This is a genomic window from Alicyclobacillus mali NBRC 102425 (assembly GCF_001570745.1).
Taxonomy (GTDB): domain Bacteria; phylum Bacillota; class Bacilli; order Alicyclobacillales; family Alicyclobacillaceae; genus Alicyclobacillus; species Alicyclobacillus mali.
Genome location: NZ_BCSG01000018.1, coordinates 1 through 56,813 on the forward strand (window position 1 = coordinate 1; position 56,813 = coordinate 56,813).

Annotated in this window: 58 protein-coding genes, 1 other RNA gene, 1 pseudogene and 1 riboswitch (1 of these 61 running past the window's edge); of the genes and pseudogenes, 15 read left to right on the top strand and 45 right to left on the bottom strand. The window is 62.5% G+C overall.

The features are described 5' to 3' along the window. The 8 genes from AMA01_RS07005 to AMA01_RS07040 all read right to left on the bottom strand — a co-directional run. Nucleotides 1-1,311: spore germination protein (locus AMA01_RS07005; protein WP_231862861.1), on the bottom strand; the 1,311-nt coding region annotated here is incomplete at its 3' end. Nucleotides 1,312-1,380: 69 nt separating this feature from the next. Beyond that, the gene (locus tag AMA01_RS07010; protein ID WP_230088129.1) at nt 1,381-2,784 is read right to left on the bottom strand and encodes an FMN-binding glutamate synthase family protein; all 1,404 of its coding nucleotides are present in this window, start codon (nt 2,782-2,784) and stop codon (nt 1,381-1,383) included. A gap of 99 nt (nt 2,785-2,883) precedes the next feature. Beyond that, nucleotides 2,884-4,674 carry a thiol reductant ABC exporter subunit CydC gene (gene cydC / locus AMA01_RS07015; RefSeq protein ID WP_231862862.1) on the bottom strand — a complete coding sequence of 597 codons (1,791 nt, stop codon included), beginning with the start codon at nt 4,672-4,674 and terminating at the stop codon, nt 2,884-2,886. Next, entirely contained in the window at nt 4,674-6,422 is a 1,749-nt protein-coding gene (cydD, locus tag AMA01_RS07020) for a thiol reductant ABC exporter subunit CydD (protein WP_231862868.1), read from the bottom strand. The genes cydC and cydD overlap by 1 nt, the downstream gene beginning before the upstream one ends. Before the next feature lie 18 nt (nt 6,423-6,440). After that, entirely contained in the window at nt 6,441-7,454 is a 1,014-nt protein-coding gene (cydB, locus tag AMA01_RS07025) for a cytochrome d ubiquinol oxidase subunit II (protein ID WP_067849420.1), read from the bottom strand. 33 nt (nt 7,455-7,487) lie between these two features. After that, on the bottom strand, nt 7,488-8,873 hold the full coding sequence (locus AMA01_RS07030; RefSeq protein ID WP_067849422.1) for a cytochrome ubiquinol oxidase subunit I: 1,386 nt from the start codon (nt 8,871-8,873) through the stop codon (nt 7,488-7,490). Nucleotides 8,874-9,097: 224 nt separating this feature from the next. Further along, nucleotides 9,098-10,717, bottom strand: coding sequence for an MDR family MFS transporter (locus AMA01_RS07035; protein WP_067849424.1), 1,620 nt, complete (start codon nt 10,715-10,717; stop codon nt 9,098-9,100). Then, entirely contained in the window at nt 10,714-11,193 is a 480-nt protein-coding gene (locus tag AMA01_RS07040; protein ID WP_067849426.1) for a MarR family winged helix-turn-helix transcriptional regulator, read from the bottom strand. Before AMA01_RS07040 ends, AMA01_RS07035 begins: the two co-directional genes overlap by 4 nt. 196 nt (nt 11,194-11,389) lie before the next feature. On the opposite strand from AMA01_RS07040, the gene AMA01_RS07045 reads away from it, so the two are divergent. Further along, complete coding sequence (locus AMA01_RS07045) at nt 11,390-12,067, top strand: TIGR00266 family protein (protein ID WP_067849428.1); 678 nt, start codon at nt 11,390-11,392, stop codon at nt 12,065-12,067. Here AMA01_RS07045 and AMA01_RS07050 read toward each other — a convergent pair. The 3 genes from AMA01_RS07050 to AMA01_RS07060 are packed head-to-tail and all read right to left on the bottom strand — an operon-like array spanning nt 12,036 to nt 14,802. Then, the gene (locus AMA01_RS07050; protein WP_067849430.1) at nt 12,036-12,809 is read right to left on the bottom strand and encodes an ABC transporter ATP-binding protein; all 774 of its coding nucleotides are present in this window, start codon (nt 12,807-12,809) and stop codon (nt 12,036-12,038) included. The genes AMA01_RS07045 and AMA01_RS07050 overlap by 32 nt on opposite strands. Continuing rightward, nucleotides 12,806-13,822: a FecCD family ABC transporter permease gene (locus tag AMA01_RS07055; protein WP_067849431.1), complete on the bottom strand. Its 1,017-nt coding sequence runs from the start codon at nt 13,820-13,822 to the stop codon at nt 12,806-12,808. The genes AMA01_RS07050 and AMA01_RS07055 overlap by 4 nt, the downstream gene beginning before the upstream one ends. Next, nucleotides 13,819-14,802 (bottom strand): ABC transporter substrate-binding protein, encoded by a 984-nt coding sequence (locus tag AMA01_RS07060; protein WP_156468424.1) that lies wholly within the window; start codon nt 14,800-14,802, stop codon nt 13,819-13,821. Before AMA01_RS07060 ends, AMA01_RS07055 begins: the two co-directional genes overlap by 4 nt. Nucleotides 14,803-14,895: 93 nt before the next feature. Next, a riboswitch (cobalamin riboswitch) is annotated at nt 14,896-15,097 on the bottom strand. Nucleotides 15,098-15,190: 93 nt separating this feature from the next. Between AMA01_RS07060 and AMA01_RS07065 the strand changes: the two genes are divergently transcribed. Beyond that, on the top strand, nt 15,191-15,727 hold the full coding sequence (locus tag AMA01_RS07065) for a hypothetical protein (protein ID WP_067849433.1): 537 nt from the start codon (nt 15,191-15,193) through the stop codon (nt 15,725-15,727). Between the two features lie 83 nt (nt 15,728-15,810). Here the strand turns inward: AMA01_RS07065 and AMA01_RS07070 are convergent, their stop codons facing one another. Then, nucleotides 15,811-16,386, bottom strand: coding sequence for a cob(I)yrinic acid a,c-diamide adenosyltransferase (locus tag AMA01_RS07070; protein WP_067849435.1), 576 nt, complete (start codon nt 16,384-16,386; stop codon nt 15,811-15,813). After that, nucleotides 16,383-17,465 carry a nicotinate-nucleotide--dimethylbenzimidazole phosphoribosyltransferase gene (gene cobT / locus AMA01_RS07075; RefSeq protein ID WP_067849437.1) on the bottom strand — a complete coding sequence of 361 codons (1,083 nt, stop codon included), beginning with the start codon at nt 17,463-17,465 and terminating at the stop codon, nt 16,383-16,385. Before cobT ends, AMA01_RS07070 begins: the two co-directional genes overlap by 4 nt. Nucleotides 17,466-17,582: 117 nt before the next feature. On the opposite strand from cobT, the gene AMA01_RS07080 reads away from it, so the two are divergent. The 4 genes from AMA01_RS07080 (at nt 17,583) to AMA01_RS07095 (ending at nt 20,013) form a co-directional block, all read left to right on the top strand. Beyond that, entirely contained in the window at nt 17,583-17,966 is a 384-nt protein-coding gene (locus tag AMA01_RS07080) for a winged helix-turn-helix transcriptional regulator (RefSeq protein ID WP_376738335.1), read from the top strand. 126 nt (nt 17,967-18,092) lie between these two features. Continuing rightward, a complete protein-coding gene (gene queD / locus AMA01_RS07085) occupies nt 18,093-18,560 on the top strand; it encodes a 6-carboxytetrahydropterin synthase QueD (protein ID WP_067849441.1) in 468 nt (155 codons plus the stop codon). Further along, on the top strand, nt 18,548-19,321 hold the full coding sequence (locus AMA01_RS07090; RefSeq protein ID WP_231862863.1) for a 7-carboxy-7-deazaguanine synthase QueE: 774 nt from the start codon (nt 18,548-18,550) through the stop codon (nt 19,319-19,321). The genes queD and AMA01_RS07090 overlap by 13 nt, the downstream gene beginning before the upstream one ends. Nucleotides 19,322-19,344: 23 nt before the next feature. Further along, a complete protein-coding gene (locus AMA01_RS07095; protein ID WP_067849443.1) occupies nt 19,345-20,013 on the top strand; it encodes a haloacid dehalogenase type II in 669 nt (222 codons plus the stop codon). Nucleotides 20,014-20,061: 48 nt separating this feature from the next. On the opposite strand, the gene AMA01_RS07100 is transcribed toward AMA01_RS07095, so the two are convergent. Then, on the bottom strand, nt 20,062-20,262 hold the full coding sequence (locus tag AMA01_RS07100) for an alpha/beta-type small acid-soluble spore protein (RefSeq protein ID WP_067849445.1): 201 nt from the start codon (nt 20,260-20,262) through the stop codon (nt 20,062-20,064). A 178-nt stretch (nt 20,263-20,440) separates the two neighbouring features. Here AMA01_RS07100 and AMA01_RS07105 point away from each other — a divergent pair, with 178 nt between their 5' ends. After that, on the top strand, nt 20,441-21,916 hold the full coding sequence (locus AMA01_RS07105) for a Ppx/GppA phosphatase family protein (protein ID WP_067849447.1): 1,476 nt from the start codon (nt 20,441-20,443) through the stop codon (nt 21,914-21,916). Nucleotides 21,917-21,985: 69 nt separating this feature from the next. On the opposite strand, the gene lgt is transcribed toward AMA01_RS07105, so the two are convergent. The 3 genes from lgt to metA form a co-directional block, all read right to left on the bottom strand. Further along, nucleotides 21,986-22,801 (bottom strand): prolipoprotein diacylglyceryl transferase, encoded by an 816-nt coding sequence (gene lgt, locus AMA01_RS07110; RefSeq protein ID WP_067849449.1) that lies wholly within the window; start codon nt 22,799-22,801, stop codon nt 21,986-21,988. 62 nt (nt 22,802-22,863) lie between these two features. Continuing rightward, the gene (locus AMA01_RS07115) at nt 22,864-23,196 is read right to left on the bottom strand and encodes an aspartyl-phosphate phosphatase Spo0E family protein (RefSeq protein WP_230088127.1); all 333 of its coding nucleotides are present in this window, start codon (nt 23,194-23,196) and stop codon (nt 22,864-22,866) included. Nucleotides 23,197-23,330: 134 nt separating this feature from the next. Continuing rightward, nucleotides 23,331-24,266: a homoserine O-acetyltransferase MetA gene (metA, locus tag AMA01_RS07120; RefSeq protein WP_067849451.1), complete on the bottom strand. Its 936-nt coding sequence runs from the start codon at nt 24,264-24,266 to the stop codon at nt 23,331-23,333. A 162-nt stretch (nt 24,267-24,428) separates the two neighbouring features. Between metA and AMA01_RS07125 the strand changes: the two genes are divergently transcribed. Continuing rightward, entirely contained in the window at nt 24,429-24,833 is a 405-nt protein-coding gene (locus tag AMA01_RS07125) for a hypothetical protein (protein WP_067849453.1), read from the top strand. Here AMA01_RS07125 and AMA01_RS07130 read toward each other — a convergent pair. The 4 genes from AMA01_RS07130 to AMA01_RS07145 form a co-directional block, all read right to left on the bottom strand. Next, nucleotides 24,830-25,942 (bottom strand): inorganic phosphate transporter, encoded by a 1,113-nt coding sequence (locus AMA01_RS07130; protein WP_067849455.1) that lies wholly within the window; start codon nt 25,940-25,942, stop codon nt 24,830-24,832. The two genes, AMA01_RS07125 and AMA01_RS07130, sit on opposite strands and share 4 nt — an antisense overlap. Before the next feature lie 125 nt (nt 25,943-26,067). Beyond that, nucleotides 26,068-26,466: an aspartate 1-decarboxylase gene (panD, locus tag AMA01_RS07135; protein ID WP_067849457.1), complete on the bottom strand. Its 399-nt coding sequence runs from the start codon at nt 26,464-26,466 to the stop codon at nt 26,068-26,070. 79 nt (nt 26,467-26,545) lie between these two features. Then, entirely contained in the window at nt 26,546-27,457 is a 912-nt protein-coding gene (locus AMA01_RS07140; RefSeq protein WP_231862864.1) for an SGNH/GDSL hydrolase family protein, read from the bottom strand. 96 nt (nt 27,458-27,553) lie between these two features. Next, nucleotides 27,554-27,772 carry a heavy-metal-associated domain-containing protein gene (locus tag AMA01_RS07145; RefSeq protein WP_067849461.1) on the bottom strand — a complete coding sequence of 73 codons (219 nt, stop codon included), beginning with the start codon at nt 27,770-27,772 and terminating at the stop codon, nt 27,554-27,556. A gap of 206 nt (nt 27,773-27,978) precedes the next feature. Between AMA01_RS07145 and AMA01_RS07150 the strand changes: the two are divergent. From AMA01_RS07150 to AMA01_RS07165, 4 genes and pseudogenes are all read left to right on the top strand, one after another. Continuing rightward, nucleotides 27,979-29,555 (top strand): annotated as a pseudogene (locus AMA01_RS07150) (spore germination protein). Continuing rightward, entirely contained in the window at nt 29,552-30,703 is a 1,152-nt protein-coding gene (locus AMA01_RS07155) for a Ger(x)C family spore germination protein (protein WP_067849463.1), read from the top strand. Before AMA01_RS07150 ends, AMA01_RS07155 begins: the two are co-directional and overlap by 4 nt. Nucleotides 30,704-30,725: 22 nt before the next feature. Next, the gene (locus AMA01_RS07160) at nt 30,726-31,901 is read left to right on the top strand and encodes a GerAB/ArcD/ProY family transporter (RefSeq protein ID WP_067849465.1); all 1,176 of its coding nucleotides are present in this window, start codon (nt 30,726-30,728) and stop codon (nt 31,899-31,901) included. 78 nt (nt 31,902-31,979) lie between these two features. Then, nucleotides 31,980-32,405 (top strand): DUF1284 domain-containing protein, encoded by a 426-nt coding sequence (locus tag AMA01_RS07165; RefSeq protein ID WP_067849467.1) that lies wholly within the window; start codon nt 31,980-31,982, stop codon nt 32,403-32,405. 3 nt (nt 32,406-32,408) lie between these two features. Here AMA01_RS07165 and AMA01_RS07170 read toward each other — a convergent pair whose 3' ends face one another. The 4 genes from AMA01_RS07170 to AMA01_RS07190 all read right to left on the bottom strand — a co-directional run bounded on the left by AMA01_RS07170 (nt 32,409) and on the right by AMA01_RS07190 (nt 37,413). Further along, entirely contained in the window at nt 32,409-33,887 is a 1,479-nt protein-coding gene (locus AMA01_RS07170) for a PAS domain-containing sensor histidine kinase (protein ID WP_067849469.1), read from the bottom strand. Between the two features lie 374 nt (nt 33,888-34,261). Then, nucleotides 34,262-35,284: an NADH:flavin oxidoreductase/NADH oxidase gene (locus AMA01_RS07180; RefSeq protein WP_067849474.1), complete on the bottom strand. Its 1,023-nt coding sequence runs from the start codon at nt 35,282-35,284 to the stop codon at nt 34,262-34,264. A 62-nt stretch (nt 35,285-35,346) separates the two neighbouring features. Then, nucleotides 35,347-36,738 carry a sensor histidine kinase gene (locus tag AMA01_RS07185; RefSeq protein WP_067849476.1) on the bottom strand — a complete coding sequence of 464 codons (1,392 nt, stop codon included), beginning with the start codon at nt 36,736-36,738 and terminating at the stop codon, nt 35,347-35,349. Then, on the bottom strand, nt 36,739-37,413 hold the full coding sequence (locus AMA01_RS07190) for a response regulator transcription factor (RefSeq protein WP_067849478.1): 675 nt from the start codon (nt 37,411-37,413) through the stop codon (nt 36,739-36,741). A 177-nt stretch (nt 37,414-37,590) separates the two neighbouring features. On the opposite strand from AMA01_RS07190, the gene AMA01_RS07195 reads away from it, so the two are divergent. Then, nucleotides 37,591-38,037 carry a DUF2231 domain-containing protein gene (locus AMA01_RS07195; RefSeq protein ID WP_067849480.1) on the top strand — a complete coding sequence of 149 codons (447 nt, stop codon included), beginning with the start codon at nt 37,591-37,593 and terminating at the stop codon, nt 38,035-38,037. 36 nt (nt 38,038-38,073) lie between these two features. Here the strand turns inward: AMA01_RS07195 and AMA01_RS07200 are convergent, their stop codons facing one another. The 4 genes from AMA01_RS07200 to rnpB all read right to left on the bottom strand — a co-directional run bounded on the left by AMA01_RS07200 (nt 38,074) and on the right by rnpB (nt 41,221). Then, a complete protein-coding gene (locus tag AMA01_RS07200) occupies nt 38,074-39,543 on the bottom strand; it encodes a sodium:solute symporter family protein (protein ID WP_067849482.1) in 1,470 nt (489 codons plus the stop codon). A 3-nt stretch (nt 39,544-39,546) separates the two neighbouring features. Beyond that, nucleotides 39,547-39,738 (bottom strand): DUF3311 domain-containing protein, encoded by a 192-nt coding sequence (locus AMA01_RS07205; protein WP_067849484.1) that lies wholly within the window; start codon nt 39,736-39,738, stop codon nt 39,547-39,549. 127 nt (nt 39,739-39,865) lie between these two features. Further along, the gene (locus AMA01_RS07210) at nt 39,866-40,726 is read right to left on the bottom strand and encodes a GNAT family N-acetyltransferase (RefSeq protein WP_067849486.1); all 861 of its coding nucleotides are present in this window, start codon (nt 40,724-40,726) and stop codon (nt 39,866-39,868) included. A 97-nt stretch (nt 40,727-40,823) separates the two neighbouring features. Continuing rightward, nucleotides 40,824-41,221: RNase P RNA component class A (gene rnpB / locus AMA01_RS07215), an RNA gene on the bottom strand. A gap of 183 nt (nt 41,222-41,404) precedes the next feature. Here rnpB and AMA01_RS07220 point away from each other — a divergent pair. Next, nucleotides 41,405-42,178, top strand: coding sequence for an arginase family protein (locus AMA01_RS07220; protein ID WP_067849488.1), 774 nt, complete (start codon nt 41,405-41,407; stop codon nt 42,176-42,178). 4 nt (nt 42,179-42,182) lie between these two features. Here the strand turns inward: AMA01_RS07220 and AMA01_RS07225 are convergent, their stop codons facing one another. From AMA01_RS07225 to rpsU, 16 genes are all read right to left on the bottom strand, one after another. After that, entirely contained in the window at nt 42,183-43,292 is a 1,110-nt protein-coding gene (locus AMA01_RS07225) for a Nif3-like dinuclear metal center hexameric protein (protein ID WP_067849490.1), read from the bottom strand. Then, a complete protein-coding gene (locus AMA01_RS07230) occupies nt 43,283-44,059 on the bottom strand; it encodes a tRNA (adenine(22)-N(1))-methyltransferase (protein ID WP_067849492.1) in 777 nt (258 codons plus the stop codon). Before AMA01_RS07230 ends, AMA01_RS07225 begins: the two co-directional genes overlap by 10 nt. A gap of 38 nt (nt 44,060-44,097) precedes the next feature. After that, nucleotides 44,098-44,697 carry a YdcF family protein gene (locus AMA01_RS07235; protein WP_067849494.1) on the bottom strand — a complete coding sequence of 200 codons (600 nt, stop codon included), beginning with the start codon at nt 44,695-44,697 and terminating at the stop codon, nt 44,098-44,100. Nucleotides 44,698-44,871: 174 nt separating this feature from the next. After that, the gene (gene rpoD, locus AMA01_RS07240; RefSeq protein ID WP_008337108.1) at nt 44,872-45,978 is read right to left on the bottom strand and encodes an RNA polymerase sigma factor RpoD; all 1,107 of its coding nucleotides are present in this window, start codon (nt 45,976-45,978) and stop codon (nt 44,872-44,874) included. 36 nt (nt 45,979-46,014) lie between these two features. Beyond that, nucleotides 46,015-47,820, bottom strand: a complete 1,806-nt coding sequence (gene dnaG, locus AMA01_RS07245) for a DNA primase (RefSeq protein WP_082744053.1) — start codon at nt 47,818-47,820, stop codon at nt 46,015-46,017. A gap of 265 nt (nt 47,821-48,085) precedes the next feature. Continuing rightward, on the bottom strand, nt 48,086-48,901 hold the full coding sequence (gene recO / locus AMA01_RS07250) for a DNA repair protein RecO (protein WP_067849496.1): 816 nt from the start codon (nt 48,899-48,901) through the stop codon (nt 48,086-48,088). A gap of 2 nt (nt 48,902-48,903) precedes the next feature. Next, on the bottom strand, nt 48,904-49,065 hold the full coding sequence (locus tag AMA01_RS13565; RefSeq protein WP_082744055.1) for a YqzL family protein: 162 nt from the start codon (nt 49,063-49,065) through the stop codon (nt 48,904-48,906). 91 nt (nt 49,066-49,156) lie between these two features. Next, complete coding sequence (era, locus tag AMA01_RS07255) at nt 49,157-50,053, bottom strand: GTPase Era (protein WP_067849498.1); 897 nt, start codon at nt 50,051-50,053, stop codon at nt 49,157-49,159. After that, nucleotides 50,050-50,589, bottom strand: a complete 540-nt coding sequence (locus AMA01_RS07260) for a diacylglycerol kinase (protein ID WP_067849500.1) — start codon at nt 50,587-50,589, stop codon at nt 50,050-50,052. Before AMA01_RS07260 ends, era begins: the two co-directional genes overlap by 4 nt. Nucleotides 50,590-50,607: 18 nt before the next feature. Continuing rightward, complete coding sequence (gene ybeY, locus AMA01_RS07265) at nt 50,608-51,081, bottom strand: rRNA maturation RNase YbeY (RefSeq protein WP_067849502.1); 474 nt, start codon at nt 51,079-51,081, stop codon at nt 50,608-50,610. Next, entirely contained in the window at nt 51,078-53,201 is a 2,124-nt protein-coding gene (locus AMA01_RS07270; RefSeq protein ID WP_067849504.1) for an HD family phosphohydrolase, read from the bottom strand. Before AMA01_RS07270 ends, ybeY begins: the two co-directional genes overlap by 4 nt. Nucleotides 53,202-53,234: 33 nt before the next feature. After that, entirely contained in the window at nt 53,235-54,206 is a 972-nt protein-coding gene (locus tag AMA01_RS07275) for a PhoH family protein (RefSeq protein WP_067849506.1), read from the bottom strand. A gap of 19 nt (nt 54,207-54,225) precedes the next feature. Continuing rightward, on the bottom strand, nt 54,226-55,440 hold the full coding sequence (locus tag AMA01_RS07280; protein ID WP_067849508.1) for a sporulation protein YqfD: 1,215 nt from the start codon (nt 55,438-55,440) through the stop codon (nt 54,226-54,228). Then, nucleotides 55,437-55,721 (bottom strand): YabP/YqfC family sporulation protein, encoded by a 285-nt coding sequence (locus tag AMA01_RS07285; protein WP_067849510.1) that lies wholly within the window; start codon nt 55,719-55,721, stop codon nt 55,437-55,439. The genes AMA01_RS07280 and AMA01_RS07285 overlap by 4 nt, the downstream gene beginning before the upstream one ends. A gap of 131 nt (nt 55,722-55,852) precedes the next feature. Beyond that, on the bottom strand, nt 55,853-56,296 hold the full coding sequence (locus tag AMA01_RS07290) for a GatB/YqeY domain-containing protein (RefSeq protein WP_067849512.1): 444 nt from the start codon (nt 56,294-56,296) through the stop codon (nt 55,853-55,855). A 22-nt stretch (nt 56,297-56,318) separates the two neighbouring features. Continuing rightward, nucleotides 56,319-56,501, bottom strand: coding sequence for a 30S ribosomal protein S21 (gene rpsU, locus AMA01_RS07295; RefSeq protein WP_008337132.1), 183 nt, complete (start codon nt 56,499-56,501; stop codon nt 56,319-56,321). Between the two features lie 120 nt (nt 56,502-56,621). Between rpsU and AMA01_RS07300 the strand changes: the two genes are divergently transcribed. Then, nucleotides 56,622-56,813, top strand: the 5' end (the start) of a protein-coding gene (locus AMA01_RS07300) for a Na/Pi cotransporter family protein (RefSeq protein WP_067849514.1). It continues 744 nt past the right edge of the window; the window shows 192 of its 936 coding nt (coding positions 1-192); its start codon is at nt 56,622-56,624; its stop codon lies beyond the right edge, outside the window.

A 56,813-nucleotide genomic window follows, 5' to 3' on the forward strand; every position in this document is an offset into this window, starting at 1 on the left:
AAAAGGCTCAATCAACAAAATCCCCAGAATTGCAACGCCATAAAGTCCAAATACGCCTGCACATAGGACAAACAAAAATTGTAACAACCGTGTCGCCTGCACCATCCCCAAGGCTGGCGCGGTAAAGGAGGCGATACCGGTGGCGGCGACAATAATGATCATGCCTGCGGACACGATCCCGGCGCGCACTGCAGCCTCCCCGATGACCAGGGTGCCCACAATGCTCACAGACTGCCCCACGGCTCTAGGCAGTCTCGTTCCCGCCTCCCTCAGTGCTTCGAACGCGAACATCATGAAAAGCGCTTCAAAGACCGTCGGAAAAGGGATCCCGGCGCGCTGAGAACTGATCTTTTGAACGAGCGGCGTAGGAACCAAGTCTTGGTTATACGTCAACAACGAGACATACACGGCCGGGAGTAGTACCGATGACCAAAACATGATGTGGCGCAAGAGACGAAGAGGCAAGGCGAGCGTGTAATGCATGTAGTAGTCTTCCGGCGACGTGATGAATTGCGCGAATGTCGCGGGGAGCACCATGCACATGGGGGTGCCGTCCACTACAATTGCGACTCTTCCCTGCAGCAGCCCCGACACCACGCGTTCGGGCCGTTCTGTTTCCTCGATGGTTGGAAAAATTGTCCTTGGCGCATCTGCAATCCACTCCCTGACCACATTCATGTCGACCACACCATCAATACACACCTTAGATAATCGCGAGGAGACCTCTTGAATGAGTTGAGGCTTCGTAATACCTTCGACATATAGAAGGGAAACCGTCGTTCTCGTTCGCTCACCGATTGTAAAATCGAGAATCCTGAGGTCTGGTGAACGCAATCTCTTCCGCAATAAGGCGATATTCAGAACGCGGTTCTCCACGAACGCCTCTTGCGGCCCCTGTAACGTCGGTTCGTTTTCCGCTCGATCAACCTGGCGACCTGGCAAAGACTCGACGTCCCAGATGAAAGCTGTTCCGAGTCCGTCTTGAAAGAGAACCGCTTTCCCTCCCAGCACAGCTGTGACCACGTCATCTCGCTTCTCAGTTGCGTTCATCGACATCCATAGTGCCTGCTGCCTCAAGTGCTTCAAGGATGATATGGACTTCTTTGACGCTTCTTCCAAGCGCAAGATCGAGAGTCCCATTTGAATACGCTCTGCAGCCACAAGACCGTCGATCCACACAACGAAGGCGAGGGATCCGTTCCATTCAAACGGCATTCTCTTGAGATCAGGAGCGGAGGCTAAACAAGCCTGGAGCATCAACCAGTTGTCTTCGACCCGCTTCGATAGAAGCCCATCTGCTCTGCCTGTCATCCTGCATCACCAGCGTACCTGGAATGCGATTCTCCCGTAGCGTTCACCAAACTCGATTTCCCTATGCGTCTAGACGAGTGGGCACCCTGTAATCCTCGCAACCTCGGCATCCCACGCAACAAGGTCGCTATGATCCAAGGCGTGAACCGAAGGCTTACCGAGCGCTCGCAAGCCGACGCCTATCTCGTCGGCACACGCCTGAAGAAACTTTGCCAACGACTCTGCCCCGGTGCGGACGTCAAACTTCGCCGAAATCTCCGCATTGGCCCACGCGATCTGAGTCGGAGGTTCGAACGGCAGTGTGCGCGCGAGTTGAGTATGCACGACTGAAAATAGTGCAGCTGTCCCCATGTAAACCGCCGAAGCGCCCAAACAGAGCGCTTTCATAATGTCCCCCGGCGTTCGAATCCCGCCCGAGACAATGAGGTCCACCCTATCTTGGTACCCTCGCTCGCGCAGAAATCGAGCAGCACGACAAAGGGCGGAGAGTGTGGGAATCCCAAAATCGTCAACGAGCACCGCAGGAGACGCATGGGTCCCACCCTGTGCCCCATCGACCACAATCACATCTGCGCCAGCTTTCACAGCCCACTCAATGTCTTGCTCGATGTAGTGACTCGCTGGAATCTTAACCGCAATGGGGGCTCCTCCGCTTATTTTCCTTAATCTTCTGATTAGAGAGCGAAAGGCGAGCATTCGCTCGACTTCGGGATGGCCGGCCGGTATATAGGCCACGTCCGATGCATCGGTCAGCCCCAAGTCTCTGCGGGTAGTTCGATCCAAACCTTTCGCGGACACAAACGTCCCAGAACCGACATTCGCTCCTTGTCCGAAGCGAATTTCAATCATATGTGCTCGTTGGAAAGCCGATTCGCCCCCGCGCCATGGCGCGCGATGGTACTGAACCACCCATTTGTCTGCCCAGTGCGTCCATTCCGCTACGACGGGGCCTTGCCCCACATTGCATGCCGTTCCAGCTTTCGCCGTACCAAGTGCAATCGCTTGGACAATGGGCTTTCGTAAAGCAACACCATATCCCATGGCACTTACGAGAATTGGCATCGACAATTGCAGCGGCCGTTTACAGTGTCGACCGATGGTGACCTGAAGATCCACTGGATCCGTCAACTCAAGAGGGCGGCGGCGAAGAGGGCCCGGCGTGAGGAGCAGTCCGTCAAAATGCGGGAAAGAGCGTCCTGTCCCAATCGGCTTTTCTAACGCTCTTCCGCTTTGCGCGCGCAACTCATTTTCCAACGTCCATTGTAGACCAAATTTTTTAAGCGCCGTGTAACCCTCTAACAGATTGTTCGTATAAGGATCTCGGAATAGAATTTCTGTAAATCTGCGCACCGCCAGTTTGAAGAAAGTCCGCAATAGCCATGGAGATAACAATAGCAGCAGAAGGAAAATGACGCTCAACTCGACCCCAATGACGATGCATACACTTTGGAGAAACTCCACCCTGCTTCCCATACGTGCCTCCTGAACCAGATGGAACGCACCATCACGTGTGGTCTCTCGCGATATGTCTCCTCCCCCCATAGTCTCGACATCTAAACCTAGTCCTACACGTCATACCGACTCGCCAAACACTCCGTTCGTGAGGACACTGGACCCTACTTCTCGTTGAATGCTCCACAACTCGCTGTAGACGCCGCCTCGATAAACAAGCTCGCGATGCGTACCGCGTTCGACGACGCGTCCTTCGTGTAATACGAAGATCTGATCCATGTATTCCATACCCGTAAGCCGGTGGGTGACCCAGACTACGGTCTTGTCTCGCAGCGCGGTAAAAAACGCTTCCATGAACGAGCGTTCCGTTTCGACGTCAAGCGAAGAAGTCGGTTCGTCACAGAGTACGACCTCGGCCCCAGAGAGCACAGCCCGTGCGAGAGAAAGCCGCTGACGCTCACCGCCCGAGAGCGAGTACCCGCGATCATGCAGCACCGTGTCGAGCCCCTTCGGAAGCCGCGAAACGAGATCCTCGAGCTGCGCGATGGAGAGGGCCGTCATGAGTTCCTCGTCCGTAGCATCAGGCCTCGCGAGCAAGAGATTCTGGCGAAGTGTCGTATGGAAGATGTATGTATCCTGCGGCACCGCTGTGACGAGACGTCGAAGCTCAGCCTCCGCCAAGCCGACGAGTGGATGGCCGAACCATCGCACCTCGCCCTCATCGTAGGCGACGAGACCTAGCGCCACGTGGAGCAACGTCGATTTACCGGCCCCGCTGTCCCCAACGATGGCAACCCGGTGACCACGGGGGACCTCGATGTCGACGTCCCTCAGCGCCCACACGTCTCCTCGGCGGCAGGAAAGACCACGCGTCGAGAACGCCGTATGGGTAGAAGCGAGAGCGAGTGGCAAAGTGGCCGACGCCCCTTCGCTCTCCGCTTGTGGACCGACCTCCCCGCTCGACACCGGCGCGAGATCGGCCATCTTCGCAACCGACCGGCTCACCTCAAAAGCATCCGCGAATGCTGGTCCCACAGTGGTCCAAGGTTCCATGGCCGCCATGACCATGAGTGTCACGGCTGCTATCATCGTGCCAGGCAAGTGCGACATGAGATGCAGTTCGATGGCCTCGGCGAGAACGACCGCCACAGTAGCCGTAGCGCCCACATACAACGCTCCATCGAGGATCGCGCGCACGGCGTCGAGGTGAGCAGTCAGCCGCTCCTCCTCCTCTTCCCAACTGTCCAGGCGCGCGAGCATCTCGTCAATCTCGCCATGCGCGAGTAGCTCCTCGATCCCACGGACGAGATCGTCCATCCCGGCTTCGCGCCTCTGGCGAATGGCGAACCTCGAGCTATGCCAGCGATTCGAGATCAACAAGGCCAGTAACGGTGCCCCGATTCCTGCCACGAGAACGCCGAGCGCGAATGTCACCGCGAGGCTCAGATCCATCCGCGCGAGCCATGCACCCACCAGCGCGCTCGAAGCAAGGCCGCTCCCGAGCGGCAAAAGAAGCCTCAGAAGCCCGTTCTGCACTCGTTCCATGTCCGTCAGGATGAGATCCAGGGTCGACACGGTGCGACGGCCAATCAAGGAATCCGGATGGCGCTCTAGATGCGAAAATACGATCGCGCGCAGGCGTGCCGTCAGACGAAGGACGGTGTCGTGCGAAATCAGGCGCTCGAGATAACGAAACGCCGCCCGACTGGTGCCGAAAAACCGCACGCCCACAATGGGCACCCACAGCATCAGAATCGTCGACGGTTTGAGCGCCGCGGCGGAAATCAGGTAGCCCGCCGTCGCCATCATCGCCGCAGCGGCCACGAACGTGGCGGAGGAAAGCCCAGTGCTACCCGCCACACGGCCGACGACTGGACGCACAAATCCCCACATCCAGCGCACGCGTCTCATCAGGCAAGCACCTCCTCGCCACGGTAACGGCTCACCATAGCGTGAAAATAGCCATGCGCACGCAGAAGTTCCTCCGGTCTGCCCTGTTCGACGAGCCGACCGCCGTCGAGGACGAGGACGCGATTGGCCGCGAGTGCCACGCTCAGTCGATGCGCGACAACGATGGAAGTGCGCTGCCGTAACCAAGGAATCAGATGCCCCTCAAGCGCGCGCTCGGTGGCGAGATCGAGCGATCTCGTCGGCTCATCGAGCAGCGCCACGGCCGGCCTCCGGAGGACCAGGCGCGCCAGGGCCAGCCGCTGCCGCTCGCCGCCCGAAAGCTGCACCCGCTCGCCGTCGATCTCCGTATCCATGCCGCCAGGCAGCCGCTCGACGACCTGGTCGAGCCCCGACATCCACAGCGCCTCCCGAATCTCCTCGTCGGATCGCGGCTCTTTCCACGTGACGTTATCGCGCAACGTCGCGTGGAACCACGTTGGCTCCTGCGCGACGAGGCCCAGATGACGGCGAAACGCGCCAAGATCAATCTCGTCGAGCGGCACGCCGCCGACCAGCACCTCGCCTGACTCCGGCCGGATGAAGCCGAGCAGCACGGCGAGGAGCGTGCTCTTACCCGCGCCGCTCGGCCCGACGACGGCGACCAACTCGCGCGGCCCAATGCGGAACGAGACGTCCTGAAGCGCGGGCTTCGTGGCGCCGGGATAGCGGACGGTGACGTGACGAAACTCGATGGCGACGCCCTGCGGGCTCACGAGCGACGTCCGGCCTCCGTCGCGTAGCGGCATGGAAGATATCGGCGTCTCGAGCACCTCCCGGTGCCGCTCAAGCATCGCCACGCCGTCCCGCGCCGCGTGATACTGGGCACCCGCCGTGCGAATCGGCAGGTAATATTCCGGCGCGAGCAGGAGCAGCACGAGGGCCACGCCGAAGTCCATGCGGCCGTTCAACAAGCGGATGCCCAGCGAGACGGCCACGAGGCCGATGCTCACCATGGTGAAAAGCTCCGTCACGAGCGAGGACAGAAACGCGAGCCGGAGCACCTTCATGGTCGTTCGCCGATAGTCGTCCGCCACGCGCTCGATGATGTCCACCTGCGCCCGGCTGCGCCCAAACACCTTCAGCGTCCAGAGCCCGCGCACCACGTCGAGGAAGTGGCCCCCGAGGCGTTCGAGGGCCTCAAACCGCCTGTCGGTGGCTTTCTGCGCCGCCTGCCCCACGAGGACAAGCAGCAGCACCATGAAGGGCACCGTCCCCGCAAGAATGACGGCCGTCAACCGATCCTCGACCGCAGCAAACGCGAGGATGGCGATCGGCACCGCCGCGGACGCAGCCGCTTGCGGAAGATAGCTCGCGAGATACGCGTCCATTCCGTCGATCCCGTCCGTGAGCCACGTCCGCCATGCTCCGGCCGGATGGCGGCGTACCTCCACCGGCCCAAGCGCAGCCATCTGCTCGACCATCTCGCGCCGAATGCGCCGTTTGACATGCGAGGCGAAGCGCTGGGACAGCCACTTGGCGACTGCCATCAGGACCGCTCTCGCCGCGATCACGGCGAAAAACGCGATGAGCGCGGCGAACCACGCATGTGCCCCGTCCGCACGCGGGAATACAGAACTCACAGCCCGCGACAGGTACCACGCCTGCGGCAGGACCAAGAGCCCGGCGAGCGCGGATGCGGCGGATGCGAGCAGGAACGTACGTCGTTCCTGGCGCGTCGCGACAGGCAGGTGACGAGTGACGGAACGCATGGGCTTCACCTTCGTTCCTCAGTATTCGAGCGGGTGATCGCTCGACAACCGCTTCCGGAACACCCAGTAACTCCATCCCTGGTACAGGAGAACGAACGGCACCACCGTCAGCGCGACGATGGTCATCACCTTCAGCGAATACGGATTCGATGCCGTGTTATAAATCGTCAGGCTCCACGCCGGATTCAGCGAGCTGACCATCACCCGCGGGAACAGGTCCATGAAGACCGTGATGGTCGAAAGAACGATGGTCAGCCCCGTCATGAAGAACGCCCAACCGTCGCGCTTCGCGCGAATGAAGAACTGGACCGAGAACAGCGCCAAACCGGCCAGGACAGGCACGACCCCCGGGTCAATGCCCCGGCGCGTGAACATATCCGTCTCGAGATAGCTCAGCACGACGAACAGGAAGGTGAGCGCCGTCGCCCACGCGCCGATGGCCGTGGCCGCCGCTCGAGCTCTCTCCTGCAGCACGCCGGACGTTCTAAGCGAGATGAAGAGCGCCCCGTGCAGGACGAAGAGAAGCGTCATGCTCACCCCGCCCATGACGGAGTACAGGCTGATGAGATCCCAGAACGATCCGACGTAATTCTTGTTCTGATCAATCGGAACGCCGTGCATCATGTTGGCGAGGGCAATGCCCCAGAGGAGCGGTGGCAACAGGCTGCCGCCGAAGATGACCCAGTCCCAGAACGTCCGCCAAGCCGGGTTCTCCACCTTGCTGCGAAACTCGAAGGCGACACCTCGCCCGATGAGCGCCACCAGCAGCAGAAAGAGCGCCATGTAAAATCCGCTGAACAGCGTGGCATACCAGCCCGGAAAGGCGGCGAACATCGCTCCGCCAGCCGTGATGAACCACACCTCGTTGGCATCCCAGAACGGCCCGATGGTGTTGATGAGCAGCCTGCGTTCCCCATCCGTCTTGCCGAGAAACGGAACCAGGATGCCCACGCCGTAGTCGAAGCCCTCGAGGAAAAAGAAGCCGATGAACAACACGGCGATGATCGCAAACCAGAACGATTCAAGTGTCATCTCGCGTACCTCCTAAGGCTCGTCGCACGCCCATCAAAGCGCCACTGGCGAAAGCGACTCGGATTCATCGCCGTGATCGTCTTCCACTGGCCCCTGTCGCACGACGCGCGCGATGAGGAACAGGTCCACCACGGCAAGAAGACCGTAGAGCACCGTGAAAACAATGAGGGTCGTGAGCACCTCGCCCGCGGACACGGTCGGTGACACCCCGTCTCGCGTCAGCTGCAGGCCGTACACCACCCACGGCTGTCGCCCCATTTCGGTCATGATCCAGCCCATGCTGTTCGCGATGAAGGGCAAGGACGTGGCCCAGAGCATCCACTTCAGGTAGCGCCTGCTAGGAACCAATCGATTGCGAATGATCCGCCACACGCCCCACGCGGAGGCGAGGAACATCAGAGCACCCGCGAAGACCATGATGCGGAAGCTCCAGAAGATCACCGGGACGTCGGGAATGTAATTGCCCGCGCCATATCTCGCCTGCATCTGTTGCTGGAGTTCGAGGATGCCGGGCACACTGCCGTACAACCGGTTGTAAGAGAGCACGCTGAGGAGGTATGGAATCTGAATCATCCACGTGTTCTTGTGCGCGCCAGCGTGGATGATGGCGAACAGCGTCCACGGAGCCGGGCTGCCACTGGTCTGCCAAAGCGCCTCCGAAGCCGCCAGCTTCATCGGCTGGGACACGAGGAGATACTGCGCCTGCTCGTGCCCGACGACCATCACGAGAAAGCTCGCGGCCACGGCCACGATGGATGCAATCGCGAAGCTCGGCTGGAACACCTCGATGTGGCGCTTGCGCAACAGTTGATACGCGCTGATGCCCATGACGACGAACGCGCCGGTCACGAGTGCTCCTAGAAACACGTGCGGAAATTCGTACCACAACTGCGGGTTGGTCAGGAGCGCGCCGAAGCTCGACATTTCGGCATGACCGTCTTTGAGCGTGTAGCCCACCGGGTGCTGCATGAAGGCATTCGCGGTCAGGATCCAGAACGCCGAGAGCGTGGTCCCGATGGCCACCAGCCAGATGGACGCCACGTGCATGCGCTTCGAGAGCTTATCCCATCCAAACATCCAGACGCCGAGAAACGTAGATTCGAGGAAAAATGCGAGCAGCGACTCAATCGCCAGCGGCGCGCCAAACACGTCGCCCACAAAGCGGGAATAATTCGCCCAGTTCATGCCGAACTGGAACTCCTGCAAAATGCCCGTCACCACGCCCACCGCGAAGTTGATGAGAAAGATCTTCCCCCAGAACTGCGCCATCTGCTTGTAACGATCGTCCTTTTTGGCGACGTACAAGGTCTCCATGATGGCAATCAGGTACACGAGACCGATGGTCACCGGTACAAAGAAGAAGTGATACACCGTGGTGATGCCAAACTGCCACCGCGCCAACGCGACTTCACTCGGCATGAGCTCTCCCCCTTCCATACTCGTGATCACAAGTGATACTTGGAGCGCTCCTTACACTTGGATCGTATCACCATATACTTCGAAAAAAATGCACTCTATGTGTAGGTTTTTGAACAAACCGCGGCACGAGCTTGAACAGTTTGTAACGACCGCACAGGCAGCCGACAAAAAAGCCGCTCCAGGGCTTCTCGTGAGCCCTTGTGAGCGGCTGTATCCGACGCGGCTCAGCCCGCGTGTTCCTCGTTCTCCTCAGCGCGAAAATATTCTTCACCCTTGAGCTTCACCTCAGGCAGGAAGAACGTACCGATGAACGTGAGCGCGGAAAAGATCAAGCCCACCAAGAACAGCTTTTGGATTCCGTACGTCAAGGACAACTTCACTGCCTGCATCAGCTGGTGATAGAGCGCCTGCCCCGCAGGGCCAAGTCGGTCGAATTCCGATGCGATGGCCTTCTGCGCCTGAGAGGTGAGCAGCGCCTGCGGGTTCAGCGAACCGAGTTTTCCCTTCACCGCTGAGAGCGCCGGAGGAAGGGACGCGCTCAGCTTGTTCGAAAAGGCGTGATTCAGCACGGTTCCAAACACCGGCGAAGCAACGACGCCGCCGAGCGAACTCACGAACTGCTGGCTCGCGTTTACCGTCCCCATCACGCGATACGGAAATGCGTTTTGCACCGCCATGTTCATGAGCGGCATCAAGGCGCCAATGCCAAGGCCCAGCACAACCATGTCCACCATGATGGTCGGCCACGACGTGTGCACGTCAATCCGGTTCAACAAGATGGAACCCACCACGATCACGGCGCCCGACAGCCAAGCCACATGGCGGTACCGCCCCGTCTTGGACATCACCTGTCCAGAAACCATGCTCCCAACCATGAAACCGCCCATCATCGGCGTCATGATCCAACCGCTGTTCTGCGCGTTGAGTCCGATCACGCCCTGGACGAAGATGGGCAGGTACATCAGACTTCCGAACATCGCCATTCCCACGAGCAACTGCAGCACGAGCGACGTGGTGAAGATGCGGTTGCGGAACAGCCACGGCGCGACAAGCGGATCCGGCGCCCGCATCTCCCAGAACACGAACACCACCAGCACCACCACGCCGCCTGCCAACATGCCGAGGATTTCAGAGGAGCCCCACGCGTACTTGCTTCCTGCCCACGTGAGTGCGAGCAGGATGGGCACAAGGCCGACGGTGAGAAGCGCCGCGCCCTGCCAGTCCACCTTGACCTGATCCTTCGTCCGAACCCTGGGCAGTGCGAATACGACGCCGACGATGGCCACGATCACGAACGGCAGGTTCACGTAAAACACCCAGCGCCACGACCAGTCGTCCGTGATGAAACCGCCAATGGCCGGCCCTACAATGCTCGAAAGCCCAAACACGGCCATCATCACGCCCATCCAGCGGGCGCGCTCCTTCGGGGAAAAGATGTCCCCGACCGTCGCCCGCGGCATGCTCATCATGGCTCCCGCGCCCACGCCCTGCACCGCGCGCGCCCAGACGAGTTCCATCATGCTGTGCGCCTGGCCCGAGATGGCGGATCCGACGCCGAACATCACGAGGCCGAACAAATAGAACGGCTTGCGCCCAAACACATCCGACAGCTTACCGTAGATAGGTACTGTGATGGACGACGTGATCATGTAGGCGGTGAACACCCACGTGTACAAATTCAAACCGTGCAAGTCGCTGATCACCGTCGGCATCGCCGTCGACACCACGGTCTGATCCAGCGACGAGAAGAACATTGTCACGAGCACGGTGGCAAACGCCCACCACTTGCGGGCGCCGGTGATTTGATTGGTACTCTGCACCTCGTACGCGGCGCTCAATGTCATACCTCCTGTCGGGGAATCTCCTCCCCATCCCACTCCGTTCGAAGGTGTTTCGCTGCCGTGACCATCGTTTCCAGGGCTGAAACGCACTGTTCAAACGCCCCGGGCTCGATGCGCGACACCATCTGCCGCATCATCTCGAACCACGCCCGCTCCACCTCGGCGAGCTTGGCGCGCCCGGCCTGCGTGAGCTCGATCACGACGACGCGCCTGTCCTCTTCATCCCGCAGCCGCGACACGTAACCATGATGCTCGAGGCGATCGATCATCACCGTGATGGCGCTCGGCGTCACCTCCAGCCGCTCCGCGAGCTGCGACACCTTGAGCCGCCCTTCGCGCCGAATCATCTGCATGGTGAAATACTGGCCCGCGGTGAGGCCCGTGTGCAGCCGATTCAGCAGGTGTGGTCCAAACTCCTGCGCCAGCACGCCGAGCGACTGTGCAAACCGCTGGGTCAGCGCGTCCATGTCCCCTTGCATCCGCCATCCTCCTGATGCGCAATCGTTCACGTCGCCAAATCTTTATAACGAGCTAATCTTTCTATCGTTTAACATTTACATTGTATAAATGTCCTGCGCGGGCGTCAAGTCGACAACATCCGACCCATACCGCTCGCCGCTTGTGGTACGATCACCCCAACTGTACAGGCGTTTCGTCGCGAAGAGGAGGAGTGGAATGGAATACCGCATTGAGGGCTCGACCATGCAGACGCTCGAAATTCGACTGGAACCGGGAGAAAGCGTGTTTTCGGAGGCGGGGTGCCTGCTTTCGATGACGCCAGGCACGTACATGGAGACGCGGGCGCCGGGCGGCCTCGCAGGCATGTTTCGGCGGGCGCTGAGCGGCAACAGCGTATTTCTCACCTACTATCGCGCCGCGCGAGGCGAATCCGTGGTGCAGTTCACCACGCGCATGCCTGGGCACATCCTCGCGCTGCCGCTGCGCCAATACGGACGCGTGATCGCAGAGCGGCACAGCTTTCTCTGCGCGGAGTCGACGGTGGACTACGGCGTGGAGGTCACGCTCAACATCGGCCGCTTTCTCGGCGGCAACGGCCTGGCGCTGACCCACCTGGCAGGCGACGGGATGGCGTTTCTGTCCATTGACGGCGAGATCGTCGAGCGCGATCTCGCCCGGGGCGAGAGCCTGCTCGTTCATCCAGGCCACATCGCGGCGTTCACAGACGGGATCGACTACCGAGTCCAGCTCATGCAGGGCGTCGCCAACATGTTGTTTTCGGGAGACGGGCTGTTCCTGGTGCAACTGACGGGGCCGGGGCGCGTGTGGCTCCACTCGGTTACCGTGCACAACCTGGTCCACATCATTCAGGAGTACTGGGGATCGCCGCGCTGACGCTGAGGCGCAGGGCTCCCGTGTGCGGATCGCGAAACGGGCGCGCATCCACGCGAAAGACGGCGCGCAGAAGCTCAGGCGTAAACACCTCGTCGGGCAATCCGTCGGCGACCAACCGGCCGCGGTGCAGGCAGACCGTGCGCTGACAGTGAGCGAGAGCGAGTTCCAGATGGTGCAGGGCGATGATGATCAGGCGGCCTTCCCCGGCGAGGGCGCGCAGCCTGGCCAGGATGTCGAGCTGATAGTGGATGTCGAGGCTCGCGATGGGCTCGTCGAGGAGCAAAATCGGCGCCTCCTGGGCCAGGCAGCGTGCAATGGCCGCCCGCTGTCGCTCGCCCCCGGAAAGATTCGCGAGCGGCGTGTCTTGGTACCCCATGAGCCCCATCACGGCGAGCGCGTCGTCCACCGCGGCCGCGTCCGCCCTGCCAAGCACACCGCTCGGCGCGTGGCTGTATCGCCCCATCTCGACAAACTCGCGCACGGTAAAGGGGATGTCGTCTGCGACAAACTGCGGAAGATACGCGACGCGGCAAGCGCGCCAGCGGGGTTCTCGCGCGTGGATGGGCTCGCCCATGACCTGAACCGTGCCGCCCGTCGGGCGAAGCACGCCTGCCATCGCGCGCAGGAGCGTGGTCTTGCCTGCGCCGTTCGGGCCCACCAGGCCCACCATCTCGCCCGGGGCAAATTCGGCGCAAATGTCCTTCAGAATGGGATGGTAGTGGAGATGGTGGATCTCGATCATAGGCCCGCGTCCCTTCCACGCCGCTGTCGGTACAACAGATAGAGAAAAAAGGGCACGCCGAGGCACGACGTCACGATGCCGACGTTCAATTCCGCGGGCTGAACCGCGGTCCGGCCGACGAGATCGGACAGCGTGAGCAGCACCGCGCCGCCCATGGCGGATGCGGCGAGGAGCGGGCGGTGATTCGGGCCCATGAGGCGCCTCAGGATATGCGGCACAATGAGGCCAACAAACGAGATGACGCCCGTCGTGCTCACGGCCACCGCCACGATGAGCGCGGCCACGGCAAGGGATACGCGCTTGATGCGCTCCACGTCCACGCCCACCGCCTCCGCGTGCTCCTCTCCCGTCGTGAGAATGTCGTACGCAAAGGCGAGGCGCAAAAAGACGGGCATGGCCAGCGCGTTGACGGCCGCAAGCGTCGCGGCTTCCGTCCAGTTGGATCCGTCCAGGCCGCCGAACAGCCAGAACATCATCTGCTGCATCTCCTCGAGTGGGGACAGGTCGAGGATGGCCGTGATGATGGCGCTGCAGAGCGAGCTCAGGGCGACGCCCGCGAGAAGCAGCCGGTACATATCGGTGCGCCGCGCGCTCGTCGCCAGCCGGTAGATGATGGCAGCCACCGCCAGGCCAAAAGCGAAGGCCAAGGCGGGCGTGGCCACTTGGGTGCGCGCGGCAAACCCCGTCGAGACGGCGATCACGGCCCCGAGCGCGCCGCCGCTCGACACGCCGATGACGCCCGGGTCCGCCATGGGGTTGCGCAGAATGGCCTGGAGCACGGCCCCTGAGAGCGCGAGCGCGGATCCCGCCAACACGGCCACGACGAGCCGAGGCCAGCGAATGGCCCCCACGACCACCGCGTCAAGGCCGCGATGGCCAGCGAAGTACGCCCACGTGTCGGCCGGGATGTGCCAAAAAGGGATGATCACGGGCCCGATGCCGATCTCAAGCGCCGCCGAGGCGAGGAGCGCGAAGGCAAGCGCTCCAAAGGCCCAGGCGCGGCGCCTGGTCATGCCATCACCTTCGGCGACTTCAGGTGTGCTGTGGGATGCAGCACCTTCGCGACGTCGTACACGGCCCGCACGACGTACTGCGACACCGAGGAGATATCGGCGCTGTTGATGGCGTACAGGTGATGCTCGCGCACCGCGGTGACCGACTGGAGCGCCGGATCGGAGGCGAGTTTCTTCAGGAAGGCGGCGTCGTCGGACGAGTCGATGATCACGTCCGGGTTCCACTTGACAATCTGCTCGTCCGTGATCTTCTGCCACCCGTTCAAGATGTGCGCCACGTTCACGCCGCCCGCGTCGCGGATGATGTCGTCGACGGTCGTGTCGCGCCCGGCCGTATAGCCGTACGAGCCGTAGTCGAGGACGGTCGGCCGCGGTTGGCCCTGAACCGCGCCTTCGATTTGTGCGATGTCTTGCTTCATGTTGGCGACGACCGCATTGGCCTTGGCGGGCTCGCCGACGAGGCGGCCGACGGTCAGGATGTTCCGCTCGATGTCGGCGATGGCGTTGAAGTCATTCAGGCTGAACGCATACATGGGTACGCCGGCCTGGTGAAGCTGATCGAGCACGGTCTTCGTGACGTAGCCCGCTTCCAGGACGAGATCGGGATGGACGGCCAGCGCCTGCTCCGGATCGTCACCGCTCCAGGCGCGAATGCCCTTGACCTGGGCGACCACATTCGAGTACTCGGGATTGGACGCCATGGTCGTCACGAGCGCAATGCGAGATCTGGGGACGAGGGATACGAGGATCTCGTCCGTGCCCTCCGAACCGGACACAATGTGCATCGGCTGGTGTTTCAGGGTGACGGTGTTCCCCATGTCGTCCTTCACGGTCATGGGATACGAGATGGCAGACGCTGCGCTCGAATTCGTAGTGAGGCTGTTTTGCGTGGCCTGCGGCGTGCCACAACCGGAGACGGTGGCGCCGAGCGCAAGCGCCACAGCCAGCGCGGTTCCTTGGAACAACGGACGTTTCAACACGTGTGGACCCCCCAATCTGTGCGTGGAGCGGTCCCATTCGAAGAAATGGCGGACGTAAATGCCCGCGCGCGTGCACGCGCCTTTCCTCGAAGGGCGCCCGCGTGTCGCTGGGCAGGTCTCCTGGCTCACAGGTCTCGTCCGCGCGCCTTCCCACCAAGATGGCAGTGGCGTCACGGATTGGCTCGACAGAGCCCGCTTTCCTGTTCACAGTGGCGGGACCGCGCCGGACTCTCACCGGCTTCCCTATTCTCTTCGCCGCGTTGCCGCGCGAAGCACCCAGCGACATGGATCGAGTTCCATCGTAGATGGGGGCGGATAGCTTGTCAAACGGCATGCGTGTCACACAACGCGGTTGACAGACGTCTACAGAAAAAAGGAGGTCATGCGCATGTGGGGAAAGGTCGCGTTGCTTGCCACCTGCCTCGCCGCGAGTGTCCCTGTCGCGGCTGCGGCTGTCGGCTCTGGAAGCTCGGGCCCCCTCCGAGCGAGCCTGAGCCCATCCTCCTCCCATCCGCCCACTCCTGCGGTGCAGGACATGCGCAGCGTGTCCATCACCGCAGGCCTGGCGGGAATCGGGTATGAGCCCATCCACCCTGCCCAAGTCGAGGCGGAAATCGCGAAATGGATGAAGCAGGCCCGACCCGTGCAGGTGAACATCCCGAAGCTTCCCGGCCCACCTATCATTGTAAACGCCAATATCGATCCGCCCGAGGTGTTCCTCACACTCGCGTCCGGCGCAACCGCCACGCTGATGCCGACCACCTACTTCTCAGGCCGGGGCGAACCGCTGTCCAAGGACATCCAGCACGTGCCAGACGTCGTGACGTTCACCGAAGGATCGCGCACGTGGTATCTGCGATCCGCGCCGCTGTACACATGGCTGATGGACGGCGGCTGGAAGCGCGAGTTCCAACTGGCGCATTGAATCCTCGGTCGGATACGAAACCTCGGGCGGAAGCGACCTAAACCTTGACGCGCGCCAGGGAAGTGTCCTGGCGCGCCGGTCCGTCACTTGCCGTCGCGAAAGACGACGGGGCTGTGCTCGTACGCGATCTCGTCCACGCCTGCGCGCGCGTTTGCGGCGCGGGCCATGACAAACAACAGATCCGACAGGCGGTTCAGAAAGCGCAAGGCCGCTTCTGGCACGGGTTCATCCGCGGCGAGGCGCCACGCCTCCCGCTCCGCGCGGCGGACGACCGTGCACGCCAAATGAAGCGCCGCCCCCGCAGGGCTTCCCTGCCGCAACACAAACTGCGTGAGCGGCGGCCCCTCCTCCTGATACTTGTCGATGAGGGGTTCGAGATCGTCCACCCACGACGGATCGACCTTCGGCACGTAATCCTTCGCGGAAGGCGGCGCCGCCAGGTCCGCGCCCACGTCCCACAAGCGCTGCTGTAACCAGATCGCGAGACGGAGCATGTCCGACAGCTGCTCGCCCTGCATAAGACTCGCGGCGAGCCCAAGCGCCGCGCAGGCCTCGTCCACCGCGCCGTACGCTTCGATGCGCCGGTCGCCCTTGTGCCTGCGCTCGCCGCCGATGAGGGCGGTGGTGCCGCGATCGCCCCCGCGCGTGTACAGCCTCATGTCACATTCCTCCCTGACCTTGCTCGTTCCGAAAACATCGCGGTCCCCTCGAGCACGTCGAGCCCCGCCCTCAGGATGGGCCACGCCATGAGCGCGCCCGATCCTTCGCCCACGCGCAGGCCGAGATCCAGCAGGGGACGCTTGCGGAGCTCGCCGAGCAAGAGCGCGTGCGCAGGTTCCGGCGACAGGTGACCCGCAATCAGAAAGTCGCGCACGCCGGGGCGCGCGCGTTCTGCCCACAAGGCGCAGGCCCCGACGAGCACGCCGTCCAACAGAACCGGCAGCCCAATGGCGGCAGCCTCGAGAATGGCGCCGCAGATGGACGCCAACTCCAGGCCGCCCAGGTGCGCGAGGCCGGCCAGCCAGCGCGCGTCACCGGCCGAAAACGAGGGCTCGCGCTCGCCCCATACGGAGAGGGCGGTGCGCACCACAAGGCGCTTCTCGGCGAGCGCCTGCTCGCGGATACCCGTGCCCGTCCCGACGACGAGATCGACGTCCACGGCGAGGAGCCAGGCGGAGAGCGCGCTAGCCGCGGTTGTGTTGCCGATGCCCATCTCGCCAAGGACCACGAGATCAGCGCCGTCCGCGTGCGCGTCGCGCACGGCCTGCATGCCGATTCGAATCGCTTCCGCGCACTCGTCGAGGGTCATCGCCGGCCCGCGCGTGAAGTCGCGAGTACCCGCCGCAACCTTGCTCCGCCGGACGTCCGGATGGCTAGGCGCGGACACCATGCCGACATCGTAGACGCGCCATGGAACGTCGAACGATCTCGCCAGCACAGTCGACACACTGCGGCCCGACGCGATGTGGTTCACCATCTCCTCCGTCACGTGCTGGCCGTAACGCGAGATGGGGCGGTCCTTGGCCACGCCGTGATCGGCCGCGAAGAGCAAAAAGAAGGGGCGGCGAATGCGCGGATGCGCCGTACCCTGGATGGCCGCGATGTCGCAAAGCACGGGTTCGAGCGATCCGAGGCTGCCAACGGGCTTCGCGAGTGCATCGAGCCGCGCCTGAACCGTGTCGCGCCAGGCCGGATCCACGTGGTGCGGCGATGGTAATTGCAGGACAATTTGCGCCACCCTCTCACTCCTCCGCTTGGTGTCTCCCTCCGATGTACCAGAAGAAAGGGCATTGCGCAACAAATCTACGGATGGCGTGCGACTTTCATTTGAGTTGTGGTAGAATAGGTTAGGGAGATGATGGTCATGGGCAACCATGAGCAGATTTGCCCCCGATTCGAATGGGCGTTTGCGTTGCTCGGCAAGCGCTGGACCGGGCTCATCATTCGCGTCTTGCTCGAGGGGCCCAAGCGCTTTAAAGATATCTCGGATATGATTCCCAACATGAGCGACCGCATGTTGGCCGAGCGATTCAAGGAGCTCGAGAGAGCCGGACTGGTCGTTCGGCGAGTGTACGCGGAGACACCCGTGCGGATTGTGTACGAGTTGACGCCGAAGGGCGAGGCGCTTCGCCCGGTGATGGAAGCCGTGCAAAAATGGGGCGACGAGTGGGTCACCGACTCGGATTGCGACGAGTATCAGCGTCGGTACAAGTGCGCATCGCGAGATCGTGCACTGTAGAGCATACAAGACAAGGGTTTCGCGCAGGCTGTCGCCAGGGCATCCGCCCGTGGGACAGCCTCTGTCATGTGAGCGCGAACCAAGCCGTCAGTCATCAACGCGGGAGTTCTGCGAGGAGTGAGACGCGTGAACGCGTATGGCATCCCGAGCCGCCTGCAGGTGCTCGGCTCCGACATCGACAGATCACAGTTGAAATATCACGACCGCCGCGTGGCCGTGACGAAAGAATTCACGTTTGACGCGGCACATCATCTTCACGCCTACGACGGCAAGTGCGCCAATCTTCACGGTCACACGTACAAGCTCGTCATCACCGTGAGCGGGCGCGTGAATGACATCGGCATCGTCGTGGACTTTGGCGACTTGAAGCGCGTGTTCGAGGACGTGATCAAGCGCCGGCTGGACCACCAGTATCTGAACGAGGTGCTGCCGCCGATGAACACGACGGCGGAGAATATGATTGTGTGGATGTGGGAGGAACTGGACCGCGCGCTGGAGGCGCACGGGCGGGATCGCGACGTGAGACTGGAGCGGCTCGAGCTGTATGAGACGCCGACGAGCCGAGCCTCGCTGGATCGGGCGTGGATGTCGTGAAGGTGGACGTGGCTTCCATCCGCGCGCCGTGGGAAGGCGCCTACGAAGAGGCGAAGCGGGGCGATCCCGGCCAGATTTCGCTGCCCATGGTCGAGATCTTCGAGACCGTCGAGGGCGAAGGTACGCGCGCGGGCTTCCCCACGACCTTCGTGCGGGTATTTCACTGCAACCTGCGCTGCACGTGGTGTGACACGCCGTACAGCTATGCGCCGGAGCGCCCGGCGTTTCACGCGACGCTTCGGGAGATCGCCGAGCGCGTCGAGGCATTTGGTTGGCCAAACGTGTGCCTCACGGGCGGCGAACCCCTCATCCATCGGCACAAGTCGCAATTGCTCATCGAGGCCATCGCGGGTATCGAGTGGGTTCGAGACGTGCACATCGAGACGAACGGCGCCATCGACGTGCGCCCGTACGTCCGGTTTCGCGACGCCTCGGAGCGGCTGCGCGAGGTGGTGCGGTTCATCGTCGACTACAAGCTGCCCGCGAGCGGAGAAGAGAGCCGCATGATCGGCGAACACCTGACGTCTTTGTCCGAGCGAGACGAGGTGAAATTCGTGATCGCGAACGAACTCGACTTCGCGCGCGCGCTTGAAGTCGTGCAGGCGTATCCCACGCGAGCGACCATCCTGATGAGCCCGGTGTGGGAAACCATGCCGCCTCGGGATCTCGTGGCGCTCATCCTGAAACATCGCCTGCGCGACGTGAAGCTGAACCTGCAGCTTCACAAAGTCATCTGGGATCCGAGCGCGCGCGGGGTGTAATGCAGCAAGAAGGAGGCCGGATTGTGCTCATCCTGTTTGATGCGTACGGAACACTGCTTGATTGGCACGGCGGCATCGCACACGCCCTGGCACAGGAAGATGTCCCCGCTGACGAGGCCGCTCGGCTGGCGAATGAGATTCGCGATACCCAGCTTCGGCTGGCGTGGCACGCGGCGCTCACCGAGGCCTACCGCGACTTCGACCGCTTGACGCTCGACGCCGTCGCACACGTCTTGCAGGGGCGCCTGGATGCGCCGGCCGTCGAGCGAATCGCCCGCGCGCAGGATGACCTGCCTGTGTTTTCCGACGTCGCGGAGGGTCTCGAGAAACTCCGGGGAGAACGGCTCGCCATCCTGTCCAATGGCACACTGCGCGCGCTGCAAGCCGCGCTCGCCGCGCGCGGCCTCTTGTTCGCCTTCCATCACGTCGTGAGCGTGGATCCCGTCCGGACCTACAAGCCTGCGCGCCGGGCTTATCAGCACGCGCTTCAAACCCTCCGAGTGGAAAAGCGCGACGTGCTCTTCGTCTCAAGCAATGACTGGGATGCCGCGGCCGCGGAACACTTTGGATTTCGCGCCTGTCTCCTCAGCCGATCCGGCTCCCGGGCACTCCCGTATGGGCGTTCGCCGCGGGCGGTCATCCGCTCCATGGCGGATCTGCCCGCGCTCCTCTCCTCCATCCGCACACCATGAAGCGAGCTGCCAACGGGACGTTGGCAGCTCGTCTGTCTTCAATGGCCGTTACGCGCGGCCTGCGAGGCTCTGCTCAGCGTACGCCACAAGGCGCTTCGTGATCTCGCCACCCACCGAGCCGTTCTGACGCGAGGTGGTCTCCGGGCCAAGGTTGACCCCAAACTCCGTCGCAATTTCGTACTTCATCTGATCCAGCGCGTTCGACGCCTGCGGAACCAGTGTGCGATTGCTACCCGAGTTGTTTGCCATCTTTCATGCCCTCCTTATGTGGTGGTGATGACACCTGTAGTGTGACCGGGCCATTCAGCCGTATGCCCCATAAAGCGCGCCAAATCTTGACTCGCCTGGCGTTGCGATCGCGACCGAGAGGCTGTACATTGGATTGAAATGAAGTCAAATCGCCAAGCTGTGGATGTGAGTGGAATCGATGTCGAATCGCGTGGCCATCGTCGACCTCGGATCGAATTCGTGCAGAATGTCGATTTTCGAGATCGACGAGGAGTCGTATCGCCCTGTGTACGAAGTCAAACAGAATGTGCGGCTGGCCGAAGGCATGACGGGCCAGCGACGCTTAACGGAAGCCAGCGTTGAACGCGCCATTTCCTGTCTGCGCCAGTTTGTACGCCAAGGTGCGCTGCACGACGTCGCCGAGTGGATGCCTGTTGCGACGGCGGCGCTCCGCCAGGCCGAGAACGGCGATGACGTGAAGGCGAGAATCGAGCGGGACACTGGTCTCCGCTTCCGCGTGCTCACCGGCGAAGAGGAAGCCCGCTACGGGTTCCTCGGCGTGGTCAACACCATGCCTCTTCACCATGCGGTCATTTTCGATATCGGCGGAGCGTCGAGCGAGATCGCCATCATGCGCAATCGCGCACTTGTGCGGGCCGCCAGCCTGCCGTACGGCGCTCTCAATCTGCGCGAGATGTTCGGCCGATTCGGAGAACAGACGTGCGTAAAGATGGCAAGCGATTGCGCCGCCGAGGCGCTTCACGACCACACCTGGGTGCAGGAAGGCGAACTCCTTCCGCTCATCGGACTCGGCGGAACCGCGCGGGCGCTGGCAAAGCTGTATCTGGCGGAGACCCATCGGAAAACGCCGCGGCTGCACGGCTTCGAACTTCCCGCATCGTATGTGGACGTCAAGCTGAAGCAACTTCAGCAAATGAGCGTCACCAAGCGGCGCAAAATGAAAGGCATCGCCAAACACCGGGCGGAAATTATCACCACGGGGCTGGCCGTTCTGGCGACGTTCGTGCGCACCCTGAAGCCCCCTTCGCTGTTCGTCAGCCGATGCGGCATTCGCGAAGGACTGCTGTTTGAACGATTGCTCGGGACCGTCCAACCGGTGGTGCCGTCCGTCCTCGAGTTCAGCGTCCGGAATTTCCAGCGCCACTTTCGCATCGATCGCGCCGCCGCAGGCGCGGTCGCCGACATGGCCATGCGCCTCAGCGCACAACTCGCTTCCCGGCTCAACCTCGATGCGAGCGACAGAATGGTGCTGTGGACCGCGGCGCAGCTCGAAGGCGCGGGAGCGTTCGTCCATCCCGAGCGATGGCGCGATCACGCCGCGTACCTCATCCTACACTCGGATCTGTACGGGCTCCGGCCGATGGAATGGCAGCTCGTGGCTCAGGTCGTCCGGTTCGATCATCGAGACCCGCGGGCAAAGAAGCTGTCCCTTTTGCTTCGCCTGTCGAGGTGGCTCGCCCTGGAACTGGGCATTGAACCGCACGAGGTCTCCAGGATCAAGGGCGGCGAGATTCAGATTGAAACCAGCCGCAGGCTGCAGGACATCGCGGAAGACACGGCGGATGCCAAGGTGGCCGAGGACCTCCGCAAAGCGCTTCAGATCACGTGCACCTTCCGCGAGTCCGGTTCCGCGGTGCTTCGCTCTGCTCCCTGACGGCCGAACGCCAGGCCGAGCGCCAACTGAAACAGGGCGATGCGCCTGCTTCCAGGTGCACCGCCCTGTTTATTCGCCCTTTGCTTCCTGAACGCAAAGCGGCGTTTTTCGCTTCTCCTTTAGGAATACCCAAATCCCGAGTGCAATTCCGACGACCACCGACGCGAGCGCCGTCCACTGCGCGGCATCCCAGCCGAATACGCCGCGCGGCGAGTCTCCGCGCAACATCTCCAGGAAGAAGCGACACACGTTGTACGTCACGAGGTAGTAGACGAACGGAAAGCCGAGCGGCCAACCCTTTTTCCGCTGCAGGATCACAAACAGCAGCGCAAACAGCGCGACATCCACCATGCCCTCCCACGTCACCGCGGGCCAGAGCGGCTGCTTGCCGTACGTCTCGTACGCCAGCGTGCCCGGCGGATAGACCTCGCCAAACCCTTGGTGCGTCGGCGCGCCAAATGCACTTCCGTTCATGAAGTCGGCGTCCCGGCCGATGCTCTGTCCCAAAAGAATGCCGGGTGTGGCGATGTCCGCAAAATGTAGGAAGCTGAGCCGATGCCGACGAAGGTACCAGATGGCGGCAACCAATGCACCGGCGATCCCGCCCTGAATCGACAGGCCTCCGTTCCACACCTGGACGATTTGACCTGGGTGTGCCGAGTAGTAGCCCCAATCAAAGAAGAAGACCTGCCAAAATCGGGCGCCGACAATGCCGCCGACCAGAAGCCACGGCGCCAGGCCCCACCAGTGGTCCGCGTCCCCCGGATTGCCTCGGATTTTTGCGAGATACAGCGTCACGCCCAAGCCGAGCAAAAACGCGAGCGCGAAAATGGTGCTGTATGAGCGAACCGGAAAGGAGCCGATGAAGAACCAATACGAGTGCACAGCCGCTGCACATCCTTTGCCGCGAACATCTGTCCAATGGACTCTTTAGACAGCCTACCGGTTCATCGCGAGCGCGTCAATGTCCGAACTAGGACCATCCGGTCGTGTCCAGCGCGTGGCCGACGACCTGGAAAGCGCCTCCGATGCAAGCGAATCCACGAGGGATTCAGCCTCCGGCCCTCGCCAGCCGCGGGCGGAAGGTCGCTCATGCACGGCCGTTGCGCGTCCTCCGCCTGCGCGGCGCGCGGGCGCATCAGCGCGACAAGATGAAGATCCAAGAGTTGACTGAGCCGAATGACCTCACTGTCCTGCAGACTGCCAGCCTCCGCCGCGCGCTCCATCATCTTTTTTCGCAGATGTTCGACGAGGTCCGTTGTCTGTCCCTGTTCTGGCATATGAACCCCCTACCCCAAACGACAGCCAAACACCAACGCCCACCATTATACGACGTTCGGCAGACGCGATCGCGGTCCAATCTGGGCAAAATCGTGGCGATTTTGTCGATCCACGCAGCAGGATGTCGAAATCGTCACACCTGGGCCTGGCGCTTGCGCACGCGGCCGCTCAGATCGAACGGTGTCACCTGATACACGCAGTAGTTCAACCAGTTCGCAAACAGCAGATTGGCGTGCGAGCGCCAGCGATTGAGCGGCGTTTGGGAGGGATCATCGCCTGGGAAATAGTTCTTGGGCAGTTGCATGTCCATTCCGCGTTGGACGTCCCGTTCGTACTCTTCCGCCAGCGTGGTCGCGTCATACTCGGGATGCCCAGTGACAAAAATCTGGCTCGCGTCCGGCGTCGCAGCAAGATACAGGCCGGCACCCGGCGACGTGGACAAAATCTGCAGCTCAGGCACCCTCGCCACGTCTTCGATGGCGACGTCCGTATGGCGCGAATGCGGCGCGAGAAAGACATCGTCAAATCCTCGCGTCAAGTCGCAGCGGAGCTCCACCGTGTGCTCGAACACCCCGAAACATTTCTCGGGCAACGGGCGCTTTGGAATGCCGTAATGCCGGTACAAACCTGCCTGCGCTCCCCAGCAGATGTGCAGCGTGGACGTCACGGCCGATCGCGTCCAATCCAGAATCTCGCACAACTCGTCCCAATATGTCACTTCTTCAAAGGGAAGATGTTCAACGGGAGCACCCGTGATGATCATGCCGTCAAACGCCTGCTCGGACACCTCATCAAACGTCTGATAAAACAGCTCCAAGTGTTCCGCAGACGTATTTTTCGCCACGTGGGAGCGCATGCGCAAAAGCGTAACCTCCACCTGCAGAGGAGAATTTCCGAGCAGGCGAAGAAGCTGCGTCTCGGTGACCTCTTTTTTGGGCATGAGGTTGAGGATCAAGATTTTGAGAGGGCGAATGTCCTGCGTGAACGCCCGCTGATAGCCCATGACGAAGATCTGCTCGGCGGCCAGAACTTCTTTCGCGGGCAGATCATCCGGCACCTTGATGGGCATGCTGACCCCCACCTTTCCGCGTCTTGGCGCTTTCTTCGGCGTGCACGGCGGCACGCACCCATGAGCGCAACGCCATCAGTGTAGCACAGGGCTTCCCGTCCGCAAAGCAAGGGGGTCTCGCGCAAAGCGCCGCGACATATGCATGACCAGGAGGGATGTCTGTTGCTGTTCGCGGTGGTGTTGTGCGTCCTGTGGATGGAGAGCTGGGCTGTGTTCCAGAGCGCGCGAAGGTTTGGCCGAGTTCCGCTCGCGGGGTGGCGTGTTTCCCCCGCTCATCTGATGCGCCTGACCTTCGCCGTGCAGCTCGCCGTGGAACTCGCCTGCCGCAGCAAAGCATTGGGAGGGGCGGCAGCCGCCGCACTGGGCTGCCTGGCGGGTGTGATGGCGCTTCGCCCGCGCTCGCTCCTCGAAATGTCCGAACTCATGATGGAGGTGTTCATGGGGATTTCCATGGGCATATTCCTGATTGGCAACATCCCGGCTCACATCGCATGGCTGCTTCTTTTGCCCATCGCTGTGTCGAGCGGAATGGCCTTTCTGGCCGGACTGCGCCCGACGACGCCCTAAACGACGTCGTGGCGATCCGCCTGCGCCTCTCGCGCCGGCGACACCATCCATGCCGGCCTGTCGGCGCGCTGGGTTCCCAGGTGAGACTGCGGCCGCATGCTCCAATACAACAAGGCGACCACGACAGATCCGATTGACACGACGAGCGGGACGTACGCCCCCATCACCGCCGCCTCAATCACGAGATAACTCGCGAGCATTGCGACGAGCGGCGACACGAGCCAGGTCTTCAGAATGGTCCGAACGACCTTCTGGCGCCACACGTCGAGTCCGATATGCGATTGTCCCACGCCGAAGATGGCGAGGGTCGTGGCCTGAACCTGAGGCACGGGGATGCCGCCGAACGCCGCTGCCAGAACCAAACTCGCGCTGGTGACCGAGACCACGATGCCCTGAAGCACAGACAGGTTGGTGATCCGCTTGGCGTTGGTCTCGAGCACGCGCCCTCCGAGCGCGAATGCGCCCAGCGCCACAAACAGCGCGCCCCAATAGAGGCCAGCGTGTACGGTCAGGACACGTGATGCGACGAGCGGTCCGACGGCGTTCGCGACGTTGTGCATGCCGGCTGAGAACGCCTCGTAACATCCGGATGCGAGCAGCACCGCGTGAAGCACAGCTGCCACCACACGCCCACGCTGGCCGACCCACGGGTCCAACCTGCGCGCGATGAGACCAAGCAGATACGACAGCACCATCGACAGAAATGGGACCACAAGCCACATGGACACGATGAACGCCAATCGGCCCGTGTGCACGTGTCCGACCGCGAGCCCTGACCCCACCACGGCTCCGACCGTCACCTCGCTCGTGGACAGGGGCACGCCGACGACGTTCGAGACAAAGAGCGTCACGCAGGCCGCAGCGAGGACAATGAGCGTGATCTCGACGGTCACGAGGCGAGACGGGACAATGCCGTTGGAGATGGTCGAGACGACTCGACCCCCTCCGAGCGTGGCCCCGAGGAACGCAAACACGGAGACGAGAAAAAGCGCCACCCACTTTCGGCGGACCGCCCCCGCGCCGTACGCAGCGCCCATGGAGGCCGCCGTACCGCTTGCACCGATGTTGGCTGCGAAAAACATGGCGACCATCCAAGCCGCTAAGACCATTCTTCATCCCTCTTTCCATATGAGCCGACCGCCGGCGCATAAAACAAAGTAATCATAATTATTAAGTCGGAATTATTGTATCAGAACGGTTTTACTTATGCAATGGCCTGGGGCGATCTCGGCGGTCATGCGCCGAGATCGCTGTGCCAGTCATCTGCAGGTTTTGCCGTCAAGATGGACGTGATGCGATTGTCGTCATCCACGAGGACCACGGACGCTGTGAAGGTCTCCCACTCCCCATCATCCACCCAGGCGAGCGACAGGACGATGACGCGATCGCCCGGTTGAAAATGGCGCGCCGGTGGACCGTTGAGGCAAACGACGCCGGAACCCTCAACTCCGGGAATGGCGTACGTGGACCATAGGACGCCGTTTTCCACGTTCGTGATCTGCACCATCTCGTATGGGCGAATATTTGCGGCCCGCATCAGCACGGGGTCGAGCGTGATGCTGCCCACGTAGTTGAGATCCGCCTGCGTCACCCGAACGCGGTGGAGCTTGCCTTTGCACATCTGTCGAAGCACGGGATACCCCCCTCGCATGTGCTCGCTTCAGCATACGCGAGTAGGGCAAATCCGCATGCCGGCCGACGCACCGCGCTCCTCACGCGACCGGCTGGGAGGCGTTCGCGCCGCCCGCCGCCGTGGCATTCCCCGTGGCATTCCCCGTGGCATTCCCCGTGGCATTCCCCGTGGCATTCCCCGTGGCATTCCCCGGTGTGGGCGATCCCGTCGACTGCCATTCGATGGGGCCCATCCCGAACGTGGACACGAGCTCGTCAAACAGCAGCTTCCCCGCGAGAATGTGCCCTGCCTCATTTGGGTGCCAGGCGTCGCCATAGTACATCTTCCACGTTTGGTGATGGGCTTCCATGTATAGCGTCATGTCGCGGTTCAAGTCGAGATAGTAGACGTTCGGGTTGTCGAACGAGGACACCACGTCGCTCTCCACCTGCATGTACGCTTCATCTTCGGCGTGATTGTATGTTGCCGTGGCTTTGGTCACGGGCGACGTGACCACGAGCACCACCGCGTGCTCGGCAAGCGCTTCCTCGATTTCGTCCGCGATGGCTTGACGAAAGGCTGCCAACGGCGTCTTGTCGTAGATATCGTTGAGAAGCCCCCAGGAGAGGACGACCACCTGAGGCCGATCTTGCTCCAGCCATGCCAGGTACTCGCCTTCTCGGTCAAGCGTCACCGGCGAGCCGCCGACCACCGTTCGGTCGTCATACACGTAGGTGGTGTCCGTCGACGCCGACAGCGCGGCGAAAGCCCGGCGCAGGTAACTGTCGTCGTGAGGATCCTTCCATCCGTGCGCCATGGATCCTCCGACGACCATCACCTTCTCCGTCGTCAAACGCGGAGACAGGGAGGCCGCGCCGTCAGCCGCAAACACGCTCGCGTCTCGGCTCTGCAGCCACCCCACGCACCATCCGCTCACGGCCAAAAGCGCGCCCGAAGCGATCCATCCGAGCCGTCGGCGCCACACGTGCGCGCGCTTAATCTCCGGTCGCATTGACCGGCTTCGCCTCATGCCGACCTCATCCTCTCTTCTGCACTTCCCCTGCCCTCCTTCGTGATAGCACACGTTTGTTGAAATGCGATCAAAACTTCACATCACGGAGCCGTGATCGTCGCAATGAGCCCGGGCAATGATTTGGCAGATGTGATCTCGGTCCACCACATCGTCGTCAAACGTGACAACCGCGATTTGGTCGGCCAAATCCACGTCAAAGTTGCGAACGCCTTCCACGGCATGCAGCGCCACGGAGACCTTGTTGGCGCATAGGGAACACGTGGCGTCGCGAAGCGTGAGCGTTGACAAGGTCATGTTGCTGCCTCCTCCCTGCTTTGGCCATAGCATGAAGCGAGAAGTTGTGCGTTATGCCTGCATGATGAGGTTGAATCTGGAAGATAATAAAGGTCGAAGCCAGGGGAGGGACGTCCATGCACTGGTTCAAGTCGTTTACCGAGCGATTCGGACTTACGAACCCCGTCCGCGGCCGGTATCGCCCGCGCATTCCGAGCCAGCGCGACATGCCGACCTACACTGGCAATCTGGAGGACGCACTGAAATACTTCCGGAGCACGGTGGGACAGAGCGACGATTTCGTGGTACGGATCTTCGAAATTGGGAAGGTGTCTGGCGCGCTCCTGTTTTACACCAGCATCTGCGACAAGCGCGCGGTGGAGGATACGCTTCGCGCCATTCATCGCCACCGATTCCCGCGCCGCGCGCCGCGCCCGCTGCCGCAGTACCTGGTGGAGCGGGTGCTGTCGGGATCGGAGACCATGTTCATGGAGAGCACCTTCGAGCTGAAACAAGCCATTGCGGCGGGAAAACTCGTCATGCTCCTGGACGGCCACCCACCGGCGATTGTCATCAGCGCGAAGGCGGTGGAACACCGCGCGCCCGACCAGCCGATTCTCGAGACGTCGACCCGAGGATCGCAGGTCGCTTTCGTGGAGAATATCGACATAAATCTCGGCATGATCCGCCAGCACATGTCCACCGATACGCTTGTCGTGAAGCGCTGGTCCATTGGCGTGCGCTCCCACCGCGTCGTGGCCATGGTGTACGTGCGCGACATCGCAAACCCCTTCTCGTAGAGACGGTGTCGAAGCGACTCGAGGCCATTCACACCGACATCATCAGCGGGTCCGCTGCGGTCGAACAGCGCATCGTGGATCACCCGTGGTCCCTGTTCAGCCTCGTGCGCATGACCTCCCGCGTGGATGGAACGAGCATGGAGCTCAACCAGGGCAAGGTCGCCATCGTGGTGGACGGCGATCCGACCGTGCTGCTGGCGCCGGCGACATTCCAGGACTTCTTCCAGACCGTCGAGGACTATATGCACACCTGGTGGGAAGCGACGTTCATGCGGGTTCTCCGCGTGATCGCGTTCATCCTCGCCGTCTGGCTCCCGGCGCTTTACATCGCGTTTGTCGACTACAGCCCGGACCTGCTCCCAAAGACGATGGCGTTGCAAATCGCGCAATCCCGCCAGGGCGTGCCTTTTCCTGCCGTGATGGAAGTCATCATCATGCAGATTGTCGTCGAAATCCTGCGCGAAGCGACGCTGCGCATGCCGAGGCAAATGGGACAAGCCATCAGCATCGTCGGCGGTCTGGTCGTAGGCGAAGCCACGGTCCAGGCGGGCATCGTCTCCAATGTGCTCCTCATCGTCGTGGCGCTGTCGGCCGTCTCCGTGTTCGTGACGCCGAGCTACGAATTCACGGTGATGTCGCGCCTCGGCGGCTGGGTGATGATCATCGCAGCCACGCTGCTTGGCTTCTACGGCGTGGTGCTTGCCACCATTTGGACCCTGTTCGAGATCTGCAATCTATCTTCCTTCGGCATCCCATACGTGGATCCGCTGGGCGGCGATCACGTCAAGGACTTCTTCCTCGACGGGCTCGTGCGGCTGCCCATCACGGTGCTGGATCGGCGCCCCGAGCACCTGCATCCCGTGGACACCACGGGTGACACGGACCTCATGGTGCCCATGCCGAACCCGCAGCTGGAGAAGTGGGAACCTGGCGGCAAGCGGCCTCACAGCGACATGCGCCGGCAAAAGGCCAAGTGGCGAAAAAGGAAGAGATTGGACCTATGAGCTTCCGGGGCGCTCGCTGGCTGGTCGCCGCGCAGGCCGCGGCGCTCCTGTTTCTCGCAGGGGGATGCGGTGATTACCAGAAGATCAACGACCGCTCGCAGATCATCGGTATCGGCGTAGATCCGGTACCGGACAAGCCGGACATGTTGGCCTTCACGCTTCAGGTTCCCAATCTGGAAATTGCAACCCAACAAAGTCCCGGCCTGGGCACCGGAGGTCGGCAAGGAGGCGAGGCTGTACCCTACAAGAACTTTTACGTCGAAGCAACATCGGTGCAATCCGCCGTTTCCCGGGCTCAGACGATGTACGACAAGTCGTTCTTTCTCGGCAACCTGGAGACTGTCGTGTTCCAGACGGGCCTCAGCGAGCGGGATTTGACGCGCGTCACCGAACAGCTGATGCGTGATGAGACCATCGACAAGCTCGCGTACGTCGTGGCGACGCGAGATTCGGCGCGATCCGTCCTCGAAGCGAGGACGAACGCGCCTCCTGCGACCACCATCGAAGCGATGTGGTACAACGACATGCCGCAGCGCGGATACTCGGCGCCCGAAAAGCTGTGGCAATTTTGGAGGGACGCTGAACTCATCGGCCGGGAGCCACACGCGCCGCTTGTCGAGGCCACCGACGACAGCATACGCATGGACGGCACCGAGCTGTATTTTGGCTATCAGCCGGTCGGATGGCTCACGCCGGACGATACCGTGTTTTACAACTTTCTCGCGGGACAGGTTCGCGCCATTTCCATATCCATCCCCGACGCCCGTCGCACCTTTGACGTCCGCATCATGCGCTCGCGGGTGCATCTGCGCGAAGTCCCCACCAAGGACGGGATGGTGCTCTGGGACGACATTCAGGTGCGCGCCAACCTGAACTCGACGGAGACGATGGCGCAGCGCCCTCTCACGAATCGGGAGGTCGAGCGATACGAGGACGTCGTGGAGCGATACCTCCACGACAACTGTGTTCGGGTCTTTCGCGCCCTTCAGTCCGTCCAGGCCGATGCCGTTGGATTTGGCTATCGGTACCTGATCCATCATCCGGAGCGCATCTACGAAATTCGAGATCGCTGGGGAGACGAATTTGGCCACGCGCGCATCCACGTGACGGTGAGATGCCGGATCTCGCGCGAAGGCAATATTCTCTGAAGTGAGCAGGAGGCGAACCAACGTGAACGCGCAGAACGAGCGCCTGTACAACCTGTCGGCCTTTCAGGCCATCGCGCTCTTCTCGTCGAGCTTCCTGCCGGTCATGTTTTGGATCTACCCCACCGTCGCCGTGCACTACGCCCGACTGGACGCGCAGTGGGCCCTTCTTGTGACGGTGCTCATCGGCGTCGTCATCAGCTGGGTGCACGGGCGACTGAACGACCGCTTCCCCAACATGACAGGCCCCGACTTCGCGTGTTTGGTGTGGGGAAAGTGGATAGGCAAGGCCATCACGGCGCTGTATGTGCCTGTCTACCTGCTGTTTCTCGGCGTGAGCCTGTACTTCACGATTTCGCTCATGAAGTACTTCTTCCCGCTCACCATGCGCATGTGGCTCGCGCTCGCCATGACCGTCGTCGCATGGCGAGGCGCCTGGTGCGGGGTCGAGGCCATGGGCCGGGCATCGGCCATCGTCCACCCGCTCACCTTCGCGGGCATCCTGGCGTCGTTCGGCGCCATCCTGGCGAACGCGGATCAGCCGCTCATCCCGCTCTCATTCACCAGCCCGTCGCAGACAGCCTCCGGGGTCTACCACCTGCTCCCGCTCTATCTCGGCATGGACCTCATCCTCATTGTAAACCCGTATTATCGGCACCGCCGCGGCAAGAGCGAGTGGTATCCGGTCATCGCCACCGCCATCGGTGGCGTGGTGGTCATGCTCGTGTTCTTTTCCATCGTCGTCAATCTCGGATTCACGCCGACGGAGCGCCTCGCCTATCCGGTTCAGGCGGTGATTCAGCTCATCCGCCTGCGAGGATTTCTCGTCGAGCGCCTCGGCATCGTGATCATCATCCTGTCCGTCGCCTACACCGCGCTCTTCCTCGGCAATCATATCTGGGCGCTCTCCACCACCATCGCGCGGATTGTCGGCGTCTCCGATCACAAGTTCCGGCCGTTCACCCTCTTCGTCGCGCCGAGCATCTTCGCCATCAGCCAAATCATCGCCACGACCATGCATGCCCGCGACATCGTCACGATGATCCTCGCGCCGGCAAGCTGGGTGGTGGTGGTCATCATTCCCGTATCGACGCACCTCATCGCAAGCATCCGCGGCCTCCGAACCGACACCCGCGAGGAACTTCAGGCGCAAGGGCGACAGCGGCCGCCCAAGCGCAGGCGGATCCGAAGCTCGCCGTAAAATCCATTGCCATTTCCGCGCGCGTCTGATGAAATAGACGAAAAGCGGGCACGTACCGCGCAGACGGGAGGCATCCACGTGATTCGATTGCGCGGCCACCATTTGCTCTGCCTCCTGGGATACCGAGGCATGGGCTACTCGGACGACTACGTTCGCAACATGACGCAGGTCTACGAAGCGCTCCGCACGGACCCTCAGACGCGCGTCTGCGTCGTGGCGGGCCCGGATGACCTCTGCGACCACTTTCCGACGGATCAGCCCTACCACTGCCAGAGCGCGTCCGTCCACCGCCGCGACGCCAAGGTGCTTTCGCGCCTCGGCCTGCGCGCAGGCCAGTGCATGCCGTGGCGCGAGATCGAGCGCCGCGTGCGTGATCGCGTCCGCCCGGAGGACATCCGCTCGCTCTGCCACACGTGTTCGTGGCGCTCGCTCGGCGTGTGCGAGGAAGGCGTGGACCTCATTCGCAGGCGGCTTCCGCTTCCCCCCGCGCCCCCGCCGCCCTGACTTCTACGCATCGCCATTTGCTACAGGCAGGAGCACCATAACCGTGGTGCCTCGACCGACCTCGCTCTCAATGAGGAGGTCGCCGCCGTGATCGGCCACCATTCGCTTGGAGACCATCACCCCGAGGCCGGTGCCCTGCTCCTTCGTGGTGAAGAAGGGTTCACCGATGCGCGCGAGCGCGTCAGGCGACATGCCACTGCCCTCGTCGGAAATCTGCACGCGAGCCGCCCCGCCCTCCTGCCACAGGGCCACGCGAAGAACGCCGCCCGGCTGCATGGCCTCAATGCCGTTGCGCATGAGGTTGATGAACACCTGCTTGAGCTGATTGGCGTCCCCCTGCACTTTGATGGTCGCTGCCCGCGGCTCGTACTGAATGTCGACGCCGTGCAAAAGCGCCTGAGCGCTCATGAAGGCCACCACTTCTTGCACGAGATCCACGAGATCTAACTGTTGAAACTGCGGGCGGTCCGGCCGAGCCAAGCGCAAAAGCTCCGACACAATGGCCTCCATCCGCGACACCTCGCCGCGCATGATTTCCAGATACCGCCGATTGTTCGATCTCGCCCGCTGATACATGAGGTCGATAAATCCGCGCAGCGCGGTGAGGGGATTTCGGATTTCGTGCGCAATGCCGGCGGCCAGTTGCCCCACCGCGGCGAGCTTGTCGGAACGGGCCAACAGTTCACGCGAGGCCGCGAGTGCGAGTTCGGACTCCTTCTGCGCCGTCACATCCTGTACCGCGCCGAACAGCACGCCGCGGCCCGCGCCGTGCTCGTGATAGCGCCCGACGGATCGCACGAAGCGAATGTGACCGCGCCCCGTCCGGATGCGGTATTCCAACTCATACGTGTGCGTGTGCATGGCGCGCGAAACGGCCTGCTCCACGAGCGGCCGATCTTCCGGCACCACGGTCTCCAGAAATGCGTCGTGCGTGGCGGCGAAGTGTTCGGGCTCCATCTCCCAGATGTCGAACACCTCCTGCGACCAGGTGAGCCGCCGCGTCGTGACATCCAGTTCCCAATAGCCCGATCTCGCCAGTCCATACGCCAATTGCAGCCGCTCCACCGACGCCTCAAGCGCCGATTCGCGTTTCTGGCGATCCGTCACGTCGCGGTGCCACACCATCACGCCGACGAGCTGCCCGCGCCACTCGTCCGGCAGCAGCACGCTCTCCACCCAGCGCGCGGAGCCAACAACGTCGTGCCGCCACACCAGCCGCCCAACGGCCCGGCCCGTGACCACCTCCAGCCACGCACTGGCCCATCTGGCGCGCTCTTCGTCAAGCATGGGCCATGCCGCAAAGGAGCGCCCGACAAGATCCGACGCGTGCATCCAGGGCCGGACGGATGGCGTCACATAGAGACATTCCGCGTTCAGCGCGTGATACGAGACCCAATCCGGGCCCTCGCGAAAGGCGCCGCCCAGCGCATCGCTCACCGCCTGCACGCGCGCGTTCAAAGAAGGAAACCGACTGTCTACCATCGAATCCACCTTAGCTCCGCTGCCTGAGTGCGAAAAAAGCCGAACGGGCTTTCCGCGTCGGCCACACCCATCCGCCGCTCCATCTGGCTCTCACAGGTCGCGGCGGCGTCTTCCGCTATGTATGTGCTATCTCGTTGTGCTTCTGGTTGCCGTTCACCCAAGCTGTCGATCACCGCGCCAATCGAGCCGCCCACTTGGGCGCATCTACGCGTATCATAGCGAATTCCAACCCTCAAAACAATCCACAACAATTCCCACACTCGGCCAGGCGGGCACCGTTTGACCGCGGGAGAAAAAGGCAGGGGCTCGCCAGCCACCCCGCGAAACACGCGGAATGGAGGGCGGCCCCTGGCAGGCGAACGCCTGGTTTTCGCTTAAAACGCGCGCTGGTACTGAACCGGGACCTCCGGCTTTTCCCCGAGGGCAAGAGCGGCGTGAAAGGGCCAATACGGATCGCGCAGGAGACCTCGCGCGATGGCCACCAGGTCCGCATCGCCGTTGGCAATGACGGACTCGGCGAGCGCGGGGTGATCCAGCATCCCCACCGCAATGACAGGAACCTGGAGCGCTCCCTTGATCTCGCGTGCTGGCGGAACCTGAAATCCCGGATAGTTGCCAGGGCGCCGCGCGCCTGGGCGCCCCTCGCCACCTGTCGACACGTGGATGACGTCCGCTCCCGCGTCTCGATACCGCCTGCAAATCTCGATGGCGTGATCGACGTCATAACCGCCATCCGCGTACTCGATCGCCGAGACGCGCACGAAGAGCGGCATGCCCGAAGGCAGCTCGGCCTTCACCGCCTGAATCACCTCGACGCCAAACAACGCCAGATCCTCGCCGTAGGCGTCCTTGCGCTGGTTGGTGAGCGGTGAGTGGAACTGGTGAATCAGATACCCATGCGCGCCGTGAAGCTCGATCACGTCGAATCCAGCCTTCACCGCCCTGCGCGCGGCGGCGGCAAACTTCTCCACCATCTGCTTCACTTCGTCAGTCGAAAGTTCGCGCGGCGTTTTGTACTGCGGCCCGTCAAACCGAATCGGAGATGGCGCCACCGGAACGACGGCATCTTCCGCCTTGCGGCCGGCATGCGCGATCTGAATGCCGATCTTGGCGCCGTGCGCGTGGCACGCGTCGACGATGCGCTGAAACGGTGGAATGTGATCATCCGACCAGAGGCCGAGATCGTAGTCGGTGATGCGCCCGTCCGGCTCCACGTCGGTCATCTCGACGATGATGAGCCCGACGCCGCCCACGGCTCGGCTCGTGTAGTGCGTGAAATGCCAGTCGTTCGGCTTGCCGTCCTTTGCCGTCACGGAGTACTGGCACATGGGCGCCATGACAATGCGGTTTTTCAATTCAAGGTTGTGGATGGCGTACGGTGTAAACAGGTGAGCCATGCGGCCTGCGCTCCCTTCGGCAGCGTGCGGAGGACCTGCGTGGGCCAACCGCTTTTTCTTGGTTAAGAGCTATTCTTTTTATAGCACATGGAGCGCAGGCGGGCAAAACGGCCACTGCGGCGCTCCGCCGGTGGCCTCAGAGGCAGGCGCACCTCGACTTCGGTCCCCGCGCCGTGCGGTCCGGGGCTCGCAATGCGGATCTGTCCTCCGTGGGCCTCGGCGATCCACTTGGCAATCGAGAGGCCAAGGCCTGCCCCGCGCGTGGCCCGAGACGGATCGGCCTGGTAAAAGCGGTCAAACACGTGCGGCAGGTGCTCCTGGGGGATGCCTCGGCCCGTGTCGCACACGGCGAGGATGGCGCCGCTGCCCGAGAGATGCGCGCGAACCTCCACCCAGCCGCCTCGGGGCGTGAAGGCGATGGCATTGTCGAGCAAGATGCCTACGAGCTCCTGAAGCCGGTCAGCATCCGCCTCCACCATGGCCTCAGCGGCAGAGACGCGAAGTTCGATGCCTTTCTCTTCGGCGAGCGGCGCGAACCGCTGCGCGGCCTCCCGGGCGACGGCGGCGAGATCGACCGGCTTCGGACGAATGACCGCCTCGCCCTCGTCAGCCTTGGCGAGCGCGAGCAGATCGTTCACCAGCCTCTGAAGACGGCTCGTCTCGCGATCCAGCGACGCGACGATCTCGCTCACATCCATGATGGTCTCCCCCGGATGGCGAAACATGCGATCGATCTGCAGCCGCATGACCGCGAGCGGCGTCCGCAGTTCATGGGACGCGTTGGCGACGAATCGCCGCTGTTCTTCGAAGCTCCTGCGGATGGGGCGAAGCGCGCGGGAGGCAAGGGCAAACCCGGCGCCTGCGGAGACAACGGAAAACAAGCCGGCGGAGGCGCTCAAAATGGTCAGCAGCTCGCGCAGAAAGGCGACATCCTGGGCACGGTTGTACAGGATCATCACGGCGTTGGCCGACTGCGCGCCGACTCGCACCGGCCTTGGCGGGACCACTTTCATCCCCAAGAAAGGCACGCCCCCGAAGCTCGCCTCGCGTGGACGCGCGCCGAATCCGTACGTCGCGACGAGCGCCACTTCAGACGACGTGAAGCTGCCCGTTGGCGATTGCGATACCACCCTTGTGCCGTCGAGCAGCACATACACCAGATGTTGTTCGCGCGTCTCGTTCACCTCCGCCAGCCATCGGTCCGCGTCAGGTCCGGGGGGAATGGCATGACCTCGCGCGAGAGGCGCAGCCGCATCGCCGTCGGCATCGCCCGGGAGAATCTGATCATCCCGGCACGCGCGCAGATTGGCGGCGGCAGCGCTCATCGTGGCGATCTCGTCCGCGCGGACGCGGTGATCGGTAAACGCATAGACGACTGCGCTGAAAAGAAGGAGAATGCCGGCAAATACGGCGGTGTACAGGAGCACAAGGCGAAGCGCAGTTTTCCGAAACACTCACGGGTCACTCCACATGTAGCCGACGTTGCGGACCGTGCGAATGGCGGCGTCGTACCCGAAAGGATGCAACTTCTTTCGCAGGTAATGGACGTACAGATCCACCGTCGTATCCATGACATCCGAATCAATTCCCCAGACGCGGTGGAAGATGCGCTCGCGCAGGAGAATCTGTCCGCGGTGGCTGAGCAGGTATTCGAGCAAATCGAATTCCTTGTCGCTCAACTTGACGGGCTCGTCCTCAAACATCACGCGGCGGGCCAGCGGATCCAAGACGAGAGGGCCGGATCGAAGCGTCATGTCCGTGCCCAACTCTCGATTGCGGCGCAATAAAGCCCGCAGCCTGGCCAAAAACTCCTCAGTGGCGAACGGTTTTGGCAAGTAATCGTCTCCACCCGCGTTGAGTCCTTGAACGCGGTGGTCGACATCGCCCAATGCCGTGAGAAACAGAACCGGCACGTGGACGCGCTTGTCCCGCAGGGCTCGGACGAGATCGTAGCCCGACAGGCCGGGCAGCATGACGTCGACGACGAGCGCGTCATACACCGCAGTCTCTGCGAGATAGAGCCCATCCTCGCCGTCATACGCCACATCCACCTGAAACGACTCCTCGCGCAAGACCTCGGCGAGTGCGTCCGACAAACCCTGATCGTCTTCCACGAGAAGGATGCGCATAACGCCCTCCAAACGCTGCTGTTGCTTGAATCGGACACCCGACACCGAGTCGGCGAAAGGTCCCACAAGAAAATACGCGGTCAAGCTTGAAATCGGCTTGGAAGCGTGCCGTTCCAATCCGGTTTTGAGGTCTCTTCAACAAAATGATGACTTGGACTAGAAACGGAGGGGCATGGCTTGTCTGGGCTCGAACATCTCTTACCAAGCACGATCCACCCGATGGTGGTGCACTTCACCATCGCCATCGCGTATCTCGCCGGTGCCGCAGGGCTCGTGGGCGGAGTGCGCCAGACGTCGTTTTGGTCTCGGGCGTTTCTGTATCTTCTCCTGCTCGGCATCCTCGCCACCGCATCGGCCGCCGTCGCGGGTGTCGTCAGCGAGTCCTACCTCGCCAGGATTCCCGCACCGGTCGCACCACTGCTGCACACGCACAAGGAATACGGCCTGTTTACAGGCGCCTTCCAGGTGATTGCCACCGCCCTCCAACTCGCATGGGGAACCCGGCGCAGCCGCGTCTCCTGGCTCGCGGTCGTCTGTGCCGTCATTGCCTGCGTGTTCGTCACCATGGCGGGCCACCTCGGCGGCACCATGGTGTACCACTATGGGCTCGGGGTCAGGGCCTGAAGCCCTCGCCCCGAGCCCGCCCCAGCGCGGGTTGTGTCAGGCATCATATTCGCCCGCCCGATGAACCGGAATGTCGGCGGCCCGCAGCGCCGTGCGGCGCATGTCCCAAGAACGGGTTGCCGCCGACACGAGCAGCGTGACGACAAAGTTGGCCGCCAGTGCGATGAACCCGCTGTTCAGCCCGGCGACGATGGTGTGATCCGTGAGCGCAAAATACGCCACCAACAGGACACCTACGAGAATTCCGCAGGCGGCACCCGGCAAGGTGACCCAGGCGCGCCGCCACACACACAGGAAGACCGATGGGAAGAACTGCGTCACGAAGTTGTATCCCATGAGAAGTAGCGCCACAATGGCCGCGTTCGAGTGAATCGAAAAGAGAAATGTGACGGCGGCCACCAGCCAAACCACCACGCGGGCCACGGTCTGGACCTCCCCCGCACCAGCATTTGGCCGCAATGGGCGATACAGATTCTCGGCCACGAGCGTGCCGGCAGTCATCAGCATGAGCGATCCCGGCACCATGGCCGTCAACACACCCGCGCCGCCAATCACACCCACAGCCCACGCCGGAAACACGTGCTCCACGGCCGCGAGCAGGGCAAGATTGCTGTTCTTGAGACCAGGAACAATCAGGATGGCCGCGAATCCCGCAAAGAAGACGAACAGCAGGATAAGTTGGTAGAGCGGGAGAAACGTCGCGTTGCGCCGAAACACGCGCTCGTTCTTAGCTGTGTACACGGCTCCAAAGGCGTGCGGCCACATGTAAAAACCGAGGCCCGTGAGGGCCACTGTCGAGATGAACCACGGGACGCCCATCCCTTTGGCACCCAATTGTAAAAAGCCGGGCCGGAGGTGGGCAATGGATGTGAACATGGCGTGAAGACCGCCGACGCGGGCCGGCAACAGGATGCCCACAGCCACGACGACCGCGAGAATGGCGAGATCTTTCAACACCGCCGTCCAGGCGGTGCCGTGCACCCCACTCAGCGTCACATACAGCGCGAGCACCAGCATGGCGATCGCAATGGCCCACGCCTCCGGCAAGCGGCCGTAGGATGCCATTTGCACAATCAAACCAAGTCCGGTCATCTGCGATTGCAGATACGGCACCAGCGCAATCACGCCGACGATGGCGACCAACGCGCCGAGGAGCCTGCTGTCAAATTGGGCCGTGAAGAAATCGGGTTGAGACAGAAGATTGCGCGCTTTGGCGTAGCGCCAAATGGGCGGTAGCAGGAAATACGAGAGAACGTACGCCACGGCCCCATACGCCAAAATGTACGCTGCGGGCCCACCCGTGCCGTACGCCCACCCACTTCCACCGAGAAAGGTGAACGTCGTGTAGATTTCCCCCGCCAAGAGGAGAAAGACGAAAAGAGCTCCAAAACCGCGCCCGGCCACCGCCCACTGCTCGAGATCCATCCGCTTGTGCGCTCGCGACCACAGCGCGAGGACAAATGCGACAGCGATGGCCACCGCGATGATGACAAGAGGTGCACTCAACGCTCACTCCTCCTTTCGATTGGCCGGATCGCACGCGTACACGATGGCCATGACCAGGGACGTGAAGACAATGCACACCACCATGTAGAAAAACAGGAACGGCATACCGAGCACAATGGGATAGGTTCGGTTTGCGAACACCACGCCGACGAAAATACAGAGCACAGGGATGAGCGCGAGCGCACGGATGGACAATGCGATCCCTCCTTCCTATGGCGTATTTTTCGGAATCGAACGATAAACCAGACGACAAGTGACTATAGAATGCATGGTATTCGGCGCGTCGTCGAGAATTCCTGCCAGCAAAGAAAGCGGCCCGCGCTCATCCGAACGCAGGCCGCAGAAGTGCGTAGAGGTGTTGCCGCTGGCCGGGAAGCGCGGGCGCGCCGCGCAACATCATCACCGAGGATGCCTGTCCCTCAAAGCCGAGCTTGCGAAGGCGATGCAGAAAGGAAGAACGTTCGGCCGGCACATCCATCGCAATCGAACCGTCCACGTCTTCCGCCAGCAGGTGCATGAGGTGGAGCGCCATGATGTCGTTCTGCGCAACAATCGGCCCCAGGCGCATCCCGGTTGCAGATGAGAGCGCCAAGCCGATGCCCTGGACCTTGTTGGCCTCGTCTCGAACCGCGATGACCTTGTCCGCCGCGCGAACCACGCGCGGAAGCAGTTGCGAGCGGTCGGCGCCGAAGGCGGCCCCATCCAATCTGTACGCGTCCTCGAGCCACGCGTCGTCCGAAGCGTCTGCCGCCATCGGCTCCTGCGGAAGATGCGGCGCAAGCACGCGATCCGCCCGAAGCCGCACCACCTCTCCAACCGCGCGGAACCCGAACCGAGCGTAGAGCGGCGCGAGTTCCTTTCGAGCCACCAGGCCGACGGGTACGGGACCCGCCCCTAGGTCAAGCTGGCGCAGGGCGTGATCGATCAGTTTGCCGCCGAGGCCTCTGCGCTGAACATCCGGCACAACGGCGACGTTCCCGAGCCATGCGAGGCTCTGGCCATGCCGGTACACGCTTGCGACGCCCGCGAGTTGACCATCCAAGTACGCGCCCCACGCCTCGCCGGTGGCAAACAACAGGTCGATCTCGGCGGGATCAAACCGCCACCCCACCGACTCCACCACATTGGCCCATGCGGCGCGATCCGCCTCTCCCAGGCGAGAAATCACCCATTCCGTTGCCATGCGTGCCTCCTGTGCGCCGGTTTTCGCGCCTTAGCGCGATGATCATACGAAAACATCACCCAATGTGGGTGATGTCCGCTCCGCGACGATATGTACGCGAAGAAGCAAGCCTGTAAGCCGAGTTCTGTCCTCCTGTGCTGCAAGCGGCGTGACGCCTCGCACGTGTGGAGTGGCAATCATCTATCTAGGCCGACCGTTGCCAGCCGGCTCCAGCGACCAACCCGGGCGCGCGGCGGGCCACCGCATCAGCGCCCCTACTTGGTCTTGCTCCGGGTGGGGTTTACCTAGCCAGCCCGTCTCCGGGCTGCTGGTGCGCTCTTACCGCACCGTTGCACCCTTGCCTGAGCTCAAACGAGCCATCGGCGGTCTGCATTTCTGTAGCACTTTCCCTGAGATCGCTCTCGCCGGACGTTATCCGGCACCCTGCCCTGTGGAGCTCGGACTTTCCTCCCGTGCAGCCTCGCGGCTCGCACCGGCGATTGCCCGGCTTACTTCTTCGCATCAGCATGCAGAGTATACTCGGATTTCGCCTCACATGCAATGGCGGATTCCGGCGATCTCGCCCGCCGCTGGATGCATACCCGCCCATCTTTTGTTATGGTAAGGGTAAGTCCAACATGTGCGCTTCAGATGAGACACGATTTCAAGGCAACACGTGCTTGAGAGGAGTGGATCATCTTGTTGACGCGAAGACCCGGAGTCACCGTGCTGCACCTGGACGAAAGCCTGGCGATTCAGTCGCTCCCATTCCCGCCCGAGCACGAGGTCGTGCGGCTGGACGATATCCCGGGAACGCACGGCATGTGCGATCCGTTTGCGGCGCGCGCCATCGAGCAGCGCCTCGCCCGCCGAGCGTTCCACGGCGTAACGCTGATTGGGAGCGGCACCTACCACTACGTCACCTACTTCCTTCTCCGCGAATGCCAGGAGCCGTTTTCGCTGGTCTTGTTCGACCATCACACCGACTGCGCCGAAGAACCGCCCCTCCTGTCCTGTGGAAACTGGGTGAGGCGCGCGCTCTTTCGCGTGCCGAAGCTCCGCCGTGTGGTCATCGTGGGCGCGCGCGACGCTGGCGAATTGCGCCATCTCGGCCGCCGACACCCGGATGTCACGCTTATCGATGAAACGGAGATCTCGTCGCTTCCGGCGCCGCGGAGGCTCGCGCAACGCGTGCTCGATGCCGCCGGGAGTCATCCGGTGTACGTGAGCATCGACAAAGACGTGCTCCATCCGGCCGACGCGGCCACCGACTGGGACGGAGGCACCATGCGCCTGCGGATGCTTCTGTACGCCCTCGTCGCCCTCCGGCGCCGCCGACGCATCCTGGGCGTCGATCTCTGCGGCGAATGGCCCGTCTCCCCCGTTGGCGCGGTGAGCGCCCAGTCCCTTCGGCAAGTCCGGAAGAACGAGGTCGCCAACCGCGCCATTCTCCTCACCCTGCGATCCGGCTGACGCCTCACACAAAGCGCCACGGGTCGACGCCCTCGACGTCCACGCGGACCTCGACTCCCGGCCCCAAAGCCTCACCCAGCTTGCGGGCCACGGCCTCGCAAACTGGCGCCTCGAGCGCCGCGTGCGGCACGTCGACAATGGCGAGCCCGTCGTGCACGGCGTCCGCCGCCTGATGGTGCGACACGTCCGCGGTGACCAGCGCGTCGGCACCGAGAGCCAAGGCGCGTGGAATCCACCCACTCCCAGAACCTCCGAGCACGGCGATCTTCTGCACGCTCGCCCGCGGGCAACCCGCGTACCGAAGGTGGGGCAGGTGAAAGGCGCGCCTCACCCGATCCACAAAGGACTCGAGTTCCATGGGTTCCGGCAGCGTGCCGATGCGCCCGATTCCGAACGGGCGGCCAGGAACCGCCAGCGGATAGATGTCATATGCCACTTCCTCATACGGATGCGCCTTCAGCATGCTCGCGACGATGCGGTCGAGATCGCGCTCGTAGGCAATGGTCTCCAGCCGCACCTCGTCCACCAGTTCGAGCTTGCCCTCCTCGCCGATATACGGATGGGTGCCGGGCCCCGGCTTGAACGATCCCGTCCCAGGCGTACCAAACGTGCAGTGCGAATACGCGCCGATGTGGCCTGCCCCTGCATCCCCGAGCGCCTGGCGAACCGCGTCCACGTGCGACACCGGCACGAAGACGACCACCTTGGCAAGTTTGTCACGCCCCGTGACGTCCAGCAATTCGGGCTGGCTGAGGCCCAACTTCTCCACGATCACGTCGTTGACGCCGCCAGGCGCGCAGTCGAGATTGGTGTGCGCCGCAAAGAAAGCGGTCTGCTGCGCGACCAGCTTCGCGACCATGGCCTGGCGGGGCTTGTCCCAGCGAATCTCGGACAGCGGCCGAAAGAGAAGCGCATGGTGCGCGACGATCATATCCGCTCCCCATGCCACAGCGCGATCCACCACGTCGGGCGTCACTTCGAGCGTCACCACGAGCTTCGCGACGGGTCGGGCGGGATCGCCCAGTTGAAGCCCGATGCGATCGCCCTCCATCGCCATGTGGGGCGGCGCGATGACATCCATCGCCCGCATGACGTCGGCAACCGTCACCTGCATGTCCTATCCTCCTCCCATCGTGCCAAGAGCGCGTTCCAGATCTTCTTCCGCCTCGCGAGCAGTTCGAGCTGAGCGGCGTGCAGCGCGCGATGGTCTGATCGCTCGACGCGCGCCATGGCCCGCTCGGTGCGCCTCACCTCGGCTTCGATCCGGCAGCGAAGGCCCGGCGCACTCGCTAGGCACAGCAGCGGCCCGACCATCCAGAGCGCCTCCCACGCCTCGTCCGGCCGGAGGCCGCGATCGCAGAGGTGCGACAGCGGAACGGAGTAAGCTGGATCGGGCCCGCCCCGATATTCCGCGGCGATGATCTCGTACGGCTTGTCCGCTTCGCACACCGCCTCCTCCGCGGCGAGATGAAACCCAAGGCGATACAGCGTCTGCCGCAACACGTGACCAGCCCCCATGGGCTGAAACACCAGCCGACGCGCGGAACGCGCGATATCCTCCCGTCTCTCGACCATGTCCGCCTGCGCGCGCCCACCAAGGCCCGCCGACACAATGACGTCCGCCTCACCCACCTGGAGCGGCTCCAAACCGTCCCCCAGGCGAATGGACGCGCGCGACAAAAGCCCGCGAGCGGCTAGATGCGCGCGGGCTTGGGACAGCGGGCCCTCGCGGACATCCGTCGCGATGGCGCGGCGGGTCATGCCCGCTTCGAGCGCGAATACTGGCAGGTAGGCGTGATCGGTGCCGATATCGGCCAACGTTTCACACGGGAGCGCCAATTCCGCCACGGCCCGGAGGCGCGGCCCCAAATCCATTGCCATCCCCCTCTCGACTTCACTCACGCCATCAACAGTTGGGTTTACGCCTTCCAAAACGGGGCCTGTCGTCCCCGGAGCATGTACTCGATATGGGCAAACACCTCGCGCACGGCTGCGCGAAACTCCCCTTTCGTGGACGCGGCGCCGCAGCCCGTCGCCTCCACGCCCAGCGTGCGCGCGACGGCAATCGCCCGCGGAAGGTGGTAGTCAGACGTGATGATGACCGCCGTCCGATACCCTCGATCTCGCATGATATCCTTGCTGTGATACAAATTTTCCCACGTGTTGGTGGACATTCTCTCTTCGTGCACCGCGTCCGCGGGGACGCCGTTCATGACCAGGAAACGCTTCATGCTCCTCGCCTCGGCAACGGTCTCGTTCTCCCCCCGGCCGCCGCTCACGATGATGGCGCGGATGTAGCCCTGGCGATACAACGCAATGGCCGCTCGAAGCCTGGCCGCAAGCGGATGGCTGGGTTCAAAGCCATCCGTGTACGCGCCGAGCACGACACCCACGTCGCTCTTCTCCGGGCGCATGGACCTTCCCTCGTATTTCAGGCGTTCGGCAAACCGAATGAGAAACGCGAGCGACCCCACCGCCGCCACCCCGCACGCCAGCAGGCACATCCACAGCCAGGCCAAGTTGTCCCCACCGCCTCATCGCCGTCTCCTTCTCCCACGATACGCGGACGATGAGAGCTGTAGACCGGCGAGCAATGAGCCAACGTTTCGTCGCCCAGTTGCCAAAAACGAAATCAGGCCGCCACGCCCCATCACGAGACGAGCAGCCTGTGCATGCGCGGAGTGGCCATATCCTCACTCGAGGAAGTCCTTGAGCCGCTTGCTTCGACTCGGGTGGCGCAGCTTGCGGAGCGCCTTCGCCTCAATTTGGCGGATGCGTTCCCGCGTCACCCCAAACACCTTGCCGACTTCCTCCAGGGTGCGAGTGCGGCCGTCATCCAATCCGAAGCGCAGCCGAAGCACGTTTTCCTCGCGCTCCGTCAGCGTGTCGAGCACGTCCTCCAACTGCTCCTTCAAGAGCTCGTAAGCCGCCGCGTCCGCCGGCGCGGGTGCCTCGTCGTCCGGAATAAAGTCGCCGAGATGCGAGTCATCCTCTTCGCCAATCGGCGTCTCCAGCGACACAGGTTCCTGCGCGATTTTCTGAATCTCGCGCACCTTCTCCGGCGTCAGGTCCATCTCGGCGGCAATCTCTTCCGGCGTCGGCTCACGCCCCAACTCCTGAAGGAGCTGCCGGGAGACGCGGATGAGCTTGTTAATCGTCTCCACCATGTGCACCGGAATTCGGATGGTCCGCGCCTGGTCGGCAATGGCCCGCGTGATGGCCTGCCGGATCCACCACGTGGCGTACGTGCTGAACTTGTAGCCCTTTCGGTAGTCAAACTTCTCAACCGCCTTGAGCAAGCCCAGGTTGCCTTCTTGGATCAGGTCGAGAAACAGCATGCCACGCCCGACGTATCGCTTCGCGATGCTGACCACAAGGCGCAGGTTGGCCTCCGCCAGGCGCTGCTTCGCCTCTTCGTCCCCTTGTTCGATCCGCTTGGCGAGCTCGATCTCCTCCTGCGCGGACAAAAGCGGCACGCGCCCAATCTCCTTCAGGTACATGCGCACGGGATCCGAAATCTTGACGCCGGGCGGAACGGAGAGATCGTCGAGATCGTAATCGTCGTCCTCGCGCCCCCCTTCTTCGTCCCGCTCGTTCACGACGTCAATCCCGAGTTCCGCCAGCTGTTCGAAGAAATCATCCATCGCATCGGCGTCCATGTCGAACGAGCTCAGCCGATCCGAGATCTCCTCATATGTCAACGAGCCTTGTTTTTTGCCCAGTTCAATCAGCTGCTGTTTCGCTTCCTGAAGGGTGATACCCTGATCCTCATCGCGGATTTCGTCATTCGTCTTCGCCATGTTCCCCGCCTCCTTTACCCCATTCGGCGCAACCCGTCATTCGGCGTGGAGCGCGCGGGGCTGCTTCATGGTTGCAATCTGGCTCTGAATCCACTCCACTTGCAGTTTGATCTCTCTAGTCTTTTCTTGGTCGCCGGCCGCCTCGGCCTCGCCCCACGCTCGCACCTTTTCCTTCAACTCCTGCTCCAACCTGGAAAGCTCGAGCGCCCTCAGGTAATCCTCCACGAGTTCCACCGTGATCTCAGGAGGCTCGTCAAACAGGAGGGAAGACGCCAGGCGAATCAAATCCTCATCTTCCAGCCGATCCACGAACGCGGACGGCGGTTGTCCTGGCTGCTCGAGCCGCCAGGAGTACACGTGCGACAAAAGCGCCGTATGCAGTGGATGGGCAAGCTCGGTGACGCCCTTCTCCATCAGGTACTCTGCCGCTTCCTGGCTGAACAGCGCAGCCTGGAGAATCCGGAGGCTCACCTGATCCTTCCCCTTGGCGGCGCGCGGAGCATTCATCCACGGGGCAACCTCTTCCCTCGAAGGAGAACGACGCCTTAATGGTTTCGCGAAACCGCGCATCTCCTCCTTCAATGTTTCGACAGAGAGGTTAAATTCCTGTGACAAATTTCGCAGCTGATATTCCTGTTCAACCGGGCTTGCGCGCTCCGCCAGCAGTCGCAGCGCCTGACGCAAAAACTCGGTTCGACCGGCCGGGCTCACCCACTCCGCGCGGGCGCGCAGGTCCTCCATCAAGAACTGAACCGCGGTCCACGTCGATTCCGACAGCATGCGCTCAAACGCCCGCGCGCCGTGTGCTCGGATGTATTCGTCCGGATCCATGCCGTCAGGGAGCCGAAGCACCACGGGCGTGACACTGGCCTGCTCAAGCACGTCGATGGCCCGGACCGCCGCCTTACGCCCGGCCTCATCGCCGTCGTATGCGATGACGACCTTGTCACATTCGGCCTTGAGCAACTGGGCCTGCTCTTCTGTCAAGCTCGTACCGAGCGTTGCAACCGCGCATTCGATGCCCGCCTGAGCCACAGCCAAAACATCCATGTAACCTTCGAGCAGCAGAGCTCTCCGTTCCTGGCGTATCGCCTTCCGCGCGCGATGCACATTGAAGAGCATCCTGCCCTTGTGAAACAGCTCATATTCGGGCGAATTGAGGTATTTGGGCTTCACTTCGTCGCCCATGGCCCTCGCGCCGAAGGCGACGACCTGTCCTCGCCGGTCCGCGATGGGAATGATGACGCGGCCGCGAAACCGATCCACCAGTTCACCGCCGAGATCCACCGCGAGTCCGCAGGAAATGAGTTCTTCAGCCGAAAAGCCCTTTTGCTGAAGAAACGACATCATGGCCCGGCCCGAGGGAGGCGCATAGCCCAATTGGTAGCTCGCCATGGTTGACCGTGAAATTCCGCGCGAAAGAAGATAGTGAAGGGCTTGCACTCCAGCATCTGTATTCATTAGAATGTGGTTGAACGCTTTTGCGGCCAGCTCGTGTGCCTGCCGGTACCGCTCGAGCTTAGGTGAGCGTGGAGCAGACGCTCGCATCGATTCTGGCACGGCGATACCGCAGCGCTCGGCGAGCAACGACACCGTCTCTGCAAACGACAGGCCCTCGATATCCATGAGAAATCGGAACACGGTGCCGCCGGCCCCACATCCGAAGCAATGGTATACTTGGCGGTCGGGCGAGACGGAAAACGAGGGCGTGCGCTCGTTGTGGAACGGGCACAGTCCAACATACGAGCGCCCCGACTTGCGCAGAGGCACGTATTCGCTGATGACTTCGACGATGTCGACCTTCTGGCGCAGCGTATCTATGAACGTCTCTGGAACGTTCATCACTGCACCCCCTATGCGGCGTGAACCCACGGCCGTATGTGGCCATGTGGTTCGCCGGTACCTACTCACGTATTCTACAAAGTAGGACACTTTCCTCCTATCCGCAAAAAATTGTCTCTTTCTCGACACGAATCGACACCAAGGCTTCTCTCGAAGCTTGCGGCGTCCCCGGAAGCCAGCTCTGAGACATGCCTAGTATCGACGCCCCAAGTCAAATTTATCCTCTTCTCTATCCCCGAATCAGTTTATGGTTCCCACATGTCGCTTATGTGTGAAGATCGCCGCGATGATCGTCAGGGGCGTCGGGGAGCGACGCCACGATATCGTCGAGCACTTGGCGCGCTCGGCCTCCCACGCCTGCGAATTCGCGCAGTTGATGCGCGAGAATGCGAGACAGCGAATCCCGCATGCCGCCCGAAAGATCGACACGGTGAAGTTTGGCAATATCGGCGTACGTCAACAGGTGGAGGACAGCCGCTATCTTGCGCGGCACCGGCCACGCGCGGGTTACGTCGCTCGCCACGGCGCTCACGCACTCTCCGCAAATGAGGCCGCCTTCGCGCGGATCGTAGCGCAGCTCTCCGCCGGCCTGTGCAAATTCGGCACCGCAGCGAATGCAGCGGCGCCAATCGGGCGCCACCCCGAGCCACGCGCACACCTTTAGCTCAAACGCGCGCGCGAGCACATCCGCAGGCACTCGATCCGCCTCCAGCCCGTCCAACACCGACACAAATTGCCGGTAGGCCGCCGGAGGCGCGTCGGGCCGCTCCGGAACGGTGCGGCTGGCGAGATCGCACAAATAGGCGGCGTAGGCCGCTTTGACCACATCTTCGTGTACGGCGCGTCGCAGGCGGGCGATCTCGGCCTGCCGCACGTCGCCCATCCCCCGCCCTTGGTACAATACGTAGGTCCCTTGCGCGCAGAGGCGCGCCGCCGCCGACAGGCGCCCGGTCGACCTTGCGCCGCCTCGCGCCATGGCCGTCACGAGCCCTGTTTCGGTCAGGAGCGTCAGGATGGCATCGCGCTCGCCGTAGCGCACAACCCGCACGACAACGGCCTCTGTCGTCCATATCACCGTCACACTCAGCCCTTCAGCGACGCCTGGAAATGCGAATCCTGATGGAGCTCGTCTTCTTCCGGTTGTTCCTCGTCCGGGAGTTGTTCTGCTTCTTGACAGGCCCGATACAGGAGGTACGCGTACACGTCCCCGGTGAGCTCGAATACCTTCCACGTGATGTCACGCATCGGCATCGTCTCCCTTCCGCTCCGCGGACTGCATTTCCATGGTTGTAGTCTGCCGTGATGCCCCTCCCGTATACCCGGAATCCCCTGGGGCTCAGCCGTCCCGATCGAAGCCGAACTGGTGCAGCAACGCCGGCTTGTTCCGCCAATCCCGCTTCACTTTGACCCACAGCTCCAGGTAAATCCGATTGCCGAACAAAGCCTCAAGCTCGTGCCGCGCCATCTCGCCCACGCGCTTTAACATCTGGCCCTGTTTGCCGATGAGAATGGCCTTTTGGCTCTCCCGCTCGGTGTAAATGACCGCGCTGACGTACAACGTGTCCGACGAACGGCGCTCCATGTGTTCCACGGCCACCATCACCGAGTGTGGGACTTCGTCGCGCGTCAGCATCAGCACTTTTTCCCGCACAATTTCGCTGACGATGAACGATTCCGGCTGGTCCGTGATCATGTCGTCCGGGTAATACCTCGGCCCCTCCGGCAGTCGCTTCTCGATCACCTCGGCCAAGAGGTCCACCTGCTCGCCTCTGAGCGCTGAAATCGGCACGTATTCGTCAAAGGGCCGGAGCGCCTGATACTCCTCGATGCGCTTCAACACAAGGGCGCGATCCTCCAGTGCATCCACTTTGTTGAGCGCGAGAGCGACCGGCGTCCGCACGCGCTCGAGCTGCTTGACGATCTCGATTTCCGTGGGATGCACGTACGAAGACGCATCCACCACCAGGACGATCACGTCCACCTCGTTCAGCGTCTTGAGCGCGATGTCCACCATGTACTCGCCCAAGCGATGCTTCGGCTTGTGAATACCAGGCGTGTCGATGAAGATCATCTGCGACGTCTCCGTCGTCCGCACGCCGCGGATGCGGTTGCGCGTCGTCTGCGGTCGGTTCGACATGATGGCGACCTTCTGCCCGACGAGCGCGTTGAGAAGAGTCGACTTGCCGACGTTCGGCCGACCTATGAGCGCCACGAAACCAGATTTGTAGGTCATTCCGCTGCTCCCCCCTTTCGCGGCCGTTTGATCTCGATGTCTGGGTGGTAAGGCCAAAGCCTCACTGCCCATACGGCCATCAACCAAATGGTGACAAGAACCACTGACCCCAGATTGCGAAGGCTCCAAAGCCACAAGTGCCACGGCCAGTCGGACACGAGCAGCCACGCCGCGATGGCGAGCGCTCCAAACGCGACGAACGTCACGGCGCCGCTCGCGACGTCCTTCGCCATGCCAGCCACCGGATGATCTTTCCAGGTGGAAGCCACGTCCACGGCCAGTTCGATCGCCGTGTTGAACAGTTCTGCGGCGAATACGCACATCGACACGAACACCGTCAGGGCCGCCTGCGCGATGCTGGGGCGCAGGCACCACTCGACGGCGGCGAGGCAGGTGAACAGCCAGACGTCCCGCTTCAGATTTTTCTCTGTGTGGAAGGCGTACACGACGCCGCGCAGGCTGTACGCCACGGCGCGGACAAACGGCTGCGCCTTGGCGTCGGTTCGCGCGTGCCCGCCTCGCCCCGCGTCCTTCATGGATTCACCGCCTCGTCACTACGATCTCGCCAGCCCGATGCCGAGCAAGATCTCCTCCTGAAGCCCGAACATCTCGCGTTCGCCCGCCTCATCCTCGTGATCGAACCCGTTCAGGTGCAAAAAGCCGTGCACCAACAAAAACGCCATTTCTCTTGCGAGGGAATGGCCGTATGCCCCGGCCTGTTCGTGGGCGCGATCGACGCTCACCACGATATCGCCGAGGATGGGGTCCACGTCGTCGGGATCGGCCAGCGCCACGCCCTCGTTCATCGGGAAGGACAACACGTCGGTGGGCCTGTCCACCTGGCGATAGGTCCGGTTCAACTCGTGGATGGCGCCATCGTCGACCAACAGCACGGACACCTCGCCCCGCACCCCGATTCGCTCGGCCGCCGCCTCAAGCACGCGTTCGACAAACGCCTGCGGGTCAGCGTTCGGCGGATCGAGCGGCCATTCCACCTCACAGGTGACATCGATGGACAAACGGTTCACTTTGCCACTTCCTTCTTCAACTTGTCAATGTCGGGATACTCAATGCGCGCGTGGTAAATGCCTTTGAGCGTCTTCATGAATGCTCCGACCATCGCGTCGAGATCCTGCAGGGTCAGATCGCATTCGTCCAATTGCCCGTCCTGGAGGCGATCTCGGATGATCTTGCGGATGACGCCCTCCACGCGGTTGGGCGTCGGCCGCGACATGCTGCGGACCGCAGCCTCGACCGCGTCGCAGATCATGATGATGGCGCACTCGCGCGTCTTGGGCTTTGGGCCCGGGTATCGAAAGTCGTCCACGCGCACGGTTCCGTTTTTATCCTGCTCCTTGGCCTTGTGATAAAAATACCACAAAATAGTCGTCCCGTGATGCGTGGCGCAAATATCCTGGATGGGCTTCGGAATCCCGGCCTTGCGCAGCATCTCGAGTCCATCCGAGACGTGCGACGTGATGATGAGGTGGCTGAGACTCGGCGCCACCTTGTCGTGCGGATTCTCCTTCGTCATCTGGTTCTCCACAAAGAACATGGGCCGCCTTGTCTTGCCGACATCGTGGTAATACGCGCCCACGCGGCACAGAAGTGGATCGGCCCCCACCAGTTCCGCCGCGGCCTCCGCAAGGTTGCCGACAATCAGGCTGTGGTGGTACGTGCCCGGGGCCTCGAGCAACACTTTCCGCAGCAGTGGATGATTCGGGTTCGACAGTTCGAGAAGCCGAATGGGCGTGAGCAGACCAAACGCCGATTCGAAAAACGGCAAAATACCCATTGTCAGAATGGCCGCGAACACGCCGTTCAGCGCAGCCAGGCCCACATGCAGCGACAGCGCGTGCAGATCTGTCCCCCGGCTCGTTTCCAACAAGTAGAGCGCGATGACCGTGCCCATGTTCACCGCTGACACGATGAATCCCGCCCGCATGAACGTCGCCCGGCTGGTGACGCGCGCAACGCTGTAGGCGCCGACGAGCGATCCGACGAAGCCGTAGAACACAAAATCGTAGTTCATCCCGAACGCAGCCCCGAGCAGAAACGAGAAGAAAAAGGCCGCCACCACAGCGAGGGACGAGTCCATCATCACCGTGATGAGCATCGCGCCAAGCGAGATGGGCAGCAGATACGGCGTCGACGTCGGCCCGCCCGCCTCGACAATCCACTTGGTCACCGCAATCAGGATGGCCATGAGGACGAACACGAGCCCCAGGATGCCAAGCATCAGGTTATCCAGCCGGCGCCTCGGTGCCCTTCGCTCGACGTAGGCGGCGAGCATCGCGATTGAAAGCGCGATGAACACAGCGAAGCCAACCCCGACGCGAACGCTCGGATACGCCGAATACAGTCCCACGTCCTTGAGCTTGCTGATGACGTCCTGCGTGACAACCTGGTTCTTCGCGACGATCACGTCGCCTTGATGAATCAAAACCGGCTGAACGCTCTCCGCGGCTTGCTCACGCGCCTCCTGCGTCGCCTGCGCCTGATACACCATGTTGGGCCGGAGCACGCTCACCGCGGTGTTCTGCACAATCAGGGCCGCATCTCGATCCAGCCCGAGGTTGAGATTCACAATCTGCCTGTCCACAAGAAGCATCGACTGTTGCATCGAGTCGGCGTAAAACGGCTGACTCAGGATGGCCTGTACCACTTTCGCCGCGTCTTTCTCAAGCCCGGCGAGCCGCGCGGCAGGCTCGCCCAGCATCAGTTCCAGCGTCGAGGTGGACAGCCCTTGCGGCGCAACACGCCGCACCTCCGCCAGGCGCTCGGCCGGCGTCAGGTTCGGATTGCCGGCGGCCGATCTCGCCGCGTCAAACAGCCCGGCGAGTTGTTGCAGCGCGTCCGACAGCACCTGCGGCGACTGCGCGTACTGCTTCGGGACCTTCGCCTCTGCCGCCTGGCGTTTGGCTGCCGTCGCAGCCGTATCGACGGCCGTCACCGGGGCCACAACGGTCGTGGGGCTCACCTCTCCGACCGCGAAATGATACCGGGGAGGCATCATGCTCGACGCGAGAATTGCGAACAAGAGAACGCCGAGACCCGCGTATATCCACACGCGGATTCGCCGACTATGGCGAAACGCATCATCGTCCAGCCAGCGGCGAATGGCGTTACCCCATCCTGTCCACTTCATGACCAACATGCTCCTTGCGCTCGAGGCAGGGCCTCAGCCCTGCCTCGCCTGATCTTGTGCGTACGCGTCGATGATCTTTTGAACCAGATGATGCCTCACGACGTCCGACGGGCTGAACGTGTGAAACGCGATACCCGGAATGCCTCGCAGCACGCGCTGCGCGTGCACCAACCCAGACAATCTGCCCGTCGGGAGGTCAATTTGCGTCACATCGCCTGTGATGACCATTTTTGAGTGAAAGCCGAGGCGCGTGAGGAACATCTTCATCTGCTCAATGGTCGTGTTCTGCGCCTCGTCAAGGATGACGTAGCTGTCTTCAAGCGTGCGCCCGCGCATGTACGCAAGCGGCGCAATTTCAATGTTTCCGCGCTCGAGCGCGCGGATGACCTGCTCCTGCCCGTAGATATCGTGCAGCGCGTCGTACAAGGGCCGCAGATACGGATCGACCTTCTCCTGGAGATCCCCTGGGAGAAAGCCAAGCTTCTCGCCCGCTTCAACGGCGGGCCGCGTCAGCACAATCCGCTTGACCTCGCCGCGTTTTAGCGCCATCACGGCCATCGCCACCGCGAGATACGTCTTGCCCGTGCCGGCCGGTCCCACGCCAAACACGATGTCGTTTCGACGGATGGCGTCGACATACCGCCGCTGGCCCAAGGTCTTGACCCGGATGGCCTTGCCCTTGTACGTCGTGCCGATTTCCGTCGTGTACACGTCGATCACGTCGTCGAGATCGCCCGCGTGCGCCATTTCAATCATGTATCGATAATCCGATTCGCCGAGTTGCATCCCGCGGCGAACCAAGGTGGTGACCACGCTCAACAGATGCTGCAGGCGCGAGACCTCGTCTTCGTCGCCCACGAACTGGATTTCCGTGCCGCGCACAATCACCTTTGCGGAAAACGCCTGACTGAGCAGGTGCAAAAGCAAGTCGTTCGGCCCGAGTGCTTGCACCGCTTCCTCATTTGTAGGAAACACCCATTTCTTCGTCGCCGTCTGCTCAGCCAACGATGCACCATCCCCGTCCTTACGATTGCGCCGCGCCCTGGGACTTGAGCGGTTCTCCTGCCTCCGGGATGGGCGCGGGAGCGCCGATGTCCTGTTGGACGCGCGTGAGTATGGTCGCGTATAGAGTACCACGCTCGAGACGCTCCTGTAAAACCGACTGGCCCAGGATGACCATATCCCCGCCGGCAAGGGACCGGACGTCGGAGGCTGCCATGACAAGTGCCTCCTGCTTGGCCGCCGCGACATCCAGGTTCCATACGGTGGGCTTGACCTCGTACAGCGTGGCGTGCACCCACTGCACGGGCAATCTCCACGTTCCGATGTGCCAGTCGGTCTCGGCGTCGCGCTCGTAGACGCCCGAAGGCGCTTCTTGAAATCCCCACACGCGCAGTCGCGTGCCACCCACGGCGAGATACTCGCGTGAGACCGAAGCGCCGGTCAGTCCTTGTGTCGAGATCTGAAGCGGAATGGACACGTCGGACGTGTACCAAACCTCTGCGAACACGCTGCCGCTCGCAGGAACGCTGGGGCCGCGATCGGTCAACAGGCCGGAGATGAGCACCTGCCCCGGCTGCACGACTTGATTAGGCTTGACCATCACGCGGCCGCGGGACGCCTGCACGTCGAGGATGACCCCCGGACGCGTTGCGACGATGTTGCACGGCGTCTGACTCGCTTGGGGAACACCCGGGATCTTCGGAATCCCCCGCACCACCGCGACGGACCCTTTGACTTCCACCCCGACCCAGACGTAGTTCGGCGCCCGAGCCACCACGCGCTCCGCCAGCTCAGCAGGCTGCGCGAGGCGCGACTTCCACTGCCCCACCTCCAGCCCTGCCTCCGCTGCGGCCTGTCTCAATTCCGCTTCCTGATCCTCGCCCTCCGCGCCGACGATCTCGACGCGCCACACGATGGACGAGAGCGCGTAGAGAATGGCGACGAACGCCAACGCGCCAGCGGCGAACGCCTTGCGCCTCCTCAACCGCCGCGCGAGAAACGGCGCGCCGTGTCGTTCGACGACGCGAAACCGCACGCCGAAGTCCCGCCGAGACGCCATCAGGCGGCGAAGCGCCGAAACACCCAACCGGAGCATCACGCCGCCCGTGGCGAAGCGCACATCGCGCACAACCACGCCGTCTTGCTGCAGCCACGCGACGATGTGGCGCGCCCCAGGCCCCGTCACCCAGAGCGTCACAGATCCGTTGAGAAACCACTCGAACCGGGAGTCGCTCATTGCGCGCCACCCCCAAAGCTCAGGTGGCGAACGCGACCCACGGCGTGAATTTCCCGCTCCGTCACGAGTTTGATGACGAACGACTCTCCCTCGATCTCGACGACCCGATCGCCGAGATCGCACGAGATCCGGTCCGATGAAACCTCGAGCAGCGCCTTCGCGCCCTCGATCATCACGTCGTCGCCCACGATAGTCACTCGAGCCACGGCTTCGACGGTGTCGGGCGGAAGGCGCAGCACCTCGCCCGCGCGCCGCTTGATTGAAGACGTCCATCCCGGCATGGCCCATTCCTCCCCCTGGATGACTATGCGAGACAGGCTCGCAATAACACCCATCGGGATGAGCCCGAGAAATGAACGGAGGAGCCGTCCTCAGAGAACGGCTCCTCGTGTATTCGGGTGTTCACCCACCCTTATGCGAGCAGGCGCTCGACGATTTGCTGGACGCGACGGCCGTCCGCGCGCCCGCGCACCTCGGGCATCAGCTCGCGCATCACCTTGCCCATGTCGGCCTTTCCGACGGCGCCGACCCGCGCCATCACGTCCTTGGCCAACTGTTCGATCTCGTCGTCGCCGAGCTGCGCCGGCAAGTAAGACTCGAGCACGGCGATTTCCTGCTCGGCCTGTTCAATGAGATCCGTCCGTTTTGCTTCCTGAAACGCCTGGAGGGAATCTCGGCGCTGCTTGATCTCCTTCTGAATGACGGCCAGCGCGTCCTCATCCGTCAGCGCTCGACCCAGCTCGATTTCTCGATTCTTGGCAGCCGATTTCACCATCCGGATGACCGAGAGCCGGACCTTGTCCTTGTCTCGCATCGCCTGCTTGAGGTCCTCATTCAGCTGATCAAGGATGGCCATGCTTGGATCCTCCCGATTCGCCTCAGTAGCTGCGGCGGCGCTTGCGCTGGGCTGCCTGGGCCTTCTTCTTGCGCGCGACACTCGGCTTCTCGTAATGCTCGCGTTTGCGAACCTCCGCCAACACGCCATCGCGGGCCATCTGCTTTTTGAAGCGTCGCAGCGCGCTGTCGATGGATTCATTCTTGCGCAGACGGACTTCCGACATGAGATCCCCTCCCCCCGGACACATCAGTTGTCGCCATTATAGTACAGCAGGAAATGCTCGTCAAACACGCATGCCGCCCCGGTTGAGCGCATAGGTTGTCCTAGAACGGGAGGGAGGCGCATGATCACCCACATCTTCGCCACCGCCCTCGCACTCGTTGCCTTCCTCGGCGGCCTGCGCCTCATGCGGTCCGGCTTCGAGCGCATGGCAGAAGGGCGCCTGGCGCGCCTCATTCGGACGGCCGCGTCGACGCCGACGCGCGGGATGGTCACCGGAGCCGTGAGCACGGCGCTGCTTCAGTCCTCCGGGGCA

Bases quoted from the DNA above. Each gene is read 5' to 3' on its own strand.
- AMA01_RS07230 (WP_067849492.1), bottom strand. From the start codon at position 44,059: ATGGCAATGGATTTGGGGCCGCGCCTCCGGGCCGTGGCGGAATTGGCG.
- AMA01_RS07050 (WP_067849430.1), bottom strand. From the start codon at position 12,809: ATGATCGAGATCCACCATCTCCACTACCATCCCATTCTGAAGGACATT.
- AMA01_RS07210 (WP_067849486.1), bottom strand. From the start codon at position 40,726: ATGGCAACGGAATGGGTGATTTCTCGCCTGGGAGAGGCGGATCGCGCC.
- era (WP_067849498.1), bottom strand. From the start codon at position 50,053: ATGACCTACAAATCTGGTTTCGTGGCGCTCATAGGTCGGCCGAACGTC.
- metA (WP_067849451.1), bottom strand. From the start codon at position 24,266: ATGCCCATCAAGGTGCCGGATGATCTGCCCGCGAAAGAAGTTCTGGCC.
- AMA01_RS07145 (WP_067849461.1), bottom strand. From the start codon at position 27,772: ATGACCTTGTCAACGCTCACGCTTCGCGACGCCACGTGTTCCCTATGC.
- AMA01_RS07290 (WP_067849512.1), bottom strand. From the start codon at position 56,296: ATGGCCATCCTTGATCAGCTGAATGAGGACCTCAAGCAGGCGATGCGA.
- dnaG (WP_082744053.1), bottom strand. From the start codon at position 47,820: ATGAACGTTCCAGAGACGTTCATAGATACGCTGCGCCAGAAGGTCGAC.
- AMA01_RS07225 (WP_067849490.1), bottom strand. From the start codon at position 43,292: ATGCAGGTGACGGTTGCCGACGTCATGCGGGCGATGGATGTCATCGCG.
- AMA01_RS07055 (WP_067849431.1), bottom strand. From the start codon at position 13,822: ATGACCAGGCGCCGCGCCTGGGCCTTTGGAGCGCTTGCCTTCGCGCTC.
- AMA01_RS07030 (WP_067849422.1), bottom strand. From the start codon at position 8,873: ATGCCGAGTGAAGTCGCGTTGGCGCGGTGGCAGTTTGGCATCACCACG.
- AMA01_RS07180 (WP_067849474.1), bottom strand. From the start codon at position 35,284: ATGGCTCACCTGTTTACACCGTACGCCATCCACAACCTTGAATTGAAA.
- rpoD (WP_008337108.1), bottom strand. From the start codon at position 45,978: ATGGCGAAGACGAATGACGAAATCCGCGATGAGGATCAGGGTATCACC.
- cydD (WP_231862868.1), bottom strand. From the start codon at position 6,422: ATGCGTTCCGTCACTCGTCACCTGCCTGTCGCGACGCGCCAGGAACGA.
- AMA01_RS13565 (WP_082744055.1), bottom strand. From the start codon at position 49,065: ATGCGTGACATCACGTGGAAGGTATTCGAGCTCACCGGGGACGTGTAC.
- AMA01_RS07270 (WP_067849504.1), bottom strand. From the start codon at position 53,201: ATGAAGTGGACAGGATGGGGTAACGCCATTCGCCGCTGGCTGGACGAT.
- AMA01_RS07115 (WP_230088127.1), bottom strand. From the start codon at position 23,196: ATGCCAGAACAGGGACAGACAACGGACCTCGTCGAACATCTGCGAAAA.
- AMA01_RS07140 (WP_231862864.1), bottom strand. From the start codon at position 27,457: ATGCGACCGGAGATTAAGCGCGCGCACGTGTGGCGCCGACGGCTCGGA.
- AMA01_RS07280 (WP_067849508.1), bottom strand. From the start codon at position 55,440: ATGAGCGACTCCCGGTTCGAGTGGTTTCTCAACGGATCTGTGACGCTC.
- AMA01_RS07010 (WP_230088129.1), bottom strand. From the start codon at position 2,784: ATGGGAAGCAGGGTGGAGTTTCTCCAAAGTGTATGCATCGTCATTGGG.
- rpsU (WP_008337132.1), bottom strand. From the start codon at position 56,501: ATGTCGGAAGTCCGTCTGCGCAAGAATGAATCCATCGACAGCGCGCTG.
- AMA01_RS07040 (WP_067849426.1), bottom strand. From the start codon at position 11,193: ATGCAAGGGGACATGGACGCGCTGACCCAGCGGTTTGCACAGTCGCTC.
- AMA01_RS07035 (WP_067849424.1), bottom strand. From the start codon at position 10,717: ATGACATTGAGCGCCGCGTACGAGGTGCAGAGTACCAATCAAATCACC.
- AMA01_RS07080 (WP_376738335.1), top strand. From the start codon at position 17,583: ATGATGGTCATGGGCAACCATGAGCAGATTTGCCCCCGATTCGAATGG.
- cydC (WP_231862862.1), bottom strand. From the start codon at position 4,674: ATGAGACGCGTGCGCTGGATGTGGGGATTTGTGCGTCCAGTCGTCGGC.
- AMA01_RS07155 (WP_067849463.1), top strand. From the start codon at position 29,552: ATGAGCTTCCGGGGCGCTCGCTGGCTGGTCGCCGCGCAGGCCGCGGCG.
- AMA01_RS07070 (WP_067849435.1), bottom strand. From the start codon at position 16,386: ATGAGGCTGTACACGCGCGGGGGCGATCGCGGCACCACCGCCCTCATC.
- AMA01_RS07065 (WP_067849433.1), top strand. From the start codon at position 15,191: ATGTGGGGAAAGGTCGCGTTGCTTGCCACCTGCCTCGCCGCGAGTGTC.
- AMA01_RS07170 (WP_067849469.1), bottom strand. From the start codon at position 33,887: ATGGTAGACAGTCGGTTTCCTTCTTTGAACGCGCGCGTGCAGGCGGTG.
- AMA01_RS07100 (WP_067849445.1), bottom strand. From the start codon at position 20,262: ATGGCAAACAACTCGGGTAGCAATCGCACACTGGTTCCGCAGGCGTCG.
- AMA01_RS07190 (WP_067849478.1), bottom strand. From the start codon at position 37,413: ATGCGCATCCTTCTCGTGGAAGACGATCAGGGTTTGTCGGACGCACTC.
- AMA01_RS07285 (WP_067849510.1), bottom strand. From the start codon at position 55,721: ATGCCGGGATGGACGTCTTCAATCAAGCGGCGCGCGGGCGAGGTGCTG.
- AMA01_RS07260 (WP_067849500.1), bottom strand. From the start codon at position 50,589: ATGAAGGACGCGGGGCGAGGCGGGCACGCGCGAACCGACGCCAAGGCG.
- AMA01_RS07045 (WP_067849428.1), top strand. From the start codon at position 11,390: ATGGAATACCGCATTGAGGGCTCGACCATGCAGACGCTCGAAATTCGA.
- cydB (WP_067849420.1), bottom strand. From the start codon at position 7,454: ATGACACTTGAATCGTTCTGGTTTGCGATCATCGCCGTGTTGTTCATC.
- AMA01_RS07130 (WP_067849455.1), bottom strand. From the start codon at position 25,942: ATGGTCTTAGCGGCTTGGATGGTCGCCATGTTTTTCGCAGCCAACATC.
- AMA01_RS07105 (WP_067849447.1), top strand. From the start codon at position 20,441: ATGTCGAATCGCGTGGCCATCGTCGACCTCGGATCGAATTCGTGCAGA.